Raw genomic sequence first — 56,899 nt, forward strand, 5'->3', positions numbered from 1 at the left:
CGATGGTACTGCAGGGGGGACCCTGTGGGAGAGTAGGTCGCCGCCGAACAGTTTTTGTGGGGAAGCCCCGCACCCTTGTGGTGCGGGGCTTTCTCTTTTTGCGGGGCCTGCTCTTCACGGGAGACAGCCGCGTCACCCCTGTGCACCCGCACGAGATGGCTGCGGGTAAGGTCGGGGTGCATCATTCGTACGTTCTTCCCAGGAGGCCCCCGGGTGGAGGTCCAGGAGACTCGGGTTCAGACGGACCGGGTACTCACCATCCCCAACATCCTCAGCATGGCACGCCTTGTCGGCGTCCCGCTCTTCCTGTGGCTGATTCTCCGCCCCGTGTTCGGCGGCCCGCAGAGCGATGGCTGGGCCCTCCTCGTCCTGATGCTGAGCGGCATCAGCGACTACCTCGACGGCAAACTGGCCCGGCGCTGGAACCAGATCAGCAGCCTCGGCCGGCTCCTGGATCCCGCCGCGGATCGTCTGTACATCCTCTCGACCCTCGTCGGCCTGACCTGGCGGGAGATCCTGCCGCTCTGGCTCACCGCGGTACTGCTGGCGCGTGAGCTGATGCTCCTCGTAATGGTGGGGATCCTCCGCCGCCACGGCTACCCGCCGCCCCAGGTGAACTTCCTCGGCAAGGCCGCCACGTTCAACCTGATGTACGCGTTCCCCTTGTTGCTGCTCAGCGACGGAAGTGGTTGGCTGGCTTCGCTGGCCGCGATTTTCGGATGGGCGTTCGCAGGTTGGGGTACAACGCTCTACTGGTGGGCAGGCATCCTCTACGTCGTTCAGGTCCGCCGACTCGTCAAGGCGGACGCAACAGCCGATTGAGCTCGTTGAAGCGGCGCCGCGCAGTGTGGCCGGCCCCCCGCTGATGCCCCGAACAGTGCCCCTGACGGGCGAAGTCGGCCAGACCGTCGTCTCTTCAAGGAGGACGATTCCGACATGAAGGCCGTCGTGATGGCTGGTGGCGAAGGCACGCGCCTTCGCCCCATGACCTCAAGCATGCCCAAGCCGCTCCTCCCGGTCGCCAATCGGCCGATCATGGAGCACGTGCTGCGGCTGCTGAAGCGGCACGGGCTCAACGAAACCGTCGTCACCGTCCAATTCCTCGCCTCACTGGTCAAGAACTACTTCGGAGACGGCGAAGAGCTCGGGATGGAGCTCAGTTACGCCAACGAGGAAAAACCGCTCGGCACCGCCGGAAGCGTGAAGAACGCCGAGGAGGCGCTGAAGGACGACACCTTCCTCGTCATTTCCGGTGACGCGCTCACCGACTTCGACCTCACCGATCTCATCGCCTTCCACAAGGAAAAGGGCGGGCTGGTGACGGTGTGCCTGACGAGGGTCCCGGACCCTCTGGAATTCGGGATCACGATCGTGGACGAGGCGGGTCAGGTCGAGCGCTTCCTGGAGAAGCCCACCTGGGGGCAGGTCTTCTCGGACACCGTCAACACGGGCATTTACGTCATGGAGCCCGAGGTGTTCGACTACGTCGAGGCCGATGTCTCCGTGGACTGGTCCGGGGACGTCTTCCCGCAGCTCATGAAGGAAGGCAAGCCCATCTACGGCTACGTCGCCGAGGGCTACTGGGAAGACGTCGGCACCCATGAGAGCTACGTCAAGGCCCAGGCCGACGTTCTCGAACGCAAGGTCGACGTCGAGATCGACGGCTTCGAGATCTCACCGGGCGTCTGGGTGGCCGAGGGCGCCGAGGTGCACCCCGACGCGGTACTCCGCGGCCCCCTCTACATCGGGGACTACGCGAAGATCGAAGCCGGGGCGGAAATTCGCGAGCACACGGTCATCGGGTCCAACGTCGTCGTCAAGAGCGGCGCCTTCCTGCACAAGGCCGTCGTCCACGACAACGTCTACATCGGCCAGCACAGCAATTTGCGCGGATGCGTGATCGGCAAGAACACCGACGTCATGCGGGCCGCCCGGATCGAGGACGGGGCCGTCATCGGGGACGAGTGCCTGATCGGCGAGGAATCGATCATTCAGGGCAATGTCCGTGTCTACCCCTTCAAGACCATCGAGGCCGGGGCGTTCGTCAACACCTCGGTGATCTGGGAATCGCGCGGTCAGGCCCATCTCTTCGGAGCCCGGGGCGTTTCAGGGATTCTGAACGTCGAGATCACCCCGGAGCTGGCGGTCCGGCTCGCCGGTGCCTATGCCACCACCCTCAAGAAGGGTTCGACGGTCACCACGGCACGCGATCACTCCCGCGGAGCCCGGGCACTGAAGCGTGCGGTGATCTCGGCGCTCCAGGCCAGCGCCATCGACGTACGGGACCTGGAGAACGTACCGATGCCCGTCGCCCGCCAGCAGACCGCGCGGGGCAGCGCCGGCGGGATCATGATCCGTACGTCCCCCGGCGTGCCCGACTCGGTCGACATCATGTTCTTCGACGAGCGGGGCGCGGACCTGTCCCAGGCCCGGCAACGGAAACTGGACCGGGTCTACGCCCGTCAGGAATACCGTCGCGCCTTCCCCGGCGAGATCGGGGACCTGCACTTCCCGTCGAGTGTCTTCGACTCGTACACCGGATCCCTGCTGCGCAACGTGGACACCACGGGGATCGCGGACGCCGGGCTGAAGGTCGTCGTCGACGCTTCCAACGGCAGCGCCGGGCTCGTCCTGCCCAGCCTGCTGGGGCGGCTCGGCGTGGACGCGCTGACCATCAACCCGGGCCTCGACGAATCGCGGCCCACCGAGTCCGCCGACACCCGGCGCGCAGGCCTGGTGCGACTGGGCGAGATCGTGTCCTCGGCCGGGGCCGCGTTCGGTGTGCGGTTCGACCCCGTCGGCGAACGGCTCTCCCTCGTCGACGAGAAGGGCAGGATCGTCGAGGACGACCGGGCGCTCCTGGTGATGCTCGACCTCGTCGCGGCCGAGAGGCGCAGCGGGCGTGTGGCGCTGCCGGTGACCACCACGCGGGTCGCCGAACAAGTCGCGGCGTACCACGGGACACAGGTCGAATGGACGACGACGTCGCCCGACGATCTGACCCGTGTGGGACGCGAGGAGGGCACCATCTTCGGGGGAGACGGCTGCGGCGGCTTCATCGTTCCCGAGTTCAGCAGTGTCTTCGACGGTTCCGCGGCCTTCGTGAGGCTGCTCGGGCTCGTCGCCAGGACCCAGCTCACCCTCAGCCAGATCGACGCCCGGATCCCGCGTGCGCACGTCCTGCGCCGCGATCTGGCCACGCCCTGGGCGGTCAAGGGCATGGTCATGCGGCGGGTCGTCGAGGCCGCCGGGGAGCGCAGTGTCGACACGACGGACGGCGTGCGGGTCGTCGAGGCCGACGGGCGATGGGTGATGGTGCTGCCCGACCCGGCCGAGGCCGTCACCCATCTGTGGGCCGAGGGACCCGATGACGCGTCCGCGCAGGCCCTGCTGGACGAGTGGGCGGGCGTCGTGGAGAGCGCAGGTCACTGAGAGGGCACCCACCGGTGTGCCCGGGGCGCTCCCGGGCGCCGCAGGGCACTCCGGTGGCCCCATTCGGCGGTAGCGGCGGAGCCGTGCGACGATGTGCGGCATGTCGCAGCAGACCCCCGATCGGAGTACCCCCGCGCGTCCGGACGCATCCATGTCGCTGCTGACCAACGTGATGGACCACAGCCTGGACGACGGATACGCCGAGGCCTCGGCGCGTCGCAGGGCCGACGGGGCCGCGGGCATGCCCCGCAGGCTCAGATCGAAGCTCGGCCTCGCCGCCTGCCTGGTGCTCGCCGCTCTCGTCGTCACGCTCGGCGCCGCGCAGGCGCGCGTCTCGGCCCCGGTCCTCGCCAAGGAACGCGAGGAACTCATCGATCGCATCGACGGCGAGACGAAGGCGGCCGACACTCTCGAGTCCCAGGTCGACGGACTCCGGGAAGACGTGGGCAGGCGCCAGCGCAAGGCGCTGGAGAAGCACGGCGGGGACCAGGGAGAGCTGGTGGCACTGCTCGCCGGGGCGACACCCGCGCGGGGGCCCGGCGTGAAGCTCGTGGTCGACGATGCGAGGGAAGCCGACGCGGGAGGCGGCGGCCCCCGGGGGAACAGCAGCTTCTCCGACACCGGGCGCGTCCGCGACCGGGACCTCCAGCGGGTCGTCAACGGCCTGTGGCAGTCCGGCGCCGAGGCGATCGCGATCAACGGACAGCGCCTGACGGCCCTGTCGGCGATCCGCGCCGCCGGTGACGCCATACTGGTCGACAACAGACCGCTCGTGCCGCCGTACACGGTGCTGGCGGTGGGGGACGGGAAGCCGCTCGGTGCCGCGTTCAGGGACAGCGACGACGGCCAGTACCTGCAGGCGCTCAAGGACACCTTCGACATCCGGACCAGCATGTCCGTCCAGGAGAAGGTGAGCCTCCCGGTCGCCCCCAGCCTGATCGTAAGAACAGCACAGCCTTACCGGGCCGCAGACACCGGCAGTGGCGCGGCAGACGCAGAGAAGGGCACATCGTGATCGCCGTACTGGGCCTCGTCTTGGGAGTCGTGGTCGGACTGTTGGTCCGGCCCGAGGTGCCGGCGGTGGTCGAGCCCTACCTTCCGATCGCCGTCGTCGCCGCGCTCGACGCCGTCTTCGGCGGGCTGCGGGCCATGCTGGACGGCATCTTCGTCGACAAGGTCTTCGTCGTCTCGTTCCTGTCGAACGTCGTGGTGGCCGCGCTGATCGTGTTCCTGGGCGACAAGCTGGGCGTCGGGGCCCAGCTCTCCACCGGCGTGGTGGTCGTGCTCGGGATCCGGATCTTCTCCAACGCCGCAGCCATCCGCCGGCACGTCTTCCGGGCCTGACGCCGATGAGCGACGCAGAGATCCCCGAGAACAGCGAACCGGCCACCGAGCGGCCCGGCACCACCACCCCGGAGCTCACGGGGCGTCAGCGCCTCGTCGCCGGACTGTGGCCCCCGCGGGTGACGCGCGCCCAACTCGTCGTCGCGCTCCTGCTGTTCGTCCTCGGCCTGGGCCTGGCCATCCAGGTGCGTTCCACCAGCGACAACAGCGCGCTGCGCGGGGCCCGCCAGGAGGACCTCGTGCGCATCCTCGACGAGCTGGACGACCGCACGCAGCGGCTGGAGGACGAGAAGCAGGGTCTCGAGGCCCAGCGCACGGAGCTGGAGAACAGCTCCGACCAGGCCGAGGAGGCCCGCAGACAGACCATCGAGAAGGAACGGCAACTCGGTGTCCTCGCGGGTACCGTGGCCGCCCACGGGCCGGGGATCACCCTCACCGTCGACGACCCCGTCAACGGGGTGAAGGCGGACATGCTGCTCGACGCGCTCCAGGAGCTGCGCGCGGCGGGCGCCGAGGCGATCGAGGTGAACGGGGTCAGAGTGGTGGCCAACACGTACTTCTCCGGTGATGGCGGCAATGTCAAGGTCGACGGCCGTAAGATCACCGCACCGTATGTGTTCAAGGTGATCGGGAAGCCCCAGGACCTGGAACCCGCGCTCAACATCCCCGGCGGTGTGGTGCAGACACTGGAGAAGGAGCAGGCCACGGTGCATGTGGAACGGGTCGACGACATCGTCGTGGACGTCTTGCGACCGGCGCAGCGGCCTGACTACGCTCGGTCGTCATCCCCGTGAGGCCGCGGTACGGAAGGGTTGAGCAACACGGGCGGGAGGTTGCGGGGGGTCGCCGCACCGACATGGTGGTGCGTGGTGGAAACTGTCGAGTGGATACGGACGTTGTGAAGTTGTCCGGGTCGGCAGGTGTGTTCGTTCAGGGTTCGTCCTGCCCCACGGGCGGGTCTATTTCGGTCAAGGGGAATCGCCCGTGAAGTTGTTTGGGAAGTTGTTCGGCAAGAGCGCTCGCGACGAGGCTGCCCGTCATCGCGCACCGCGCCACGGCCAGGCGGACGAGGAGGGCTCGCAGCGCCCGCTCTTCCGCGATGAGACGTCCGGTCCGGGCAGCGGCGCCGCGGGCGCCTCCGGCGCGTCGTCCGTTGACCCCGCCGGTGCCGGCCGCATAGGTTTCGGGGCACCGTCGAACTCGGGTACGGGTGGAGGGCTCGGCCCGGGGCAGGAGGGTTCGTCCATGCCGGTCTGTACGAGGTGCGGTCACCGCAACACCGAGGACAGTCGCTTCTGCTCCCACTGCGGCGCGCCGCTGAGGGGCGGAATTCCCGAGCGTGCCTCGGAGACGACATCGACCATCTCCATCTCCGGCCTGGAGGCGTACGACGCGGAGACCACCGGGCAGACGGCCCTGCCGTCCCTCTCGCCCGAGGCGCAGGCCGCCGTCGAGGCCCTTCCGGTCGGATCGGCGCTCCTCGTGGTGCGACGCGGTCCGAACTCCGGGAGCCGCTTCCTGCTGGACGGTGAGCTGACCACGGCCGGCCGCCACCCGCAGAGCGACATCTTCCTCGACGACGTGACCGTGTCGCGTCGGCACGTGGAATTCCGCCGGAACCCCGACGGCAGCTTCACGGTCAGTGACGTGGGCAGCCTCAACGGCACCTACGTCAACCGTGAGCCCATCGACTCCGTCGCTCTGTCGAACGGTGACGAAGTGCAGATCGGCAAGTACCGGCTGGTCTTCTACGCGAGCCAGCGGGGCATCTGACCCGTCAGGGAAGGTCCATGCTGAGAACACCGACGGGCGGTGCCGGTCACGGCACCGCCCCGGCCGAAGACCGTCCGATGAGCATCGGCACGGTGCTCCTGCGGCTGCGGGACGAGTTTCCCGAGGTCACCATCTCCAAGATCCGTTTCCTGGAGGCCGAGGGACTCGTCGAACCGCAGCGGACCCCCTCCGGTTACCGCAAGTTCCGCGCGGCCGATGTGGAGCGACTGGCACAGGTGCTCCGCATGCAGCGGGACCACTATCTCCCGCTGAAGGTCATCCGCGAGCATCTGGATGCGCTCGCCCGCGGCGAACAGCCTGCGCTGCCCACCGGCAGCCTGAAGGATCCGGTCGACGCCGGCGCGGACGCGCAGCCCTTCCGGGCGACGGCGCCCCGGATCGGCCGTGCGGAGCTGCTCGCGGCCGCCGAGGTCACCGAGAGCGACCTGGCCGAGTGGGAGTCGTACGGACTGGTCACCCCCACCGCCGAGGGCGGCTACGACGCCGAGATGGTGACCGTGGCCAAGCTTGTGGCGGATCTGGGCCGATTCGGTCTGGAACCGCGTCACCTGCGTGCCATGCGGGCGGCGGCGGACCGCGAGGCCGGGCTCATCGAGCAGGTCGTCGCCCCCCTGCGCCGTCACCGTAATCCGCAGACCAGAGCCCACGCGGAGGCCACCGCGCGAGAACTCGCGGAGCTGTCCGTACGGCTCCATTCCGCCCTGGTGCAGACCGCTCTGCGGGTGCGCCTCCACTGATCGCGTCGCCGCCCCGACTACCCAAACCTGCCGAGCACGTCCTAGGGTTGCTGTGTGAACGAGCTCGACGTTGTGGGTGTCCGGGTGGAGATGCCCTCCAATCAACCGATCGTGCTCCTGCGTGAAGTGGGAGGCGACCGGTTCCTCCCCATCTGGATCGGTCCTGGTGAGGCGACCGCGATCGCGTTCGCCCAGCAAGGCATGGCTCCGGCCAGGCCCCTGACACACGACCTCTTCAAGGATGTGCTCCAGGCCGTCGGGCAGGAGCTGACCGAGGTCCGCATCACGGATCTGAGGGAGGGGGTCTTTTACGCGGAGCTGGTCTTCGCCAGCGGGGTCGAGGTGAGCGCACGCCCCTCCGACGCCATAGCCCTCGCCCTGCGGACGGGAACGCCGATCTACGGCAGCGACGGCGTGCTCGACGACGCGGGCATCGCCATCCCGGACGAGCAGGAGGACGAGGTGGAGAAGTTCCGCGAGTTCCTCGACCAGATCTCACCGGAGGATTTCGGTAGCAGCAGCCAGTAGCCGTCGGCCAGGAACCCGACCGCCCGTCCGAGGGGACGCCGACAGCGCATCCGACAAGCCTTTCCCGCTCGCACGGCAGGAGAAACCACCCTCAGGGTGATTATCACTCGGCGTGCCGAGTGTGGCGATCGTTGACGCACCCCGAGTGACTGCCTACCTTCGAGGTGGCAGGTCAAGGACGGAGGTCGGCGTGAGAAGCAGCGGCGACGGTACGGCAGTCGGTGGGCCGTATCCGCAGCAGGGGAGTACGGCCGGCCGCACCATCGGGCAATCGGTGAAACCGACTGTGGTGGCGGGGGGCGGAGTGACATCGGCCGACGACATCGGCTACAGGGGGCCGACGGCCTGCGCGGCCGCGGGGATCACCTACCGGCAGCTCGACTACTGGGCGCGCACGGGCCTGGTCGAGCCGAGCGTGCGCCCCGCGTACGGATCGGGCACGCAGCGGCTCTACAGCTTCCGGGACGTCGTCCTGCTGAAGATCGTCAAGCGCTTCCTGGACACGGGCGTCGCCCTCCAGAACATCCGCACCACGGTGCAGCACCTGCGGGCCCGGGGATTCCAGGACCTGGAGCGGATGACGCTGATGAGCGACGGCGCGACGGTCTACGAGTGCTCCTCGCCCGACCAGGTCGTCGACCTGCTCCAGGGGGGCCAGGGGGTCTTCGGGATCGCCGTGGGCGTGGTGTGGCACGACGTCGACGCCGCCCTGTCGCAGCTGCACGGCGAGCGGGTGGACACCGGCGAGACGCTGATCGGGAACAACCCCACGGACGAACTGGCACGGCGGCGCAACCGCGCCGGATGACCGCGCCGGGAAGCGGGGCACGGCGATTGTCAGTGCCATGGGGCAGCATCGGAAGATGTGAGAGCCGCGCCCACCATCCTGCATCTCGACATGGATGCCTTCTACGCCTCCGCGGAGCAGGCGGCGAAGCCCAGCCTGCGCGGCAAACCGGTCGTGGTGGGTGGTCTGGGACCGCGCGGAGTCGTCGCCACCGCGTCGTACGAGGCCCGGCGCTTCGGGGTGCACTCGGCGATGCCCATGGCGCAGGCGCGGCGCCTGGCGCCCAACGCGGCCTATCTGGTGCCGCGCTTCCATCTGTACCGGGCGGTCAGCGACCAGGTGATGGAGTTGCTGGGGCGGCTCTCCCCGCTGGTGGAGCCGCTCAGCCTGGACGAGGCGTTCGTCGACCTGGAGGCCGGCGGGGTGGCCGACGACACGGCCTCCGCGCTGGCGGTCGGCAAGGAACTGCGCGCGGTCATCGAGGCCGTCACCGGGCTCACCGGCTCGGTCGGGCTCGCGGGTTCCAAGATGCTGGCCAAGATCGCGTCGGAGGAGGCGAAACCGAACGGTCTGCGGCTCATCGAGCCGGGGACGGAACGGGCGCTGCTCGCCCCCAAGTCCGTGCGGATCCTGCCCGGCGTCGGGCCCGCGACGGCCGATCACCTGCGTCGGGCCGGGATGACGACGGTCGACGACCTGGCCGAGGCGGGGGAGGCGGAGCTCGTACGGCTGCTCGGCAAGGCGCACGGCGGCTCCTTGTACCGCATGGCCCTCGGGCACGACGACCGGCCCGTCGTCGCCGAACGCGACGCGAAGTCGGTGTCGGTCGAGGACACCTTCGACACGGACCTGCACGACCGGGTGCGGGTCAGGACGGAGGTGGAGCGGCTGGCCGACCGGTGCGTCCGGCGGCTGCGCGGGGCGGGGCGGTCCGGGCGCACGGTGGTGCTGAAGGTGCGGCGCTACGACTTCTCCACGCTCACGAGGTCCGAGACGCTGCGGGGGCCCACGGACGATCCCGCGGTGGTCCGGGAGGCCGCCGCGCGGCTCCTGGAGGCCGTCGACACCACCGGGGGCGTACGGCTCCTGGGGGTGGGGGTCACGGGCCTCGCGGACTACACCCAGGAGGACCTGTTCGCCCAGGCCGCCGGCGAGCGGGCCGCCGCCGGGGACACGGCCGAGACGGACGCCGACGAGGGGCGGGAGCCGGACCGCCTGGCGGTCGACGCGTCCGAGGAGGCGCCGGTGACCGCCGAACGGCTCGCGGCCAGGGGCTGGCCCGCGGGCCACGACGTCCACCACGACACATACGGTCACGGCTGGGTGCAGGGCAGCGGTCTCGGCCGGGTGACGGTCCGGTTCGAGGAACCCTGGTCGGCGCCCGGCCGGGTGCGCACGTTCCGGACCGACGACCCGGAGCTGCGGCCGGCCGAGCCGATGCCACTGGTGCGTGATCCGGTGGACTACTCCTCCTGGCCGGCCAGCCTGCCGAAGTCCCTGTCCGGGGCGGTCCCCCCGGGCGAGGAGTCGAGGCCGTAGTGCCGGTACAGCTGGAGCTCCTGTTCCGGTGAGAGGTGGCGGCCGACACCGAAGTCGGGCGCTTCCCTGATCAGGGCGCGGTCGAAGGGGACGCGGAGGGTGTCCTCCACGAATTCGCTGGGTTCCAGCGGGACGAACGCGTCCCGGCTGAAGAGTCCGGTGCGCACGGCCGCCCACTCGGGTACGCCGGTCGCGTCGTCGAGGTACACCTCGTCCACGGTTCCGATCTTGGTGCCCTTGCGGTCGAACGCCTTGCGGCCGATCAGGCTGCGCGGATCGATGTCGGTCTGCACGATCCCTCCCACTGGTCGCGGCTACTCCACAAGCACTACAGAAGGGCACAATCGGGGGGTTGGCCACTCGAGGGATCCGTCACGAACCCCGCTGGTAGGCTGGTGGCGGCCGCTGACCCCGTGCGGGAGAGCCTCCGGAGCCGATCCGAAGGCGCCGAAGGAGCAAATCCTCCCCGGAATCTCTCAGGCCCCCGTACCGCACGGACGAGGTCACTCTGGAAAGCAGGGCGGGTCCCGTGCGGCCGAGTGCCGGTTCGGTTCCCTTCCTCACCGACGGTGAAAGCCGGTGTGCCGCAGGTGTGCCGGTGAAGCTCTCAGGTCGAGATGACAGAGGGGGAGGCCGTTCGGGCACCCGCGCCGCGGTGCCCCTTCGCAGGTCGTGACAGACCAGGAGGCCTCCACCATGACCCCCCGTCGCACTCCGCTCTCCCAGCTGGAGCAGGGCATTCCGTTCGAACAGCGCCACATCGGTCCCGATGCCGAGGCGCAGTCGAAGATGCTCGCCCAGGTCGGTTACGGATCGCTGGACGAGCTGACCGCGGCCGCGGTGCCCGATGTCATCAAGAGCGCCGAGGCGCTCGCCCTGCCGGGCGCCCGCACCGAGGCCGAGGTCCTGGCCGAGCTGCGCGCGCTGGCCGACCGCAACCAGGTGCTGGCCCCGATGATCGGGCTCGGTTACCACGGCACCTTCACCCCGCCGGTGATCCTCCGCAACGTCATGGAGAACCCCGCCTGGTACACGGCCTACACGCCGTACCAGCCGGAGATCTCGCAGGGCCGGCTGGAGGCGTTGCTCAACTTCCAGACCATGGTCGCCGACCTCACCGGGCTGCCCACCTCCGGCGCCTCCCTGCTCGACGAGGGCACCGCGGCCGCCGAGGCGATGGCGCTCTCGCGACGGGTCGGCAAGGTCAAGGACGGCGTCTTCCTGGTCGACGCCGACGCCCTGCCGCAGACGATCGCGGTCGTCGAGACCCGCGCCGAACCGACCGGTGTGGAGGTCGTCGTCGCCGATCTCACCGACGGCATCCCCGCCGAGCTCGCCGAGCGGGGCGTCTTCGGCGTCCTGGTGCAGTACCCGGGCGCCTCCGGCGCGGTGCGCGACCCCCGGCGCGTCATCGAGCAGGCCCGTGAACTCGGTGCGATCGTCACCGTCGCAGCCGACCTGCTGGCCCTCACGCTGCTCACCTCGCCGGGTGAGCTGGGCGCCGACATCGCCGTCGGCACCACGCAGCGCTTCGGCGTTCCGATGGGCTTCGGCGGACCGCACGCCGGCTACATGGCTGTGCGCGAGAAGTTCGCCCGCAGCCTGCCCGGGCGCCTCGTCGGCGTCTCCGTCGACGCGGACGGCAACAAGGCGTACCGGCTGGCCCTGCAGACCCGCGAGCAGCACATCCGCCGCGAGAAGGCCACCAGCAACATCTGCACCGCCCAGGTGCTGCTCGCCGTGATGGCCGGGATGTACGCCGTCTACCACGGCCCCGACGGGCTGCGGCTGATCGCCCGGCGCACCCACCGCTACGCGACGGTCCTCGCCGCAGGCCTGCGCGCCGCCGGTGCCGAGATCGTGACCGGGAGCTACTTCGACACTCTCACCGTGCGCGTCCCGGGCAGGGCCGCCGACATCGTGGCCGCCGCCCGCGAGCGCGGGGTGAACCTGCGGCTCGTCGACGCGGACCTGGTCTCCGTGGCCTGCGACGAGACCACCACGCGTACGCAGATCGCCGCCGTCTGGGCCGCCTTCGGCGCCGGGGGCGACATCGACGCGCTGGACGCCGACGCCGCCGACGCGCTGCCCGAGAACCTGCTGCGCGCCGACGAGTTCCTCACCCACCCGGTCTTCCACCAGCACCGTTCCGAGACGGCCATGCTGCGCTACCTGCGCGGGCTCGCCGACCGGGACTACGCCCTGGACCGCGGCATGATCCCGCTCGGCTCCTGCACCATGAAGCTGAACGCGACCACCGAGATGGAGCCGATCACCTGGCCCGAGTTCGGTGCGCTGCACCCCTTCGCCCCGGCCGAGCAGGCGCAGGGCTTCCTCACCCTCATCCGTGAGCTGGAGGAGCGCCTCGCCGAGGTCACCGGGTACGACAAGGTGTCCATCCAGCCGAACGCCGGGTCGCAGGGCGAGTTCGCGGGCCTGCTGGCCGTGCGCGCCTACCACCGGGCCAACGGCGACGAACAGCGGACCGTCTGTCTCATCCCGTCCTCCGCGCACGGCACCAACGCCGCCAGCGCGGTGATGGCCGGCATGAAGGTCGTCGTGGTGAAGACCGCCGACGACGGCGAGGTCGATGTCGAGGACCTGCGCGCCAAGATCGAGAAGCACCGCGACGAGCTCGCGGTGCTCATGATCACCTACCCGTCGACGCACGGCGTGTTCGAGGAGCACGTCGCGGACATCTGCGCCGAGGTGCACGACGCCGGTGGCCAGGTGTACGTGGACGGCGCCAACCTCAACGCCCTGGTCGGCCTCGCGAAGCCGGGCCGGTTCGGCGGTGACGTCTCGCACCTGAACCTGCACAAGACCTTCTGCATCCCGCACGGCGGCGGCGGCCCCGGCGTCGGCCCGGTCGGCGTGCGCGCGCACCTCGCGCCGTTCCTGCCCAACCACCCGCTGCAGCCCGCCGCGGGCCCCGCGAGCGGGGTCGGACCGGTCTCGGCCGCGCCGTGGGGTTCGGCCGGCATCCTGCCCATCTCCTGGGCGTACGTCCGCCTGATGGGTGGGGAGGGGCTGAAGCACGCGACGCAGGTCGCCGTGCTCGCCGCCAACTACATCGCCAAGCGGCTCGAACCGCACTTCCCGATCCTCTACAGCGGCCCGGCGGGCCTGGTCGCCCACGAGTGCATCGTGGACCTCCGGCCGCTCTCCAAGGCCACCGGCGTCAGCGTCGACGATGTCGCCAAGCGGTTGATCGACTACGGCTTCCACGCGCCGACCATGTCGTTCCCGGTCGCCGGAACGCTGATGATCGAGCCGACCGAGAGCGAGAACCTCGCGGAACTCGACCGCTTCTGCGACACGATGATCGCCATTCGCGGCGAGATCGAGAAGGTGGCCTCGGGGGAGTGGAGCGCGGACGACAACCCGCTGCGCAACGCACCGCACACCGCCGCGGCGCTGGGCGGCGAGTGGAAGCACGGCTACAGCCGTGAGGAGGCCGTCTTCCCGGCCGGTGTCATGGCCGCCGAAAAGTACTGGCCGCCGGTGCGCAGGATCGACGGTGCCTTCGGCGACCGCAACCTCGTCTGCTCCTGCCCGCCGCTGGACGCGTACGACAACTGACGCACCCGCGTCCGGGCACGTCACGGACACGCGTCGGGGCCGGTGCGGAGATCTCTCCGGGCCGGCCCCCGTTCGTACCTGCCGCTCTCAGGCGGCCCGCATCACCCGGTCGGCCGCCAGCGGCCGATGAGGAGCGATGATCTGCCCGTCCGGGAGCAGCTCACCGGTGTCCTCGAAGAGCAGGACACCGTTGCACAGCAGGCTCCAGCCCTGCTCCGGGTGATGCGCCACGAGGCGGGCTGCTTCCCGGTCGGGTGAGTCGGCGGTGGGACAGGGCGGCTGGTGCTGGCACATGGATGGGTTCTTTCGCTGCGTCGTGGTGAATGTCCTGCGGCTTGACGAAGTGTTCATGGCCGCTCCCCCGTGTCGATAGGTCCGGTCCCAGTGTTGCTCCACGGGCGCCATTCCGCAGGGATTTCGCGGCAGCACTTCCGTCTACTCCGATGACGCGTCACCCGGCCGGACGGTTCACCGCAATTGCACTGTCCTTTCGGGTGGTTCGGGGTGGTCGGACCGGGCTAGTCCGGACGGGCGGAACGTGCGTCCCCGCTCGGAGTCTCGCGTATGTGGGGAGTCCATGGGTCCCGTGTGCCCCGGGCCGCGCGCCCGCGACGTGCTGTCCGAGCGAGCCTTGGGGCGTACGAAGCCCTGGGCCGGAGAAGCACCGTGCCCCGTCGCCGGGGGACACGGCGACGGGGCACAGGAGTGTGGCGGCGGAGCGTTCGTCGTCAGGCGGGCGATCCGAGCAGCGGGCCCGGGCCCGGGGTGATCCGGCGGGTCATCAGGCTGAGCAGGTCGGTGACCCGGTGGGCACGGTGCGCCGCGATGCCCGGTGGTGCGGGTGCCAGCGGGACCAGGAGGTCGGCGGGGGCGAGCGAGCCGCCGGAGGCATCGGCCTCGGGGTCGGCGTGCAGCCACAGCGCCAGCATGTAGAGCGCCGGGACGGACAGCAACCGCGGCTGGTAGTGCGGTGTCACCGTCTCGGCCTGGCGCAGGGCGAGTTCGGTCGCCGGGACGTACGGGCCCTCGAAGAAGTGCGAGAAGGCCCAGCCGTCCGGCGTGAGCATGGTGTCCGCCGCGGCGACGGCCCGTCCCGAGTCGCGGATCAGGAACCGCCACCCGGCGAGCCGGGTGGCGGGGGCGACCCCGCCGGGCCCGATCCGGTCCAGCACATGGACGGGGAGCGGGAGTTCGGGGCTCAGCGGTCCCTGGGCGGACCGGAGCGCGGGCGTGCGGGCCTCACGGACTGCGGTGGGTGAACCGAGTGCCGCGAGAACGCTGCGCAGAGCGGGCGCGGGGGCCGGGGGTACATGCAGCGGCATAGTGGGTCGCCTCTCACTTCGGAGACACGTTGATGCGTGGGTGGGTGCAGACGTCGCTGTCGGCGTACGGGGCCGGAGGGGCCGGTGACGGGACCGGTGCGTCAACTCTCCGCCTCGTCAGCAAAGTTTATACGACAGGTGTTCACGCAGTGTTTTCCCTAGCCGCCGATGGTATTGCCGGCAAGGCGGCATCGAGACTTTATTATGCGGTATTTTCTGTTGATTTGCCGTCAACGGCTCAGTCGCTGCCAGGAGTTTTTCTCCGGGTGGGGACGGCTGAAACGAACTGTTCTGTCAACGTGTCTCGAGAACGCAAACCGCACGCTCCGTCATGCCGAGGGAATGTGCCTCCGGCCGTAGCTCTCAGGTTACTGGGTGCACGGCCTCCGGGAGGGCGTTGTGGATCACCGGCCTGGGCATTATCGACCGTGACGTGAGTGGCCTGGGCCGCGGGCTGCCCAATTGAGGGAGGGACACTTCGATGGGGGAGAAGGTCGTGGCGGGCACCTTTGACCTGTCCGATCGGCAGACGTACCGGAGGAAGCTCCACCAGTGTCTGGAGGGTTTGGAGAGGCTGCTGGCGGAGCAAAGGTTCGACCGCCCCCGCAATCTCATGGGCATGGAGATCGAGCTGAACCTGACTGGCGCCGACGGCATGCCGAGGATGATGAATGGAGAGGTGCTCCAGCGCATAGCCAGCCAGGATTTCCAGACGGAACTGGGGCTGTTCAATCTGGAAGTGAACATAGTCCCGCATCCCCTGCAGGGGCGAGTTTTCGATCAGCTCGCCGAAGAGCTCAGGACCGGACTCGGATATGCTCACCGGAAGGCGGGCGAGGTCGATGCCGGGATCACGATGATCGGAATTCTGCCCACGCTCGGGCATGCGGATCTCGTGGCGTCCAACCTCTCGGAGGCGGACCGCTACACACTGCTGAACGACCAAATCGTGGCCGCGCGGGGCGAGGATTTCTCGCTCGATATCCAGGGCGTGGAGCATCTGCTCTCCACGGCGTCCTCGATCACCCCGGAGGCGGCCTGCACCTCGGTCCAGTTGCATCTGCAGGTGACCCCGGCCCGCTTCGCCGCCGTGTGGAACGCGGCCCAGGCCGTCGCCGGAGTGCAGATCGCCATCGGCGCCAACTCCCCCTTCCTGTTCGGCAGGGAGCTGTGGCGCGAGTCGCGGCCGCCGCTCTTCCAGCAGGCCACGGACACCAGACCGCCCGAACTCCGCAACCAGGGGGTGCGGCCCCGGACCTGGTTCGGCGAACGGTGGGTGGCGTCTGCGTACGAACTCTTCCGGGAGAACCTGCGTTACTACCCCCCGCTGCTGCCGATCTGCGACGAGGAAGACCCGCTGGCGGTGCTGGACACGGGCGGGGTGCCGGCGCTTCAGGAACTCGTGCTGCACAACGGGACGGTCTACCGGTGGAACCGGCCCGTGTACGGGGTGGCCGACGGCGTGCCCCATCTGCGGGTGGAGAACCGGGTCCTGCCCGCCGGCCCCACCGTCACCGATGTGATCGCCAACGCCGCGCTGTACTACGGGCTCGTGCGGGCCCTGGCCGAGGAGTCCCGTCCGGTGTGGACCCGGCTGCCGTTCGCGGCGGCGGAGGAGAACTTCGACACCGCCTGCCGCCACGGCATCGACGCGGAGCTGATCTGGCCCCGTACCGGCCGGTCGGGCGGGCTGACCCGGATCCCGGCCGTCGAACTCGTCCAGGACGAACTGCTGCCGCTGGCCGCCGAGGGACTCGACGCCTGGAACATCGCGCCCGCCGACCGCGACCACTATCTCGGAGTCATCGAGGCGCGCTGCAGACGGCGGATCAACGGGGCGTCCTGGCAGACGGACACGTACCACCGGGCACGGGAGGCGGGACTGGGACGGCATGCGGCACTGGCCGCCACCACCCGCAGATATGCGGAACTGATGCGCGGCGGCGAGCCCGTGCACAGCTGGCCCACGGGCGTTCCCGCCGCGTGACCCCGCCCGTCGGCACCGACCCGCGTCCGTGCGGGTACGGCCGACCTCGGCGACGCGGCCCGGCTCTGGGCGGCGTGGTCGCTCTGCCCGGCCGTCGTGATCACCTGGACGATCACGGTCTCGATGCCGCCCGGGTCGGTGACCCGGTAGCCACCGCCGCCGGTCACCTCCGCCATCCGTACGAGTTCCTCGCGGTCGACGTCGGGGTCGACCGCGATGGCCAGGAGCGGCACCAGGTGCTCGGGGTTCGCGAGCCGCTTCCGTTCGGCGATCAGGCCGCCGCGGGAGAGGGAACGGTCGTCCTGGTACGAATCGTCGGTGAGGATCACCATCGCGCTGAACCTGCCCTCGGCGTACGCCGCCCGGGCGTCCCGGCACGTGGCGAGCACGGTGTCGTACAGGCCGGTCGCGCCGGTCAGGGACCGGTCGCAGGGAGGCGAAGGCCGAGGCCGGCCGCTCGCGACGGGTACCCCCTCCCACGACCGGATCGCCGAGGCGGGCGGTCGGCACCGGCCTGCGGTGGTCCTTGTCACCGTCGAGGGTGGTGGCGAACTCCCACAGCCCGATCTCGTCGTTCGGGGTGAACCGGGCGAGGGCCCGGATCAGTGACGCCTTGGTGACCTCCATCCGCGACCGGCCTCCACCCGGCACGATGGCAGCCGTCGAAACGGCACGCACGGCGGGGGCGGTGTCCGGTGGGGCCATCAGGGAAAGGCGTACGGCGGGGTCCCCGCAGGAGTCCGACGACAACAAGCCCGCCACGACCGCCGTTCCCGCGGGCCACGGCGAGGACGAGCGCCGTCGCGATCGCGACACCGCGCCGTCGGCGGCGCGGCGGGACCTCCCCGCGTCCGTCGGCCGCGGTGTCGTCGGGCAAGCTGTGACGTCCCATGTCGGTGGTGCCCCTCCTTGAGGACGAAGAGGGAGGAGGGGCACCACGCCATCACCGATGATGGCCGTCCCCCGACCCGTCGCGCATGATCTTCGTACTCGCATTCGAGACCTTGGCGCGAAGGGCAGGGGTACGGGGCGTGAATGCACAACTCGAGGCAGGTGTACAGGTGGAGACGGGGTACATGGCCAGTTCTTTTCCCCGGGAGGAGCTTTCACGGCGGACCGCGCGGGCCGAGACGGTGCTGGTACTGGCTCTCTCGCTGGGCGCCAGCGGGGTGTCTGCCCTGATCAGTTTTGTCGGCTCCCTGACGAAACCAGGGGGCTTGAAGGAGCAGGCCGCGACACTCAACGGCTCGTACGCCCCGGGGCGCCCCTGGCTGGATCTGGCCTGGCAGCTCTTCGGTATCGCCACGGCCCTGGTGCCCGTCGCACTCGTTGCCCATCTGCTGGTCAGGGAGGGTGCCGGGCTGCGTGCCGTCGGCTTCGACCGTACGCGGCCCTGGCAGGACCTGGGTCGCGGCACGGTGGTGGCGGCGGGCATCGGAAGCGCCGGGCTCTCCTTCTATCTGGTGGCGCGTGCCACCGGATTCAACCTCACCGTCGTTCCGGAGTCGTTGCCCGACGTGTGGTGGAAGTTCCCGGTCCTCATTCTGTCGGCACTCCAGAACTCCGTGCTGGAGGAAGTGATCGTGGTCGGCTATCTGCTGCGCAGACTCGGTCAGTTGGGATGGTCGCCGACGGCGGCCCTGACGGCGAGTTCGGTGCTGCGCGGTTCGTACCACCTCTATCAGGGGATCGGCGGGTTCATCGGCAATGTGGTGATGGGCGTGGTCTTCGTGCTGCTGTACCGGCGCTGGGGGAGGGTCGGTCCGTTGGTGGCCGCGCACGCGCTGCTCGACATCGGGGCCTTCGTCGGGTACGCGCTGCTGGCGGGCAAGGTGGGGTGGTTGCCTACGGCGTGAGCAGTTCGCCGTCGACGACGGTCACGGCCTTGCCGGTCAGCAGGGTGCGGTCGCCGCGCAACGAGGTGCGGACCAGGCCGGTGCGGGCGGAGGCTTGCAGTCCGGTCAGCTCGTCGCGGCCGAACCGGGCCGACCAGAAGGGGGCCAGTGCGGTGTGGGCGCTGCCGGTGACCGGGTCCTCGTCGATTCCGACGTTGGGGAAGAAGCCGCGGGAGACGAAGTCGTAGCCGCGCGAGGGGTCCTCGGCGGCGGCCGTGGCGATGACACCCCGCCGGGAGAGTCCGGCCAGCGTCATGAGGTCCGGGGCCAGTGCCCGTACCGACGCCTCGTCGGCGAGCTCGACGAGCAGGTCGCCGACGTGCGCTCCGGTGTCGTGGACGCAGACCGGCTCCGCGCCGAGCGCGGCGGCCAGCCCGGCGGGGGCGGCCGTGGGGGTGAGCGGGGCGGTGGGGAAGTCGAGCGTGATCGCGCCGTCCGGGTGGGTGGTCGTGGTGAGGATGCCGCACCGGGCGGTGAAGCGCACGGTTCCGCTCGCGGTTTTGGTGGTGTGCAGGACGTGGGCGGTGGCGAGGGTGGCGTGCCCGCACATGTCGACCTCGGTGGTCGGGGTGAACCAGCGCAGCTCCCAGCCGGCCGGGCCGCCCGGTGCCGCCGGGCGGGCGAACGCGGTCTCGGAGAGGTTCATCTCCATGGCAATGCGCTGGAACCACGAGGTGTCGGGCGCGGCATCCGCGTCCAGCAGCACGACTGCGGCCGGGTTTCCGGTGAAGGGGCGGTCGGTGAACGCGTCGACGATTCGGATCCTCATGGTGTGAACGTACGCGAGGCGGGCGGCCGTCGGCCAAGGCCAATCCGCGCCTGACGGCCCGACAGGCCCGGCCGCGGGCGGGGCCGGGCCGTACGTCGGACGCCTTGGCGGGCGGAGCCGTGTCGTCGGTCGGGGGAGTCCGGACGTCCGGCGATCGGCCCCTGCCGGGGCGGGACCTGTGCGCGAAGGGCCGCGCGGGATGTCGCGGGCCCATCCGAACGGCGCTCCCGTGCGGGGCGCCACCGTCAGGCGGTGACCAGCCCGTCCAGTTTGCGCAGCGACTCGACGAGCGCCGCGGTCGCCGAATCCTTGAGCTTGCCCGCCATCAGGGAGACCGCGGCCCCGGTGAACTCCCCGTCGATACGGACGGTGGTCGCCTCTCCTTCGGGCGCCAGGGAGTAGCGCATGGCCAGGTTGACCCCCATCGGTCCCTTGCCCCGGGTGGCGAGCAGACGCGCGGACTCCAGCTCCGTCACGGTCCACGTCACCTCGGCCGGGAAGCCCATGAGCTTCATGTTCTCCTCGTACGTGGCCGCGAGTTCGAGCGTGGCCGGGCCGCCCTTCGGGAAGCTCGTGTGGGTGGCGTTCCACTCGCCGTACGCGGTGAAGTCCGTCAGCCGGGCCCAGACCTTCTCGGCCGGTGCCTCGATGCGTGCCTCTGCGCTGACCTCGGCCATGCGACCACCCCTTCTCGACGGGTTACGGTGTCGCGGAACGTAGCCGCAGCGGCGTGAACATTCAATACTGATGAACCGTCAGTTCCGGGTGCCGCCGGCTTCCGCCCCCACGCGCCAGATCGACGCGGCGTCGAAACGGTCGGAGGCGCGTGGGTGCGGGCCGTCGTCGTGGCAGTGGAACGCGGCCCAGAACAGGTCGGCGTGCAGGGCGTCCGCCGGTGCGTGGATCCGGTACACGTACTCCCGTCCGTCGAGTGCCGGCAGGGCTACCAGCCAGGACACGTCAGCAGACCCCTTCCGGCCGCCGTGGGTGTTGTTGCCTGTGGGACGTGCCCCGAGCCGGTTCGCGGTTGCTCCGGGGCGGTGAAGCAAGGCGGCGCACGCCGTTTCTCCGGTTCGGGTTCCCGAGTGGCGAGATCTCATCCGCAAGGAGGAGGGATCGCTCTGGCGTGCCCACCTTGCGTGGGATGCCCAAATGGGTCGCTCCGCCGATGAATTCCCGCCAACGGACTGATGGGGTAAGAGGTGTGCAAAACCGGACGCCGCAGATCCCTCACCAGCCCGCATCGAATCATGCCGATCTCGACGCCGGACTCACCGTGGAGCTGGCCACCGTGGTGACGGGTGCCCGCAGACGCGCACTGCGCGACGGTGACCGGCACATCGACACGGCGCATCTGCTGCATTCCCTCATTGAATCGGACCCCGAGGTGCGAACGGCCCTCGACGAGGGGCCGCAACTGGCCAAGGTGCTCGGCTATCTCGTCCAGCGCAGCATCGGGTACGGGCTGCGCTGGCAGGGCTCGGTGGAGGACTCCGGCGCCGTTCCCGTGGTCACCGTACCCGGGCCGGGCCGGCGCGACCCGGGAGTGGCGGGCTGGTCGCCCTCGGCCGCCTCGGCCATGGCCGAGGCCGCCGAGCGTGCGCGGCGGCGCGGGGACGTGCGGGCCGGGGGTCTCGACCTGCTGGCGGCCCTGGCCATGGACCACGAATGCCGGGCCGTCGAGGTGCTGGAACGGGCGGGTGTGGACGCCGATCGGCTGGCGGCCCGCATCGTCCGGGCGCCGGGCCAGGAGTGACCGCTGCCGGTGTCCGCGCGACGCGTGCCGACACCCGTGTCCGGCGCGCGGTCGATGACAGCCGGTGCCCGACGGCCAGCAGGTGACAGGAAGATCGGGGACGGCGTGCCGGCTGGGCACGGCGACGCGGTCGGTTCGCATGATTCCCCACGGCTCGCTCGGGGTGCCCGGTCCGGGCCCCGGCCGCGGGCGAACGGAGGTACCGCCGGTCAGGGGTCACCGGGGTGACGCTCCTGACAGGCGCCTGTCATGATGTGCCGATGTACGCGTCACGAGCAAGAAGCGGCCTGGGACTCGCCCTGGTCTCGGCGTTCGCCTTCGGTGGTTCAGGGGTCGCGGCCAAGCCGCTCATCGAGGCGGGCGTCGATCCGCTCCACGTGGTCTGGCTGCGGGTGGCGGGCGCCGCTCTCGTCATGCTGCCCGTCGCCTGGCGCCACCGTGCTCTGCTGCGCAACCGTCCGGTCCTCCTCCTCGGGTTCGGGCTGCTGGCCGTCGCGGGTGTGCAGGCGTGCTATTTCGCCGCCATCTCCCGCATCCCCGTCGGAGTGGCGCTGCTGGTGGAGTACCTGGCGCCCGCGCTCGTCCTCGGATGGGTCCGGTTCGTCCAGCGCCGCCCGGTCACCCGGCGCGCCGCGCTCGGTGTGGTGCTCGCCGTCGGCGGGCTCGCCTGCGTCGTCGAGGTCTGGTCGGGGCTGAGCTTCGACGCGATCGGCCTGCTGCTCGCACTCGGCGCGGCGTGCTGCCAGGTCGGCTACTTCGTCCTGTCGGACCAGGGGAGCGCGGACAGGGGGCAGGGCGTCGAGCCGCCGAACCCGGTCGGCGTCATCGCGTACGGACTCCTGATAGGCGCGCTCGTCCTCACCGCCGTCGCACGCCCCTGGAACATGGACTGGGCGACCCTCGGCGGGAGCGCGGGCATGGACGGCACGGATGTCCCCGCCTGGCTGCTGCTCACCTGGATCGTGCTCGTCGCGACCGTGCTCGCCTACGTCACCGGGGTGGTCTCGGTACGGCTGCTCTCCCCGGCGGTCGCGGGCGTCGTCGCCTGCCTGGAGGCGGTCATCGCCACCGTGCTGGCCTGGGTGATGCTCGGCGAGCACCTGTCGGCCCCGCAGCTCCTCGGCGGCGCCGTGGTGCTGGCCGGGTCCCTGATCGCCCAGTCCGCCACACCCAAGACGCCCTCCGGGCCGGTCGCCTCCGGTCCGGGCGAAGGGCACGCCGTGACCGGCCGGGGTGACGGGCGGGCCGCAGGCACGGTCACCGGCTTCGCGACCGCCGAGACGCCGTTGTCCACCGGCCGCACCACGTCGTAGGGTGACGGCCATGCATACGACCGTGCTTTCGCCGCCCGCCGCCTGACGGCGCGGGCGGACGCTCCTGACGAAGACCGGGCTCGGGCAGTCCCCGAGCGGTTCGTCGCTGCCCGCGCGTGGAGCCGACGACCACCGTCCCGATTCTTCATGCGGAGAAAACACGTGTCGAACACCGCTTCCGGCCTGCCCGTCGGGCGGAGCCTCATCTGTCTGATCGTCGCCGGTGTCGCCTGGGGCACCGCGGGCGCCGCCGCCTCGCTGGTCTTCGGGATCAGCGACATGGGGCCGCTCGCCCTGTCGTTCTGGCGTTGCGCGGGCGGCCTCGTACTGCTGCTGGCCGTGCTGGCGGTGCGGCCCCGGCGCCCGGCAGCTCCCGCCGAACCGCGTGCCCGCCGACTGCTGCGCGTCCTGGGGAACGGCCTCGGCCTCATCGTCTTCCAGAGCGCCTACTTCGCGGCCGTCGGGGCGACGGGCCTCGCGGTGGGAACCGTCGTGACGCTCGGGGCGGGCCCCGTGCTCATCGCGGTCGGCGCGCGGCTGACCATGGGGGAGCGGCTGGGGCGCGGGGGACTCGCCGCGGTGGCGGGCGGCCTGGCCGGGCTCGCCGTCCTGGTGCTCGGCGGCGACGACGCGACCGTGCGGCCCGCCGGTGTCGCGCTGGCCCTGCTCTCCGCGGCCGGCTACGCCACGATGACCCTGCTGACCCGGTGGCTCGGCCGTGACGGCGCCGCCGCCGACCCGCTCACCACCAGTGCCTGGGCCTTCGCCATCGGCACCCTCGGACTGCTTCCGATGGCCGCGGCCGAGGGTCTCGTACCGCACACCGAGCAGGCGGCACAGGTGGTGACGCTGCTGGTGTACGTGGCGGCGGTGCCGACCGCGCTCGCCTACGCGCTCTACTTCGCGGGTGCCGCGGCGGTGCGCGCCGCGACCGTGTCCGTGATCATGCTGCTCGAACCGGTTGCCGCGGCGGTCATCGCCGTCGTCCTGTTCCATGAGCGGCTCACCGTGTCCACGGTCGTCGGGACGCTGCTCCTCCTCGCGGCCGTGGCTGGTCCGGCTCTCGGCGAGGTGCGCGGGGCCGCCCACGCCCGCCGTGCTTCCGTTCCGGTCTGACCGCGCGTTCGTCCGCCACGGTCCGGGGGCGTCCCTGCTAGTGCCGCGACCGGAAAGGTTCACCGGCTTGCGACGTCCGGCACGGCGCCTCGCCGCGTTGTCGCCTCACCCGAGTGCGTCCCGTACGAGGGCGATCCTCCGCCTCGCGACGCACCGTACCGGACGCCGCGAGCTTCCCGGCAAACCTTTCCGGCCACAGCACTGGTCCGTTCCGGTCCGAACGCCGGACGGCCGGCTCCGCCGCCATTCTCCCGGTGGCGGGCCCGGCCGCCTGGGGGCCGGTTCAGAGCGCGGTGAGGTAGTCCGGCACCCCGATGGCGGGATCGAGGTCGTCGGAGGGGACCGGCGTGCTGTATCCGCGGGCCAGCGGCAGGACGCCCGCCCAGTGGGGGAGCGCGAGATCCTCCGGTTCGTCGTTGGGGCCGCCGGTGCGGATCTTGGCGGACACCTCCCGGAGATCGAGCCGGATCACCGCCGTCGCGGCCAGTTCCTTCGCGTCGGCCGGCCGCGCGTCGGCGGACCGGCCCGGCACCACATGGTCGACGATGGCGTCCAGGGCGATACGCCGCTCCTCCGGATCGGTCACCGTGCGGGCGATGCCATGGACCACGACGGAGCGGTAGTTGATCGAGTGGTGGAAGGCCGAGCGGGCCAGCACCAGACCGTCGACGTGCGTCACCGTCAGGCACACGGGAAGGCCCGGATCGGCCCCGCCCGCCTCCCGCAGCGGCCGGGAACCGGTCGAGCCGTGTACGTAGAGCCGTTCACCCAGTCGGCCGAAGAGCGTCGGCAGGACGACCGGGGCGCCGTCGCGGACGAAACCGAGATGGCAGAGGTACGCCTCGTCGAGTATCGAGTGGACCGTGTCCCGGTCGTACGCCGCGCGTTCACGGGCCCGGGTCGGCACGGTGCGCCCGGTCGGCCGGTATTCGTCCCCGGCCGAGGAGGCCGGTTCCGGGGACTGTGGCGCTGCGGTGTCCGGCATTGCGGTCTCCATTGCACTAGTGCATAGTATTGTTTGTGCTAGGAGAGTATCGGATCGACGGGCGGCGCGCATCGGAAATCGCCGCGAGCGTGGAGCGGGGGGTCGGCTCGGGCGACCTCGCGCCCGGTCAGTCGCTCCCGCCCATGCGGGAGTTGGCGGAAGTGCTGGGGGTGAACCCCAACACGGTGGCGGCGGCCTACCGCATCTTGCGCGAGCGCGGGGTGATCGAGACGGCGGGACGCCGGGGCAGCAGGGTGCGGCCGCGCCCCGCGAGCACGGCGCGGGGGTCGCTCCGGGTGGAGGTGCCGCCCGGGGCGCGGGATCTCGGGTCGGGCAATCCCGATCCGGCGCTGCTCCCCGCGCTGGACGAGGCGTTCGCGGCGGCGACCCGCGCATACGCGCGGGAGCCCGGGATGTACGGGCAGCCGCCGCTGGTGCCGGAGTTCGCGGACCTCGCCCGCGCCGCGCTGGACGCCGACGGCGTGCCGGCCGGGCCCGTGCTCGCGACCTCGGGATCGCTGGACGCGATCGAGCGCGTCCTGACGGCGCATCTCAGGCCGGGGGACGCGGTGGCCGTGGAGGACCCGGGGTGGGGCAGCATGCTGGATCTCGTACCGGCGCTGGGACTCCGCCCGGTGCCCGTGGCGCTCGACGACGACGGACCGCTGCCGAGCGCCGTCGAGCGCGCGCTGGGCGCCGGCGCACGGGCGCTCGTGGTCACCGACCGCGCGCAGAACCCGACCGGTGCCGCCGTCGGCGCGCGACGCGCGGCCGAACTGCGGGACGTCCTCGCGCGCCACCGCGATGTGCTGCTCGTCGAGGACGACCACGGTCACGGCATCGTCGACCTGCCGCTGCATCCGCTCGCGGGCGCCACGGACCGGTGGGCGTTCGTCCGGTCCGTCGCCAAGGCGTACGGGCCGGACCTGCGGGTCGCGCTGCTCGCCGGGGACCCGGTCACCACCGACCGGGTGTCGGGTCGACAGGGGCTCGGGCCCGGCTGGGTCAGTGGGCTCCTGCAACGGGCCGTGGCACACCTGTGGCGCACGGGTGCCGTCGACCCCGGAGGCGTCGCGCGTTCGTACGGGAAGCGGCGGGACGCACTGCTGCGGGCGCTGGCCGAGCGGGGAGTTGGGGCGCACGGGCGCAGCGGCATGAACGTGTGGGTGCCGGTGGAGGACGAGACCGGGGCCGTGGCGCGGCTGCTGCACGCGGGCTGGGTGGTGGCGCCCGGCGCGCGGTTCCGGATGGCCGCGCCGCAGGGGATCCGCCTGACCGTCTCACCGCTCACCGACGCCGACGTGGCTCCCCTGGCCGACGCGGTGGCGGCCGCGACGGGGCCGGTGGCTCCCCTGAACTACGGCTGACGACCCGGCGGTCGGTGGTCGGTGGCCGGTCACGGGCGGCCGGCCGCCGCGGTGGGGCCACGGCGACGGACCACGGGCGTGGGCTACGGCCGGCGGCGTGTGGCGGACCGGGGTCCGGCGCCGCGTGGCCCGCTCTGGGTGAGGACGGCACCCGCGAGGACCACCAGGGCGCCCACCAGCGTGTTCCAGCTCAGCCGTTCGCCGAGTACGACGACTCCGGCCGCGGTGGCGACGACCGGGATGAAGTAGGTCACCATCTGCGCGGTCGTCGGTCCGACCTCCTCCACCAGGCCGAACTGCACCAGCATCGCGAAGCCCGTGCCCAGCGCTCCCAGGGCGGCCACCGCGAGGGTCGGAAGCAGCGGAAAGCCCTCGGGGGCGGACGTGAACAGCGGGGTCACCAGCGCGAGTTGCGCCGTCCCGAGGAGAAGCTGGCCGCCGGTCAGGGCGAGCGCGGAGGCACCGGTTCCCGACAGCGTCCTGCGGACGTATATCCAGCCGATCGGATAGCAGAGGGAGGCGAGCAGAGCCATGGCCGTACCGCCGAAGTCCAGCCCGGAGAAGCCCTGCCAGCCGCCCAGCACGGTCAGGACACCGAGGAAGCCGAGGCCGAGCCCGGCCACCCGGCGGCGGGTCGGCCGGTCCTCCGAGAGCGCCACCAGCGACAGCGCCATGCCCCACAGGGGGGATGTCGCGTTGCAGATGCCGGCCAGGGTCGACGGAATGCTCAACTCGGCATACGCGAAGAGCGAGAACGGCAGCGCGTTCAGGAAGAACGCGGCGACGGCCAGATGGCACCAGGTGCGGGCTCCGCTCGGCAGCCGCACCCGCCGTACCGCCATCGCCGCGGCCAGCACGGCCGTCCCGGCGAGGAGGCGGCCGAGCGTGACCTGGAACGGGGCGTATCCGTGCGTTCCCACCTTGATGAGGAGGAAGCTGAAGCCCCAGATGAGCGCGAGCGCCCCGAAGCGTATGCGCCAGTCCAGCCTCCGCCGTGACGGGGAGGTGTCCGGGCTCCGCGCGGCAGCCCCCGCAGCCGCGTCCGGGCGCGGATCCGGAGCCGCGGTGCGGCTCCCGGGGCTATGGGCGGTTCCGGTGGCCGGGATCGGTCGGGGGGTGGTGGGGGACACGGGGGCCGGAGAGGTCTCCGGCGTGACGGCGGCGCTCATGCGTCAACGATGACGAGCTCGACCACGTAGAACAAGTGAGACTTCCTGCGCGGATTCTCGTAGTGTTCCTTATATGTTGAACCTGGAGCGCCTACGCACCCTGGACGCCCTCGCCCGACACGGTTCGGTGAGCGGTGCCGCCGCGGGCCTGCACGTGACCACGTCGGCCGTCTCCCAGCAGATGGCGAAGCTGGAACGGGAGGTGGGACAGCGGCTCCTCGCCAGGAACGGCCGCGGGATCCGCCTCACGGACGCGGGCCGACTGCTCGCCGACCACGCGGCGCGGATCCTTTCCCAGGTCGAACTGGCGCAGGCCGACATCGAGGCGCAGCGCGGAGAGGTGGTGGGCGAGATCCTGCTCTCCGCCTTTCCCACGGCGGCGCGCGGACTGTTCCCCGCCGTGCTGGGGGCGTTGTGCGCCGACCATCCCGAACTGCGGGTGAGGACACGGGAGCTGGAACCCGAGGACGGCATCCGGGGCGTCCTGAGGGGCGACATCGACCTGGCGGTCGCGCTGGACTGGAGCAACAAGCGGCTGCCGGTCCCCGGCGGTCTGACCAGGATGGAACTCCTGGACGACACACCGGACATCGCGATGCCGGCCGGTCACCCCCTCGCGGACCGGCCCGAGGTGGACCTGGAGGAGTTCGCCGACGACGAGTGGGTGTCCTGGCCCGAGGGTGAGTTCTGCCACGAGTGGCTGGTGTTCACGCTGCGTTCGAAGGGCTTCGAGCCGCGCATCGCGCATCTGGTGGGCGAGCACCACACCCAGCTCGCCCTGATCGCCGCGGGAGTGGGGGTCTGCGTGGCCCCCCGCCTGGGACGCGGGCCGGTGCCCGACGGGGTGCGGCTCGTGCCCGTACGGCAGCGGATGCGGCGGCACGTCCACGCCGTGTGGCGCACCGGCGCGGAACGGCGTCCGTCGGTCCGGGCGACGGTGGACGCGCTGCGCACGGCCGCCCGGGAACTGGGCGAGGCGTCGGCGTAGGGCGTGTTTCCCGCACACCGGGCGCGGCCGAGCCGGAGCGTTCCGGGTAACCGGTCACGGCCCCGCCGGTCGTTCCGGACATCGGGCCGGGCCTCTCGGGGCACCAGGTCGCGGCCGGGTCGGGGGCTCCGGGAATCCGGCCGGAGCCCCTGCGCATCGGGCCGGGCCTTCCGGTGCGGGAGCGCTCAGGCCGTGCGCGGTCCCGCGAGCTTCCGGAAGTCCCAGGAGGTGACGGCCTGAGGGGTGAGCCGCAGCCAGGCGTGCCGGCCGTCGTGCGGCATCGTGTCCGTCCCGAAGTACTTCCGGGCGAACAGGCGCTCGGGTCCGTCGAGTTCGGGGCAGGGGGCACCGGTGCGGGGTGCCTCGCCGACGGGAACGGCCCTGCCGGAGAGCTCGACGCCGCGCAGCTCCCCGTACTCCACCCCGTCGTCCACGACCACCGCGATCCTCGGGTCGGTGCTCAACTGCGACCAGCGCAGGCTGCGGGTGATCGAGTACAGCCAGAGCGACGTACCGTCCCAGGCGAACCACAGGGCTCCGACGTGCGGGCGTCCGTCCGACGACACCGTGGCGACCCGGCAGGTGCGCTGCTCGGCGAGGTAGGTGTCGCGTTCCGTCCCGGTCATCATGATCCGGCGGCCCCGTCGCTGTGTGACGGTCATGGAGCGCCTCCCGTTCTCCGACTACCTGACTAGGTGTCAGAAATCATGGGGTCTCTTCCTTCGGCGCGCAATGGCGGCTAGCCTCCGCGCCCGGACCGTCGGCGAAGGGGCCGGTTCGCACGCCGACGGCACCCGGTCCGTACCGATGTCCCGTCACCGACAGAGCCGATCCTTCACCGAAAGACATCTCACGTGCCTAACAAGTCAAGCCGCGACGGCCAGATCCGCTGAGGAGGAGGTGAAGGCGTGATCCTCGTCGAAGAGCTGCCTGGTCTGCAGGCAGTGGTAGAGCTGGCCGATCATGCGGTTGAGCAGATGCCGCTGGGCCTGGGCGTGCCAGTCGCCGCGCTCGCGCCTTCGCCGGTAGTGGGCATCGGCGCCGGGCGAGGCTCTGAGGGCGGAGAACGCCCAGAGGAAGCCCGTCGTGATGAGCCGGTTGTTCTTGATGAACCGGCGTCCGACGTGGCGTTTCTTGCCGGAGGCGCGGGTGATCGGCGCGGAGCCGGCGTAGGACTTGAGCGCGCGGGCGTCGGCGAATCGGGTGCGGTCGTCTCCGATCTCGGCGAGTATCCGGGCGCCGAGCTGGACCCCGAGTCCGGGGAAGCTCAGGATGATCTCAGCGTCCGGGTGCTTGCGGAAGTGGGTCTCCACCGCCTCGGCGAGCTCATCGGCCGCGACGCAGGCCGCATCCAACTGGCGTATAAGCGCTCCGAGTTGGTATCCCATCGCGTCCTCGACGGCGGCGGGCTGGCGGGCGTGGTCGCCGCGCAGGACCTCACGCAGGCGCTCGGCCTCGGCATCGACACCTCGCTGTCGGCCGGCCCGCTTGAGTGCGGCCCGCAGCTGGGGCAGGGACAGCCGGGCAGCCTTGGACGGGGTCGGGGCGGCTGCCAGGACGGCGCGGGCCTCCGCGCGGGCCAGGCCGTGGTGCTTGCCGAGGAAGGCGTCCAGGGCGGCCGGGTAGTACTCGCGCAGCAACGAGCGGACCTGGTTCACCAACTGCTGACGGTTCCAGACCGCGTCCTGCTGGGCCCGGGCGAGGACCGCGATCGCGCGGGCCTGGTTCGTGTCGGCGGGCAGCGGCCGGTGGGCGTGCATGTCGGTACGCAGGATGTTCGCCAGCACCAGGGCGTCGCCCGGGTCGGATTTCTTGCGCGAGACGCCGTGCCGGTCGCGGTAGCGGGCGGCGGCCAGCGGGTTGATCGCGTAGAGGGGCCGTTCGCCGGTGCGCAGGGCTGCCACGAGCAGGCCCCGGCCGGTCTCGATGGCCACGGGTGTCGGGGTTTCGGGCGTGTCGCCGTACTCGGCGAGCAGGTCCAGCAGGATCCGGTAGCCGGGCACGTCGTCGCTGATGCGACGTTTGGCCAGCAGAGCGCCTGTCTCGTCGACCAGGGCCACGTCGTGGTGGCTCTCGGCCCAGCCGATCCCGCAGAACACGGTCACGCTGTTCTCCGTTCTGTTGCTGTTTGCGCAGGTGGTGAGCCTGTGCGGGCCACGCGGCGACCTAATTCCAGGACTCGATCGGTCCGCCGTCTCACAAGCCGTTCGCGGCACCAGCGGACCGCGGGGGTCTCCCTCTCGCTCAGAGCTCGAAGGCTCGGGACTGAAGCAGAGATCGCCCCGCGGCGGGCTCGCACCACGACGATCAACGTCCGGCCGGCTGGTCAGGGTTTCGCGGTGGCCCGAGAACGCCGGGCGCCACCGGTCTTTCGTGAGGCCTCACCGGGCCGGGACCACAGAGGAGTCAGCCCGGCGCCCACGCGACCACCGCGAAACCCACCCCGGATGGACCAGCCGCCCTCGCCCCAGGCCTGGAAACCCTGACGAGAACCGGCCCCACCCGGCAGCAAGTCCACCGGCCCACCCGGGCCCAGTGGAATCACTACTCACGAATTAGGACCTGCCGTGCCGTCGAGGGAACAACCCGTAGCACAGCCCCCCGGGCAGCTCGCCGGACTGCTCGATCCGGTCACCTGCGCGCTCATGACGGTCGAATGCCAGCAGGGCGTCGTGGGCCCCGGGAGCGCACTGCCCGAACTGGCCGAGGAGGCCAGATCGTCCGGAATGCTCGACCGCGTCGCCCGGCTGGTCGAGGCCGCTCACGAGGCCGGGGTCCAGGTGATGCACGCGGTGGCCGAGCGCCGCCCCGACGGGCGGGGCGCCAATACCAACGCCCGTCTGTTCCGGGCCGCCCGCCGCTTGCCCGTGCAGCAGTACCCGGGCACCGCGGCGGTCCGGATCGCCGGGCCCGTCGAGGTCAGGGACGAGGACCTCGTCGTGCGGCGTCTGCACGGTCTCTCGCCGATCGCCGGAACGGACGCGGACGCCCTGCTCCGCAACCTCGGCTGCCGGACACTCGTCGTCACCGGTGTCTCGGCCAATGTGGCCGTCCCCAACGCCGTGTTCGACGCGGTGAACCTCGGATACACGGTGGTGGTGCCCTCCGACGCCATCGCGGGGGTGCCGGCCGACTACACCCCCGCGATGATCCGTCACACGCTCGCCCTCGTCGCCACCGTCACGACCACCGACGCCGTGCTCGACTCCTGGCGGAGCCGTGGGCGCGCCGGTGCCGGCAAGGGGGCCGGTGCCGGCGTTCCTCCCGGTGTCAGGAAGCGAGCGTGATCGCGCCGTTCTCGACCTTGATCGGTCGGGCGGGCAGCGCCTGCGAGGCCGGACCCGACATCACGTCACCCGTCGCGACATCGAACGTGCTGCCGTGGCAGGGGCAGTTGATGGCGCCGTCCGACACGCTCGACACGGTGCATCCCTGGTGGGTGCACTTCGAGGAGAACGCCTTGAATTCACCGGCCTTGGGCTGTGTCACCACCACGTCCCGGTCGGCGAAGATCTTGCCGCCGCCCTGTGGGATGTCGGCCGTCTTCGCCAGGACGTCCTTGCCGCCGTCCTTCGCGGCGGTGCTCCCCGCGGCCGAGGTCGGACCGGACGCCGGTTCCACCTCCGCCCGTGCCTCCTCCTTGCTGCCGCACGCGGCGAGTACGGCGGCCACCGAAGCGGCTCCGACCGCTGTGACGACGGTCCTACGGCCGGGGCCGACCTCGTGTTCCTGCGACGTGCTCACGCCGGTTCTCCTTCCGCGACAGTCGCGGCCGCCGGTGCTCGCGACTTCTTCCTGATGACTGGTGTGGGATGCCCGGGCGTGCGGCGGGAGGGCCGCTTCTTCCAGGGCCCGGGACCTCGTCGTCATCGGCACATACGGGCGCCGGCATGAGCGGGCGTCACCGGTCGGCGGCGCGGAAGGGCGGTGAATCGGCGTGCTGCCCAACGGAATTACTCCGGATGGCCGAGGGGCCGTTGGGCCCGATGGGTGTTGCGCAGCGGCCGGTCGGCCGGTGGCCGGGCGGGCGGCTCGACGCCGGGGCGGCCGGTGGCGTGTGCGAGGCTGGGGAGCATGACACTGAGCGGCTTCACCGCCATCGAGCGGGCCATTCGTGACGGCTGGGGCGCGGACACGTCGACGCCCGATCACCGCCCGCACTGGACCCCCGACAACCCCGCCCGTGACCAGTGCGGGGTCACCGCCCTGGTCGTGCACGACCTGCTGGGCGGTGACCTGATACGCGGAGAGGTCCACGTCGACGGCGAGCGGGTGGACTACCACTGGTGGAACCGGCTCGGCATGGGGATCGAAGTCGACCTCACGCGCGAGCAGTTCGGCCCCGAGGAACAGGTCGTCGGCGGAGAGGTGATCGAACGACCCGCGGAGATCGTGCGACTCCGCGAGGAGTACGAACTCCTCCGCGGCCGGGTCCTGGCCGCGCTGCGACCGTAGGCGCCCTGCCGTACACCGTCCCTCCAAGGCGTCCCGTGCGCGGTGCGGGATCAGTCGGATCCCGCACCGGCCGTACGGAAGACGTTCTCCCCCTCGCGCAGGCGGGCGAAGAGGAGCGTCTGGTCCAGCTGTTCCTCGTCCTCGTCCTCCTCGTTGCTGAACACCTCGTCCACCAGCAGTTCGCGCAGCCGCTCCTGGACTCCGTCGCCGAGCCCCTGCTGGAAGTCGTCCAGGTCGAAGTGGGTCTCCGCCTCCACATCGGCGATCGTGGCGTGCTCGTCCTCGATGACCAGACGGGCGCGGATGGTCCCGGCCTGGAGCGTGTTGTCGTTGTAGTAGCCGTAGACGATCTCGGCCTCGATGTCGCCGCCGACGTACATCTCGCCGTCGGTGTGCACCGCGCGGGTCGTCATGTCCCCGCCCACGGCCACCACGGAGTCCGGGCCGCAGTCCTGCATACAGCCCTCGACGGTCAGCGAGCCCGTGACCACGAAGGGGGCCGCCACGTCCAGATGCCCCTTCACGATCAGATCGCCGTGGTGGAAGAACGGCTCGTCCAGCTGCTGGTCCCCGACCAGGGCGCGGTTCGTCCGGGCGTCGTCCCCCAGGGCCTCGGCGCACAGCTTCGGTATGAACGGGACGTGATCGGGATCGCAGTCGTGGCGCAGCTCGGCGACGAACGCCTGGTAGCTCTCGTACTCCGGCCGGACCCGCTCCGCCAGCCAGTCGCTGTCGTCCGGAATCCCGGCGGCCCGGCAGGCCTCGGACAACGCGGCCCGCGTCTCCTCCGCGATCCGTCGGACGGCGGCCATGTCGATGGGCAGCGGCCCGCCCTCCGTCACGGGGTGGTCGATACGGGCGGGCGCGCCCGCGTTCTCCAGCATGATCATGATCTCCTCTCGTGCGTTCCGCCGCGCCGTGCCGGCCTCCAGCAGCGCTCGGCGACCTGCGGAGACGGCAACGGGCGTCGCCGTTCCGGGGAAGTGCGACCGCCGGGTGCACAGGGGTGGCCCTCCGCGTCACAGGCCGAGGGATCGGCGCCGTCGGCGATCAACGCATGGACCTCGGCGGCCCGTTGGGCTTCGTCCCCGTCGGTTGTGAGGGCGACGGGAACGAAGAGGGAACTGCTCTTCACGTCGCTCATGGGCCGGACTCTACGAGCCCCCACTGACAGCGGGTCCCGGGAGCGGACCCCGGAAGGGGCGGAATCAGGACATCCGCTTCCCGTGGGGCGGGGCACCTGCCGCGCACACCGCGCACGGGTCGGCCGGATCCCCGAACGGCCGCCGCGTGAAGTGGCCGAAGAGCATGCATCGTGGGCCGATATATGATGACTGGTGTGACGACAAGACAATCGACTCTGACCGAGCCGCAGTACTTCATCCTCGTCGCGCTCATGGACGGGCCGCTGCACGGATACGGCATCATCAAGGCCGCCGAGCGGGCCACCGGCGGACGGCTCAGGATCGCCGTCGGAACTCTCTACGGCGCGCTGGAGCGGATGGAGCGGTCCGAGCTGATCGCGACCGACCGGGAGGAGGTCGTGGACGGCCGGGCGCGGCGCTACTACCGGCTCACCCACGACGGCGCCGAGGCGCTGGGCCGGGAGGCGCAGCGGATGCAGCAGGCGGCCGCCGCCGTCATCGGACGTTCGGCGAGGCTCGGGACGGCCGGGGCGTGAACCGCCTGCTGCTCGCCGCCCACCCCCGGGCCGTGCGTGCCCGGCAGGGGCAGGAGGTGCCGGCCTGCCTGGCCGAGGCGTAGCCGGCCGTTCGTGGCCCCCGCCGCGGCAGGCCGTCGCGCTGGTGCGCGCGGGTGCCCAGGCCCGGGTGCGCGCCGTCGCCGACGACACGGCGCGGCCCTGGTGGCTGGACGGGGTCCACCTCGCCATCCTCGTCCTCGTCGCCCTCCGACTGGTCCCGTACCTCTAGGACGTGTGCGACTGGGCGCTGCGCATCGACACCGGCGAACACGCGCTGGGCTTCGGCTCCACCGGCTGGTACCCGTGATCGCGGGGCCCCGGCGCACAGCCGCGGACCCTGCCCTACGGGCCGCTCCCGCTGGTGTGTCCGATCTCCCTGCTGCGCGGCGGTGCGAACAGCCGGGTCACCGGAGGGGCGGGCGCTCCTTCGCAGGGCAGGAGCGGGGGACCGGAGCCGCTCGCGGAGCCCGGCAAGGGGGTGACCGCCCGGGCGGCCGTCCGTCCGTCGGTGTGATCCGGGCCCGGTGCCGCACGGCCGGCAGCGCTCCCGCGTAAGACCCGGGGAGGTCGTCCGCGCGTCCCGTTGACCTGGTTGCCGGAAACATCGGCCGGGCCACCCGGCCGACCGAAGCCCGATCTGCATCATGAGAACCATGGACGAGACACGCACACTCACCGAGGACGAGATGAACGATCTCCTCAGCGACGACGACCGGGACACCGGCGAGGAGGACGACGCGTACGAATGGGTCCGGTGAACACGCCGGACGTCCGGGCAGGGCCGGAACGGGCCGTGGGACCGGGACCCGCACGGGCGGTGCGACGGGTTCCGTTCATGGACACGCCTCCTCGTCAGGTGCCGGGCCTGAGACCCCAGACGTACACCTGATCACCGATCCCCAGCCGGTCCCACAGCGTCTTCGCGTGCTCCAGCCGCAGATTGACGCATCCGGCCGAACCACTCCCGTCGAACAGGTCTCGTACCGGCCGCGGATCGCCTGGCCGCCGTCGAAGTACTGGGCGTACGGCATGGGCGCGCTGTCGTGCAGCTCCGAATGGTCGTCGCGGACGCGGCGGAAGATCTTGTGCGGTCCGGGATGCCCGGGACTCACGTATCGCGTACGTAGTCGCAGCCTCGAACCGTCGGCCACGTGCCGCCACCGCTCACCGACCGAGCGGGCGAAGACGGGCCCGGACCGAAGACGCTGCCCGGGAGAGGACGCGAAGGGTGCTGCGCCGGGCCGCTCCACCCCATCAATTCGACTTAGTATTCCTATACTTCCGGATGCGGTTTCTTTTCAGACCATTCATAATCCGCGTGCGTACGCCGGACGCAGGGGATCAAAAGCTACAGGGCGTGTTGTTCCCGCAGGCCGGAACGGCCCACCTACGTTTCGCCGCATGATTCTGAGACACATCCCAGTCCCGACCGGAGGACAGGGGCGGAACAGACTGGGGCGGTGGGCCGCGAGTGGCATCGGCGTACTCGGCCTGCTGGCCGCCGGGTTGGGGTTGCCGGCCCAGATGGCCGCCGCGCAGCCCGTGGGCGTACCGCTGGTGGACGAGACGTTCACCGGCGCCACGGCGGACCCCGAGTTCGAGGCGTTCGGGTCGGCCTGCCTGACCGGTGCGCCCCAGGCGCCCGCGCCCGGCCCCGGTACCCACCCGCTCACCGGCTGCCCGGCGGCCGGCAACAGCGGCCCCGTACCGCCCGACAACGCCGCGCCGCACGGGTATCTCCGGCTGACGGACGCGTCCAACGACCAGTCCGCCGCAGTGCTCTACAACCACGCACTCCCGGCGAACCAGGGTCTGGTCACCACCTTCGACCAGTGGCAGTACGGCGGCACGACCAACCCTCCGGCCGACGGCATCTCGTTCTTCCTGATCGACGGTGCCGCGTCGCTCACCGCGCCCGGCGCCTTCGGCGGCAGCCTCGGCTATGCGCAGAAGCTGCCCGACGACGACCCGAACGAGACGTTCCTGCCGGGCGTCAACCACGGCTACCTCGGCGTCGGTCTGGACGTGCTCGGCAACTACTTCGGTGACTGGGAGCACCGCGGCAACGGCTGTGCCACGCGCTCGCCCGCCGGTACGTCGTTCCGGGTCCCGGCGCCCGGCGCGAACATGGTGACCCTGCGCGGTCCGGGCAACGGCACCGAGGGCTACTGCTTCCTCACCGCGACGACCAGCAACTTCTCGACGACCGGCCCCTGGCCCTCCACGCTGCCCGGGCAGCTGCAGGGGCCGACCACCTCGATCCCGGCGGGCTCCACGCCGGAGGAGGCCGAGGCGCTCCTGGAGCCGTCGCGCCGCACGGTGACCGTCGAGATTTCCCCGTCGCCCAACCCGGTGATCACGGTCTCGATCGACTTCCACGACGGCAACGGCACCCAGCAGGTGCTGCAGACCCCCGCGCCCCAACCGGTGCCCTCGACCTACAAGTTCGGGTTCGGCGCGTCGACGGGGCTGTTCACGGACGTCCACCTCATCAGGAACGTCACCGTCCACCCCGCGGCCCCGCTGCCCCAGCTCAACCTGGTCAAGCAGATCCGGCAGAACCCGCCGCTGCCCACCCCGGTGACGCCGGGCACCGAGGTGCCCTACGAGTACGTGGTGACCAACAGCGGCAACGTCCCGCTGACGGGCGTGAACGTGACGGACGACCGGGTCACCGGCATCACCTGTCCGCAGATCACCCTCGCCGTGGGCGAGACGATGACCTGTACCGGCAGATACACGGTCACCGAGGCGGACGCGGCGGCCGGTTCGGTCACCAACACCGCGAGGGCGCACGGGCAGGCCGACGGCACGCAGATCACGTCACCGCCCGACGACGTCACCGTCCCGGTGCAGTCCGGGCCCGGTGTCCGGCTGGAGAAGTCGGCCGACGACACCAGGGTGTACGAGGTCGGCGACGAGGTGACCTACACCTACACGGTCACCAACACCGGCCCCCAGGAGCTGACGGGACTCGCGATCACGGACGACCGGGTGACCGGTGTGACCTGCGCCACGATGACGCTCGCCCCGGCCGGACAGCCCGGTGACAGCACCACCTGCACCGGCAGATACACCATCACCGACGCGGACGCGGCGGCCGGTTCGGTCACCAACACCGCGAGGGCGCGAGGACAGTCCGGCGGCACCACGGTCACGTCGCCGCCCGACGACATGTCGCTGGTCGTCGCCTCCGAGCTGGGGCTGCGCCTGGAGAAGACGGCCGATGTCACGACCGCTCGCGTCGGCGACACGGTGACGTACACCTACACCGTCACCAACACCGGCAACGCGCGCCTGACGAACATCGCGATCAGCGACGACCTCGTGCCGAACGTGACCTGCCGGGCCACGGAACTGGTCCCCGGGGCCACCACCACCTGCACCGGAAGGTACACCGTGACCGAGGCCGACGCCGCGCGGGGACAGGTGGTCAACGTGGCCGCCGCGCAAGGGCGGTCAGGCAACACCGAGGTCGTGTCGGAGCCCGGGGACGCCACCGTGACCGTCGTGGGCGAGCCGGGGCTGAGGCTGGACAAGACAGTGGACACGTCGCGCACCTACCGGGTGGGCGACACGGTGACGTACACCTACACGGTCACCAACACCGGACCGCAGGAGCTGACGGGCGTCGCGATCACGGACGACCGGGTGACCGGTGTGACCTGTGCCGCGACGACGCTCGCCCCGGCCGGACAGCCCGGTGACAGCACCACCTGCACCGGCGCCTACCAGGTGACCGAGGCCGATGCCAGGAACGGCCAGGTCACCAACGTGGCGTTCGCGACGGCGGAGAACGGCACCGTCAGGTCGAACCAGGACATGGCCCGCATCGTCGTCAAGAAGAAGCCGTGTCACGACGACATGCACTGCCCGAAGCCGCCGAAGCCGTGTCACGACAAGCACTGCCCGAAGCCCAAGCCCTGCCACGACAGGGGCGGCTGCAAGGTGAAGTGACGCGCATTCACTCCCCTTGACCGCAGGGGGCCCGGGGGCACCCGCCACCAGCCGGTGGCGGGTGCCCCTTCGCGTCCGTCCCGCCGGTGTCGGTGGTGGCCGCTACGGTCGTCGGCATGGAACAAGAACGTGCCGAACGCTTCTCCCCGCTGCCCGGACGGGACGGCCATGTCGGCGGCATCGAGTCGCTCACGCTCGACGGCCGGCGCCACTACTTCGGGTTCGACCACAGCGGCGACATCGTCCTCTCGCCGCTGATCGACGACCCGGACGCGATGGCGGCCTTCGCGAGCGCGCACATGCGACAGACCACCGGTACGCACGACGCGGCGTACTGGGCCGATCTGGTCGCCCACGCCGCCGAGTACTCGGCCCTGGCGGAGGACAGCGACCGCGAGTTCACCACCGAGGGGCTGCGCGGTGGGCTGCCGGCCGCCAGAAGCCATCTGCTCTACCTCCTGGGCGCGGCCACCGAATGGGACGACTGGTTCGACGAGTCACCGCAGGCGGAACGCGCCTGTGAGCGGCTCGGGTTGGACGAGGAGGATCCGGAGTTCATCGACCGGTGCCTGGACGCGGTCCGGGAACACGGCACCCGGGCCCGGCCCGACGAGTGGACGGTGGCCCGCTTCCACCTCGGCGCGGCGATACGGCATCTGCCGGGCAACTGGGAGACGTTGTTCGCTCCGCTCGCGGAGTGCCTCGCGCACCACGAGTGAGCCGTCCTCACGGAATGGGCCGCTCCGCGCCCCGGATCACGCGGCGGCGTGGGCCTCGGGCGCACGGGCTCCCCGGCCGAGTGCCGCGGCCCATGGGCACGGTTCCGGCGCCCGAGACGGGCCCGCGCCGAAGCGCGGGCCAGCCTCTTGCTGGGGGATGAAGTCGGGGGCCGTCAGTAGCGTCCGCCGCGTCCGCGGCCGCGTCCGCGACCCCGTCCGTAGCCGCGTCCGCGCCCGTATCCGCGTCCGCGCCCGTATCCGCGTCCGCGTCCGAAGTCCCGGTCGCCTCCGCCGTAGTCGTTGTCCCCGTCTCCGTGGCCGAAGATGCTCTGAATCTTCATCTTCGTCTCCTTCGCAGGATTCTGAGGGTGCCGCTCCTTGCTCCTGCAGCGGCACTACCGACACTACGACGACCCTCTACGGCCAACAACTCGTGGGAGCCGCAATCCGGGACGGGATTCTTCGCGGCCGTGATTTCTCGGAGCTGCTTCCCGACTTCTTTCGCCGGAGAAGGTTGTTTCCTCTTGGAATCCAGGCGAATCGGCATTTCTGACGATCGAGCCGAAGGAAGCCGCGTCGCCGCCTGTTCGGTGTTCCGGTGAACAGGCGGCGACGGTGCCGATACGATCACGTTTCTCTGACCGGTTCGGGCGAGAGGACACGATCCGTATACCCCCTCAGGGGCATATGACCACGCGGCCCCGTGTTCCGTTCGCGAGGGCGACATAGGCGCCCTTGCCGTTCTCCAGGCCGTACCGGCCGGTGACGGGAAGCGGCCGGAAACTCCCTCGGTCGAAGAACGGCCTGAGCAGGTCGAGGCGTGCGCCGCTCTGCGCGGCGTCGAGCCGGCGGCTGTCGCACCCCAGGATCCGCGTCTCGTTGTGGTACAGGTCGACGAGGTCGATCTCCGCGGTCCGCGTGCCGACCGAGGAGATCACCACCAGTCGGCCGCGGTGTGCCAACGAGGCCAGCGCCGCCGGTGTGGTGACGCCTCCGACGGCGTCGTACACCACATCCGCGCCCTTGCCCGCCGTGAGGCGTTCGACCTGCGCTCCGACGTCCTGCGGGTCGCCGTCGAGCGCGACGAAGGCGTCGATGGACGACGCGGCGGGTGTGTCGTCGGCAGGCTGGACCCGGTCGATGCCGATGACACGGGCGCCGAGAGCACGGCCGATCTGGGCCACGGCGCCGCCGACCCCACCCGAGACGCCGAACACCGCGAGGGACTCCCACGCGGCCAGCCGTGCCGCCTCGACGGCACCGAGCCAGCCGACGACGAAGTTGACCCCCACGACCGACGCCTCCTCGAAACTCAGCCGTTCGGGTTTACGGGCCAGGGCCGTTGTGGGGATCGTGAGATACTCCGCGTGCGAGCCGTCGCGCGAGAAGCCGATGTCCCCTCCCGTCCCCCAGACCTCGACGCCGGCCCATTCGGGTGGTCCGTCGACCACGACCCCGGAGAAGTCGCGTCCGGGCGTGCGGGGAAGGGTCGTTCCCTCCATCCGGCCGGCCACGTTCTTCAGGTCCGAGGGATTCACCGAAGCGGATCTGACGGCGACGACCGCTTCGCAGTGGTGCCGTGCCACGGGGTCGGGGACGTCGGTGACATGCAGGACATCGGGATCTCCGAAACGACTGAAACGCAGAGCACGCATCACAAGCCTTTCCAGGAATTCGCTCAACTGGCCAACGGGGTGCGGGATGTCGTACAAGCGGGGACGGAGGCCCCGCCCAATTCCGGAAGGAATCCGGTGCGATGGCGGTGGGATGTACTCGTTTCAGGCCATTGATTTCGTGTGAAACTCTTTTTTTCGAACATCAGGGACTCCTTTGCCTGGGTGTCAAGTCCGAACGGCCGGTTATGCGGGGCCGTTCATCTTTTTCTCCATTATTTTCGGTCCGCGCCGACGGGTGGGGCGCCGTTGCGTCTTCGGTGACCATGGAATACGGGAGAATTTCCGGCCGTGGAGAATTCGTGTCATGGGCGATCGGTGACGGTGCTTCGACGGCGAGTGAGGGGCGGAAGGGGCGTGCCGTCGGCCTGGGTGCCGCACAGCCGATGGGTGAGTACGGTACGGCGGGCGCGCAGCCGGTCCAGGGCGAACGCCGCGATCACCGCGCCCACCATGGGCGCCACCAGATACACCCACAGGAAGGCGAGCTCGCCGGACGCCACCGCCGGACCGAACTGGCGGGCGGGGTTGACGCTGCCTCCCGAGCTGGTGCCGAGCAGGGCGATGGCCGCACCGATCAGGAATCCGACGAGCCAGGGAACGGCGGGGGCCAGCCGGGGGGTCTGCAGGAAGTACCCGACGAGATACACGATGACGCCCATGCCGGCGGCCTCGGCCGCGAACAGCCAGCCGTCCGTCCAGCCGGAAGCGGGCCGCAGCACGGCGTAGAGGACCGGGGGCCGCCCGACCACCGGTCCCCACACGGCCCGGGCCGCGAGCACCCCTAGGAACGAGCCGACGAGCTGTGCCAGGACGTAGGGGGCCACGGACACGCCGGGGAAGACGCCGAAGCGCCACATGGCGAGGGAGATCGCGGGATTGATGTGCCCGCCGGAGAGCCGTCCGGGCCGGCTGAGGATCAGTCCGGCGAGGAGCAGACCGACCGCCGCCCCGACGATCAGCAGCTTGAGGTGGATCCCGGGAACCGCGTCGGAGAGCGCGGAGGGACCCATGACCCAGCGCACGATCGTGGTGACACCGAAGAGCAGCACGAAGGTCAGGAGACATTCGAGAGCGCTGCGCCCCGCGACGGCCGACGGCGTCGGGGGGCCCTTTCCCGGTGGGGCGGGCGGGGCCGATGCGCTGGACGAGGCGGGGTCGGTGGTCATGGCCGCGATCACCTCCGGACGGTGTGGGGGACGAGGCGTCTTTTTTTGGGGGGTCAGGCCGGAGGGCTCTTGCGGGCGGGCAGGTAGTGGGTGACCTTGAAGGGGTGGTCGGGGTCCACCAGGGACCGCGCGCGCTCCTCGGTCTCCCGGTCGAAGCCGGTGAGACGGCCGCTGTGCTGCCGAAGGTGCTCCTTCCAGGAGGCCACCAGGAAGACCTCCAGGTACGTGTCGGGATCGGTGCCGTCCCGGTAGAGGTCCCAGCTCACCGCGCCGGTGCGCAGCCGTGAGCGGCCCATGGCCCGCATGGACTCGATGAAGAGATCGGCGTTGTGGGGCGGTACGACGTACTCGATGGTGACGAGCACCTGTTCGTCGTCCTCCGCGGGCTCCAGCACCATGGTCGGAGCCGCCCAGTGCATCGAGACCGAACGGTCCAGCGGCGAGTCGGGTACGGCGAGCATCAGCCCCGCCAGCGACGCGGCCGCGAGCGCGACGGCGGCGATCAGCAGGGTCGGCACCAGGCCGACCCCGTCGGCGGCCTTGCCCCAGACGGCGGCACCGATCGCCATTCCGCCCTGGAAGATGGTCAGGTAGAAGGCCAGGGCCCGCGCCCGCACCCAGCCGGGCGTCGTCACCTGCATCTGGGCGTTGAGCATGGACAGCACGCCCACCCAGGCGACCCCGGAGAACACCAGGACCAGACCGACGACCCAGGGAACGCGTACCACCGCCAGCAGCGCCAGCGTCACCGCGAACAGGAGCCCTCCGGTGGCCAGCGCGGCATTGCTCGACCAGCGTCTGCGTACCTGGGGCAGGAGGGCGGCCCCGAGGACCGCGCCCACGCCGACCGCTCCGAGGAGCAGACCGTAGCCCCCGGCCCCCATGCCCAGCCGCTGCCGCGCGACCACCGGCAACAGGGCCCACAGGGCGGCGGCACAAGGGACGAACAGCAGCGACCGGCCGAGCACCCGGCGCACCCTGGGCGCGTTCCGCACGTAGCGGTTCCCTGCCCTCAGGGCGGGGAGGATCCGTTCGGCCCCCATCGGGTCGGGCTCGGCCCGGCGGTGCCAGGTCGCGAGCGCGCCCAGGGTGACGAGGAACGACGCCGCGTTGACGGCGAACACGGTGGCGGTGCCGGCCAGCGTCACCACCAGGCCGCCGAGGGCCGGACCGATGGCCCGGGCGAGGTTCATGTTCACGCCGCCGAGGGCCGCGGCGGAGGGGATCTGCTCCCTCGGCACGAGCTCCGGCTGGATGGCCTGCCACGCCGGGTTCATCAGGGCGGTGCCGCATCCGAGTACGAAGGTCAGGGCCAGGACGCCGTAGGAGTCCATCCGCCCCAGCGCGGTCAGCGCGGCGAGCAGCCCGGCGGCCGTGAACATCAGGACCTGGGCGGCCAGCAGCAGTTTTCGGCGGTCGACGATGTCCGCCAGGGCGCCGGCGGGGATGCCGAGCAGGAGGACGGGGAGGCTGGCCGCTGTCTGGACGAGGGCGATCAGCCCGGCCGACCCCGATTCCTGGGTGATCAGCCACTGCGCGCCGACCGTCTGCATCCAGCCGCCGACGTTGGAGACGAACTGCGCGATCCACAGGGTCCGGAACACACGCAGTCGCAGCGGCTGCCAGGTCGATACGGCGGCGGAGTCCGGAGCGGGCGGTTTCGCGCCGGTCGTCGTGCCACCGTCCCTAGGAGGTGTCATCCGTTGTCGCTCCCTGCGTGGGTATGGGGTGAGGCCGGACGGCGAGCCCGGTGCTCGTTCCCCGAGCACCGGGCCCGCGTTCCGCCTCAGTGCCCGGACAGCATGGCGCGGGCGTAGACGACTCCGAGCCCGTATGCCCCGGCGTGCTGCGTGACCACGTCCATGACCGGGTCGTAGGTCTCGGTGCGGCCCCAGTCGCGCTGCCATTCGAGCAGGGTGGTCAGCCAGGTCGTGGGCACGACGCCGTTCTGCATCATGCGCTTCACGGCGTTGTCGTGCGCGGCCACGGACACACCGCCGCACGCGTCGGTGGGCACATGCACCTCGTACCCCTGGTCCACGGCGGACAGGGCGGCGAGCGAGATGCACACCTCGGTCCAGAGTCCCGCCATCACGATCTTGGGGCGGCCGGTCGACCTGACGGCGTCGACCACCCGCTGGTCCTCCCAGCAGTTCATGGTGGTGCGGTCGATGGGCTCGGTGTCCGGGTACACCTCGGCCAGCTGCGGAAGCAGCGGCCCGGAGAAGCTCTTGGACGCGACCGTGGTCAGGACGACCGGCACGCCGAACACCTTGGCGGACTTGGCGAGCCCCACGGTGGCGTTGATGATCTCGCCCCGGTCGGCGTTGGTCGTGCCGAAGAACATCTGCGGTTGATGGTCCACCATCACCAACACGCTGTTCTCCGGGCTGAGGAGCGACTCCGCGGGGTCGGCCTTCACGTTCTGGGTATTCACCACGATGCTGAACCCTTCGTCTGAAACCGTGTCTGCGCGGCGGACTGCCGCGGCCCGGTGGCGCGTCGGCGGCCGGGAGTGACGGTTCGTCGGCCCGCTACAGGACGAAACAGGCGTCGAAGATCTCGGAGGGGCGGGTGCCGTCCCGGGCGAAGCCCTGGGCGATCCTCCACTGCCGGTGCTCCTCGGACTCGGCCACGGCCTCGACCAGCGCCTGCGCCTGCCGCACACCGGAGGGCGGGGTGGGGGCCACCGTCCGGTGGTAGCCGCCGAAGCAGGCGACCGGGCTCCAGGACGGCTCCACTCCGGGCAGCGGAGCGGCGAGACCCTCGAACTCCCCGGCCGCGTAGACGATGCGGCCGCCGACGACGGTCAGCAGGGACTCGATGTGGGAGATGTCCTCCTCCGGCACCGAGAAGAAGTCCTCGGAGAGCACCGCCAGATCGGCGTAGTAGCCCTCCTTGAGGATCCCCTTGACGTCGCTCTCACCGCTGAGTTCGGCTCCGGCCGCGGTGTACATGCGGAGCGCGGTGGCGCGGTCGATCCGGTTCTCCGGGGACGCCAGCTGCTGCCCGCCGATACTGCGTCCGCGCACCAGCCACTCCAGGGAGAGCCAGGGGTTGTAGCTGGAGACGCGGGTGGCGTCGGTGCCGGCGGCGACCGTCAGGCCGGAGTCGAGCATCTGGCGGATCGGGGGAGTGTTGGCGGTGCGCGCGGCGCCGTAGCGTTCGCTGAACGCGGTTCCCTGGAACATCATGCGGTTCTGGATGGACAACGCGCCGCCCATCCGCGCGATGCGCTCGAGGCCGGCCTCGGACACGGTCTCGGCATGGTCGAAGAACCACGGCACACCACGGGGGAATCCGCCGTCCGCCGCGACCTTGTCGAAGACGTCGAGGTTGGCGCGGATCGTCTCGTCGTAGGTGGCGTGCAGCCGGAAGCCCCAGCCGTTGTCGAGCAACAGGCGTACGGCCGACTCGAGTTCGCCGTCCGCCTGATCGGGGCGGGTCGGCCGGGGCTCGGTGAAGTTCTCGTAGTCCGCCGGCGACCAGGCGAGGTTCTCCCCCGCGCCGTTCAGCCGCAGCCACTCGTCGCCGTCCCCGGGGCGCACCATGCCGATCCACCGCCGCAGGTCGTCCAGTTCCTGCCCCGGGGTCTGCGGGAAGAGGTGGTAGGCGATACGCATGGTCAGCAGGCCCTGTTCGGCGAGCTTCGTCACGGCCCCGTAGTTCTCGGGGAAGTTCTGGAAGCCGCCGCCCGCGTCGATGGCGCTCGTCAGTCCGAGCCGGTTCAGCTCGTGCAGGAAGTGCCGGGTGGAGCCGATCTGTTCGTCGTCCGACAGTTTCGGTCCCTTGCCGAGCGTGGCATACAGGAGTCCGGCGGCCGGGGCGGCCAGCAGCATTCCCGTGGGCTCGCCCGAGTGGTCGCGGACGATCTGGCCCCCGGGAGGTGCCACGGAGTCCTTGGTGAAGCCGACCGCCTTCACCGCGGCATGGTTGAGGATGGCCGACTGGTACAGGTGCAGCACGAACACCGGGGTGTCGGGGGCGGCGGCGTTCAGCTCCGACACGGTGGGCAGCCGCCGCTCGGCGAACTGCTCGCCGGTCCAGCCGCCCACCACCCGCACCCACTGACCCTTGGGCGTGCGCGCGGCCTGCTCGCGCAGCATCCACAGACCGGTGCGCAGCGAGGGGACGCCGTCCCAGCGCAGCTCCAGCAGATAGTTCAAACCGCCGCGGATCACGTGCAGATGGGAGTCGTTGAGCCCTGGAACGATCCGGCGGTTGAGGGCGTCGACCACCCTGGTCCGCTGTCCCACGAAGGGAGCGACGTCCGAGTCGTCGCCCATCGCGGTGATACGCCCGTCGTGTACGGCGAGGGCCGAGACGGCGGGGCGTGCGCGGTCCCCGGTGAACACACGGCCGTTACGGATGATCAGGTCGGCCGGCTCCCGTGCCTCGGGGGCGGGGGAAACGCCGTCCACTGGCATGACGTTGATCATGAGAACGCTCCATGGCCCCGGGGCCGGGAGGCTTGCTCCCACCCGTCGGCCGGTCGGTACTCGGCTGGATCAGGTACGGCACGGGCCGGCCCGCGGACCGGTCCTGCCGCAGGGCTGGTCGCCGCGGCTGTCGACTCCGGCGGTGGCCGCCCTCACGGCGGGGACGGCGTCCGTTCCCGGGCGGGCCGTGTCGTGGCCGGTCGGCCGGTACCGGGCCCGTCCGGGGATTCGGCCGCGGAGGACGGGCGCCCTGCGGTGACGACGGTTGGGCTGGCGGCGATGCGCACCGCGTGGCACGGTCCGAGCGGGTAGTCCATGGGATCTCCGAACTGTGTCCGGGAGAGGCCGAAGCCGTGAGGAGGGACCCGATGCGTCCCGGTTCGGAGGCTAGTTACGTCGCCCTGGGGCGGCATCTCGATCTCGCGCACCGGTGGTCGTACGGTTCCGCGGCCGGCCGTACGGTCAGCCGCCCGGAAGGCCCTGGGACGGAGGAGGTGCGGCGGCCGTGTGCCGAACGGCCTCGCGGGCGGGGGCGGTCGGGTGAAACCCGCGGGCTCCGGTGTGCGGGCTCTTCGATCGGGGGCCGCGGGAGAGGAGCGTGGACCGGTCGGGTGACCGGGTGCCCGGCCCGGCTCGTCAGCCCGCTCCGTGCAGCAGGCGGCAGAGTTCGGCCTCCACGTCGAGGTCGTCCGCCTCCCGGCCGGCCGGAACCAGGTGATACGTATGGGCCAGCCAGTCGGTCACCACGCGGAGCGGGGCGGCGAGCCGGGCCCGGCCCGCCGGGGAGGAAAGGGCGAGGTTGAGCACCATCCGGTGCCCGGCGCCGCTCGGCCAGAGGCGTATGTCCCCGTCACCGGTCGGCCGGAGGACACCGTCGGCCAGGAGGTCGCGGGCGAAGGTCCACGTCACCGGTTCTTCGGTACCGGTGTGGAAGGCGAAGGTCACGGCGTACGGATCGTCCGATCCGTAGCGCAGGGAAGCGGGCACCGTGACGTGCTCGCCCGGGGCGAGCACGAGTTCCATGTCGAGCGACTTGTCCAAGTGGTGGGCCATGGCCTGATCAACTCCTGGGCACCGGGGGCGGCTGCACCGCCGCGCAGGGGCGGCGGCGCAGCTCATCCCGGGATCAGCGGAAGATGTGGTGGCCGAAGCCGTGCGGAAGGCTGGTCACCACGGTCCACGTGCCGTGGACCGAGTGGTAGAGACGGTGGCCGTCGTAGCGGTAGTGGCGGCCGTGGTCGTCGCTGTACCAGCTGCTGCCGGTGCGGTACCAGGTGCGGTAGCCGTCCCAGCGGTGGTCACGGTCCGAGCGGCTGTCGCGGTCCGAGCGGTGGTCACGGTCCGAGCGGTGGCCGTTGTGGCCGCGATCGCTGCGGTCGTCGTCCCATCCTCCGTGCCCGCTGGTGCTCACGGGGTGAGAGACGGACGCCGCTCGCTCGGCCGCGGGGCGGGGTGCCGCAGAGGCGGCGCCGGTGCCGGCCAGGAGCGCGCCACCGGCGATTGCGGTGGCGACGGCCGTGGCGGCGATCCGCCGTCCGATCATGCGGTTCAGCATTGTTGTTCTCCTTGCTCCTTCCGCGACCGCAGGGTCGGCGGCCGCGGAACTCATACCGGGTTGTCCGGGTATATCCGAACCCTACGCGAGATCTAGTTGAATGTTGAACGGATGCCTCATGAGGTATTTCACCTGATCGATAAGGGGAGGAAGGGAGTAAATAGGGCGGCCAGGGTGTCTTGCGGGAGCGGGCCGATGACGTGTCGACGGGTGTGCTGTCGTCGGGCGTGGCCGACGGCCGCACGTCGGCACGCGTGGTGTCGGCCGGTCCGGCGGGCTCTGCGCGAGGGTGTTCCCGGATGCCCGCGTCGTGGTCGCGCAGGCGGTGAACTCGCCTGTCTGACAGGCGAGCTGGGACATCCGGGTGGCTTACGACCTCGTTCACGATTGGCAGCGGCGTCGCGGTGTCTGGGACCTCCGCCTCCGGCGTTGTCGTCAGTCACCGACGCTCCGCGTCGACTCCCACCTCCGCCTTGGATTCGAAGGCCCCAGACGCCGCTCCTTCCCCCACTGCCAATCGTGGACGAGGTCGTTACCGGTCCGCCTGGGTGCGAAGACGTGGCGGGTGAGCGGCCGGTTGCCCGGGGGAGTGGAGGCTCGGCGGGGCACCCCTGGGAGGTGCGTGGAGCGGTTGTGCGCCGTATGTCGTCCGCCCTGCGAACGGGCGCGGGGCGCCTGTGGTTGTCGCGCGGTGAAGCGGGCGAAGGGTGCCGGTTGTTGTCGCGCGGTGAAGCGGGCGAAGGGTGCTGTGTGCGGCCCGAGCGGTGGTGCGGGGGAGGAGCGTGCCCGTAGGGGCGTTCGGTGTGTCCGGCGATGTGCGCGCCGGACACACCGCCGCGGGGATGGATGTGGGGGTATCGCGTCAGGGCGTGGCGTCGAACGCGGACTTGCCCTGCTCGGTCAGGAGGCCGGAGCGCCGCGAGGATCGGGCTCGCCCCACGACGGCACGTCGAACGCGCCCACGCCTGGCAACACGCCCCCGTGGCCGCCGAGTTCGAGCTCGACGGCAGCCCGAGCGGCACTAGTGCTGCGACCGGAAGGGTTCACCGGCTCGCGGCGTCCGGCACGGCACGTCGCCGCGTTGTCGCATTACCCGGCTACGTTCCGTACGAGGGCGATCCTCCGCCCTGCGACGCACCGCACCGGACGCCGCGAGCTTCCCGGCAAACCTTTCCGGCCACAGCACCAGCTCCTGCCCCGCGCCGTAGCAGCACCGGCACCGTGCCGCTGCCGGGGGCCCAGGGTGGTCAGGCGCGTACTCGGGGCACCGGTGCGTGAGGGCGCCTCCGGCCACGCACCGGCCCCTGGACGCACAGCGAGCAGGTTCGGGGACCACCCGGCTCAGAAGCCGCCGACCTCGTGGGCGAGGATCTCGCCGTCGCCCATCTCGACCGCAGCACCCCCTCCGACGCACAGATCACTGCCCTCGCCCCCGACGGCACCACCCTGATGGACACGCGGCCACGCATGGTGCCGCCGCGCTCCAAGGGCGTCCCCGACGACGTCGTCGACCCGGCCGAGGCCGCCGGCGAGATCCGGGCGGCGCTGGGCGGGAAGACGCTCGTCGTCCGGTCGAACGCCGACTTCGCGGGTGATGGGCCGCCCCCCGAAGAGGAATGCGGCCCATCAGTCCTGCGGCCTGCGGTGATCGCGCCGGAGACCGCGAAGACCACCGCGCAGACCAGTCGTCCGCGATTCGCAACGACGATCGAGGATTCCTGCCCTGCGGCCTGAGCGGGTAGATCCGCCCGCCCCTCGGGGTGCTGTGAACAGCCCGGGAACTCCACCGGTCCACCGGCCGGGCTGATCCCGCTGCCCCGGCGTCGACAGTGTCGTGCCGGGGCAGCCGCAGCCGTCAGGTTCCGTCTTCCGCCGCCACCGGCTTGGGGATCAGGAAGGACGCCACGGTGGCCAGGCCCAGCAGGACCACGCCCGCGATCATGCCGGCGACATAGCCGTCGGTCGATGCCGGGTCGGCGGGCTGGAAGGCCGTCTGCACCGCGTAGAGCGCCGCGAAACTGAGCCCGGCCCCGAGGTTGAACGCACCGGCGTTCAGCCCGGGCAGGAATCCGGGGTTCTCGCGCGGTGACAGCACGATGCCGAGGCCGTTGAGCACGATGTTGCCCACGCCCGCGTAGGTGATGCCGACCAGGAGCGAGGCCACGAGCAGCAGGGCACGCGACTGGCCGCCCAGGGTGACGATCATCAGGACGACGGAGGCGGCCGCGCCGACCAGGCCCAGACGCAGGATACGGCGGTAGCCGAAGCCGGCGGCGAGCCGGCCGGCGATGGGACCCATGGCAAGCCCGGCCAGCGCGTACGGCGTGAGCGTCCACCACGCGGACTGTTCGGCGGACATGCCGAGCCCGGCGTGTGCGTCCTGGGCGAACGCCGGGATCAGCCCGTTCATGACGGCGAACACGCCGGTCATGGTGAGCACGGTGGTCAGCAGCGTCGCCCAGGTAGCGCGCTGTCGCAGGTGCCGGGTGGCGACCAGCGGGTGCCCGCTCCTGTCCTCGGTCCGCCAGAACAGGGCGAAGGCGATCGCGGCCACGACGACAAGGACGGCGACGAGCGGCCAGTTAGCGGCGCCGAGCTTGCCGGCCTCGTTCAGCGCGATCAGCAGTGCTCCGACGGAGACGACCAGCAGTGCGACGCCGGGCCAGTCCATCCGGGATGCGGCGGCCGCCTTGGTCTCCGGTGTCATGGTGGCGACCAGGACCGCGGCGATCGCGGCCACCACGGCCATCACCCAGAACACCGAGGCGAAGCCGTGCTTGTCGGCGAGGAACCCGCCGACGAGGGAGTCGACACCGGCGATGCCACCGTTGACGGCGGTGATCACGCCCAGCAGGGTGCCGTACTTCTTCGGCTCGGTGACCTCGACCCGCAGCATGATCAGGCACAGCGGCACCGTCGGCCCGGACACGCCCTGGATGATGCGGCCGACGAACAGCATCGGCACGTTCTGTGCCAGCGCGGAGACCACGCAGCCGACCGCCATGAGCACCATCATCGCGACCAGCACCCGGCGGCGGCCGATGATGTCGCCCAGCCTCGGCAGGAACAGCGAGAACAGGGCCGCGGAGGTGAAGAACGCGGTCTGGGTGAGCCCGATCTCGGCCGAAGTAGCGCCCAGGCTGTCCTCGATGCTCTTCAGGGCCGGGCTGAGCATGCTGGCGTTCAGCTGGAAGGCGAAGCACGCCATGAGGAGCGCAGCGAGCAGCACGCCCACCCGGACCGGACGCCGGTCGGTGACCGGCGTCGGCCCGTCCGGGACGGCTTTGGTACTGGTGGAGACGTTCATTCGGCGCCGTCACCGATCCGCGTCAGGGCGTCCACGACGAGGTCCCAGAAGCGCTCGTGGTCGAGCTTGACGGCGACCTGGGTGTGGCAATCGGGCGGGGCGGGCGCCCGGAAGTCGGTCACGGTCATGCCGAGGGTCAGCCCGCCGGTGAGCTCGATGTCCACCGGGGCCTTGCGCACCGTCATGACGGTCGGGTCGATGACGTAGGCGACGGCGCACGGGTCATGCACCGGAGGGTGCTCGAAGCCCTGCGCCTCGAGGTAGGTGGCGCCGAAGAAGTCGAGCAGCTCGCCCACGAACGCGGCCGGCTTGGTGCCGACCGCGGCGATCTTCTCCCGCACCTCCGGGGTCGCGAGCGCCTGGTGGGTCAGGTCGAGACCCACCATGGTGACCGGCCAGCTCTCGTTGAAGACGATGTGCGCGGCCTCCGGGTCGATGATGATGTTGAACTCGGCGACCGCGCTCCAGTTGCCCTCGTGGTATCCGCCACCCATCAGCACGACCTCGCGGACGCGGGAGGCTATGCGCGGCTCCTTGCGTACGGCGAGCGCGATGTTGGTCAGGCCGGCCGTGGGGACGAGGGTGATCTCGCCCGGCTCATGGGACATCACCGTGTCGATGATGAGGTCCACGGCGTGGCGCCGGTCCAGCTCCAGGGTCGGTTCGGGGAGCACCGGGCCGTCGAGTCCCGACTCGCCGTGGATGTCCGGCGCCGTCTCGATGGTCCGCACCAGCGGCCGCGGACTTCCCGCGGCGAAGGGAATCCCGGTGATGCCGGCGATACGCGCCACGGACAACGCGTTGCGCGTCACCTTCTCCAGAGTCTGGTTGCCGACCACGGTGGTCACGGCGACCAGATCCACGTCCGGGTTCCCGTACGCGAGGAGCATGGCAATCGCGTCGTCGTGCCCGGGATCGCAGTCCAGGATGATCTTTCTGGCCATCAAATGAGCCCCTTCGCTCAGTTGAACAGTTTGCGATGGATCTCGGCCAGCGCCGCAACAGGGCTGCTGCACAGAGTGCGCCGGTACGGTCCCCCGGCTGCCGTCGCGGTCCACGCCGGCATGCGGCGCCGACCCACGGGCGGGCAGCGGAACAGACGGGTACCGCGCACTCTTCCTTGATCACGCGGTGGGAAAACGTTGAGAAAACGATCTGGGAAATCGTTCTCCCGAGAACTTTGCGCACCGACGCCCACGATGTCAATGGGTGAAGTCTTATCTCACGTTGTGACCCGTTTGGGACAGCGGATCGCAGCCTGGGCGCGGGGAGCGACCGGTGATAACGTTTGCCAACTCCCCGCAGGCATCCGCCCGCTTCACGCGGCCGGACCAGAAGAACAGGGCAGGCGATCCGAAGTGGCGGAAGTAACACTGCGAGACGTGGCTCGACTTTCGGGCTGTTCCGTCGCCACGGTGTCCCGGGTGCTCGCCGGCAGCCGGCCGGTCGGCGCGGAAACGGCCCGGCGGGTACGTGCGGCCGTCGACAGTCTCGGCTACCGGCCCAACCACGTGGCCCGCGCGTTGCGCAGCCGCTCGACAGGCACCATCGGCCTCGTCCTGCCGCAGATCACCAACCCGTTCTACCCCACTCTGGTACGGGAGCTGACGCGCGCGCTGCACACCCACGACCGTGCCGTGATCCTCGCCGACTGCGACGACGACCCGACGACCGAAGCGGCACGGATCGACGCCCTGCTGGCCCGGCAGGTCGACGCCCTGCTTGTCGTCCCGGTCGACGAGAAACGCAGCGTGGCCGCGGTGACCGCCGCAGCGGCCCGGGTACCGCTGGTACTGCTGGACCGAGGTTGCGGCCCCGGCGTCGCCGACTCCGTGGTCGTCGACAACGCCGCCGGCATACAGCTCGTGCTGGACCACCTCGCGGCCGCGGGGCGTCGCCGTCCGTGCTTCGTCGGCGCTGCGGGCACCGCCTCGGCGGCGGTCGAACGTCTCGCCGCGTACGAGTCCGGCGTCGGCGCACTGGACCCGCGGGCGCCCGGACGTGTCGAACTCGGTGAATTCTCCGTCGAGTGGGGGCGGGCCGCGGTGGACCGGGTGCGCGCACACCGCCCGGACGCCATCGTCTGCGCCAACGACCTCATCGCCATCGGTGCACTGCAACGACTGCGGCAGCTGGGAGTGGACGTCCCGGGCGAGATTGCCGTCACCGGCTTCGACGACATCCCCATGGCGAGCCTCACCGACCCCGGCGTGACCACCGTCCGCCAGCCCGTTGCCGAACTGGCCGCGGAGGCCGCCCGGTTGCTGGACCGGCGGCTGGCCGGCGAGAAGACAGGACCGAGCCGCACCGTACGCCTCGGGCCGGAACTCATCGTCCGCGGCTCCAGCACGACGGACTGCAGCGGTCCGGCCGACGCCGCGCCCGGCGCCGATGCGGCATGGGCCCGGGAGCCTGCCGGAAACCCGGCGTCATGACCGTGGTCGGCGTCCGGGGCTGACCGGTCGTCGGCCAGGCGCCCCGATCCGCGCCTCCACGCACCCGGCACGCCGCACCGTGTGTCGTCCCGTCGGTGCCCCGGCGGGACGACGGTCGGGCATTCCCGGTTTCGTCACAGGACGGAGATTTCCTCCGCGCTCGGGTAGGACTCCTGCGCGCCCTGCCGGGTGACGGCCACCGCACCGACCCTGACGGCGAACGCGGCGGCCTCGGCCAGTTGCTCTCCCAGGCCGAGCCGCCAGGCCAGGGCGGCGGTGAACGCATCGCCCGCCCCCGTCGTGTCCACAGCCTCGACCTTGGGGCTCGGCACGAGTACGACGTCACCCGTACGGCCATCGGCGACGAGCGCGCCCGCCGCACCCAGCGTGACCACGACCGACCGCGGGCCGAGCTTCAGCAGTGCCCGCGCCCACTCCTGAGGCGTGGCGCCGGCGGCTTCCCCCAGCATGTAGCGCGCCTCGTGCTCGTTGACGACCAAGGGGTCGCAGACGGCCAGCACGTGATCGGGAAGAGGTGCGGGCGGGGACGGGTTCAGAACCAGCCGGGTATCGGGGGAGATGGCCCCGGCCACCTCGGCAACCGTCTCCAGCGGAATCTCCAGCTGAACGGACACGACCCGCGCCGCCTCGAAGAGGGGGCCGGCCGCCCGGACGTCCTCCGGGGTCAGCCGGGCATTGGCGCCCGGCGACACCACGATGCTGTTGTCGCCGGAGGGGTCCACGGTGATCAGCGCGACTCCGGTCGGCGCCCCGCCCACGAGGACGCCTTCGGTGTCCACTCCGGCGGCCCGCTGCGATTCGAGCAGCAGGCGGCCGTGGGCGTCGTCGCCGACCCGTGCCAGCAGCGCAGTGACGGCCCCGAGGCGCGCGGCGGCCACCGCCTGGTTCCCTCCCTTGCCGCCCGGGTGGACGGCAAGATCGGAACCGAGCACGGTCTCACCGGGTGCTGGCCGGCGTTCGACACCGATGACCAGGTCGGCGTTGGCCGAGCCCACAACCAGCAGGTCGTACTGGTGGTGGTCGTTGACGTGCATTGTTCCTGCTTTCCGGGGTCGGACGCCGCTCAGGCGCTGTTCTGGAGAAGTCCGCAACATTCTTCTCGGTGACTACCTTGAACTGGCACCTCGGCCATGCTATCGACCTGCTTTCCCTCTGCGGCTCGCACCGCGTTCCGCACAGCGTCGGCCCAGTTCCTCCGGCCGCGACTCCGGCCGCCTGCGCCTCCGCCCGGGCACACGTCTCCGTCTGCGTGAAGAAGGCGTCGTCGATCGGAGAACTCCACCATCTCCCGCCGGGCGACGCCCGGTTCGCGCGCCTTGGTCTTGCCCACGTCTTCGACGCGCAGCAACTCGTCCTGAGTGCTCACGGGCTGCTCCTCCGGTTCGCCGCGGGTTCGCCGCACGAGCTGCGTACGACAAGGCGGGCAGGAAGGGTGACGGACTGCGGGGAGCGTCCCTCGACGATGTCGACCAGGGTGTGCACGGCGGCGCGGCCGAGTTCGCCGGTCAGCTGGGCGATCGCCGTGATCGGCGGATCGGTGTGCAGGAACCACGGGATGTCGTCGAAGGCCGCCAGCCCGATGTCCTGCGGGACGCGCAGCCCGCGCGCCCGGATCGCGTCCAGCGCGCCGAGTGCCATCAGGTTGTCGGCGGCGAACACGACCTCGGGCGGTTCGGGAAGCGCCAGAAAGCGCTCGGTGACACGGCGTCCGCTGGCGACCTGGAAGTCGCCCTGGCCGATGTAGCTGCCGGGCAGCGCGAGTCCGTGCTCTCGCATCGCCTCGCGGAAGGCTTCGACTCGTTCGTCGCTCGTGGTGGTGGCGGCCGGGCCTGCGATGATGGCCAGCCTGCGGTGGCCGAGGCGGTGCAGGTGGGCGACGAGGTCCCGGATGGCGGCGCGGCCGTCGGTACGCACCACGGGCACGTCCACGCCCCGGATCCAGCGGTCGACGAACACCATCGGTGTGCCGCTCGCCGCCGCGCCGGGCACGAACGGCGAACTGCCGTCGGCCGGGGAGACGAGGAGCCCGTCTATCCGACGGTCGAGGAGCGTACGGATGTGATGTTCCTGCAGGTCGGGGCGTTCGTCGGCGTTTCCGATGATGACGCTGTAGCCGAACGAGCGGGCCTCCTCCTCGACGAAGCGCGTCAGTTCGGTGAAGTACGGGTTGAGCACGTCACTGATGACCAGGCCGAGAGTGTGTGTCTGATCGGTGCGCAGCGAACGGGCGACGGCATTGGGCCGGTAGCCGAGCGTCTCGACGGCGGCGAGGACGCGTGTGCGCGCGTCGGGGCTGACGGAGGGATGGCTGTTGAGAACGCGGGAGACCGTGGCGACGGACACACCCGCCTCGGCCGCCACATCCTTGATGCTCGCCATCTTCCTGACCACCTTCTTGCGGTTCCCGTGGCCTCGGAACCAGCGACTCACCGTCATGAAAACGATTACACGGACGATTGGAATCGATTACGTGACTGAAAACAAGACCTCGCCCGGCAGTCGAGATCAGATCGTGACAAGCGCCCGCCGCATGTGCGGCATCGCAGCCCAGTCCATTCCTCTTCGCCTTCCGGATCGCCCACGCCAACCACCCCAAACCACGCCGACGTTCAGATCAGGCCCGGGAGCGTTCGTAGACGGTGGCCCAGGGCCTGAACCCACTCGGCATCTCACGCCACTGGGCACCGGACCGGAATCGCCCCGGCATCATCCCGCCGTCCGCCGAGGGAGCGAAACCCTGGCAGTGGGCGGCGGCCCCGAAGTGAAGGGCTGCTTCCGTGTGCCGCGGCACACCTGCGCCCCGATCATGCTGGAGGTGGCAGAGTCTGTCGTGACCTCGGCACGGCGGCTCGGGCACTCCTCGCCGACGATCACCCTCGGTTTATGCTCACTTCATGCCGGAGGTCGGAAGCGAGAGGCGAACGGTCATGGGTGGACTGCCGGGGAGGCAGCGGAATCCGCATGTCGTTCGAAACTCCCCAGATTCTCCCCAGAGCCGTCGACGGGCGATTCCTGCTGCTGCGTCTCTCCGAGTCGGTCGTGGATTGCAAGGCTGAA

The 56,899-nt window shown here is 70.9% G+C and carries 51 protein-coding genes, 1 pseudogene and 1 riboswitch; of the genes and pseudogenes, 27 read left to right on the plus strand and 25 right to left on the minus strand.

Features of this window, described 5'->3' with window-relative positions:
- The first annotated feature begins 213 nt into the window (after positions 1-213).
- From ACFYY6_RS22525 to ACFYY6_RS22570, 10 genes are all read left to right on the plus strand, one after another.
- Positions 214-822, plus strand: a complete 609-nt coding sequence (locus ACFYY6_RS22525; protein WP_073782737.1) for a CDP-alcohol phosphatidyltransferase family protein — start codon at positions 214-216, stop codon at positions 820-822.
- 114 nt (positions 823-936) lie between these two features.
- Positions 937-3,432, plus strand: a complete 2,496-nt coding sequence (locus ACFYY6_RS22530) for a mannose-1-phosphate guanyltransferase (protein WP_351526026.1) — start codon at positions 937-939, stop codon at positions 3,430-3,432.
- Positions 3,433-3,583: 151 nt separating this feature from the next.
- Positions 3,584-4,447, plus strand: a complete 864-nt coding sequence (locus tag ACFYY6_RS22535) for a DUF881 domain-containing protein (RefSeq protein WP_386608227.1) — start codon at positions 3,584-3,586, stop codon at positions 4,445-4,447.
- Positions 4,444-4,776, plus strand: coding sequence for a small basic family protein (locus tag ACFYY6_RS22540; protein WP_073782734.1), 333 nt, complete (start codon positions 4,444-4,446; stop codon positions 4,774-4,776). The genes ACFYY6_RS22535 and ACFYY6_RS22540 overlap by 4 nt, the downstream gene beginning before the upstream one ends.
- Positions 4,777-4,781: 5 nt before the next feature.
- Positions 4,782-5,570, plus strand: coding sequence for a DUF881 domain-containing protein (locus ACFYY6_RS22545; protein ID WP_389194795.1), 789 nt, complete (start codon positions 4,782-4,784; stop codon positions 5,568-5,570).
- Between the two features lie 190 nt (positions 5,571-5,760).
- Positions 5,761-6,549, plus strand: a complete 789-nt coding sequence (locus tag ACFYY6_RS22550) for an FHA domain-containing protein (protein WP_351518805.1) — start codon at positions 5,761-5,763, stop codon at positions 6,547-6,549.
- A gap of 17 nt (positions 6,550-6,566) precedes the next feature.
- Positions 6,567-7,307, plus strand: coding sequence for a MerR family transcriptional regulator (locus tag ACFYY6_RS22555; RefSeq protein ID WP_351518804.1), 741 nt, complete (start codon positions 6,567-6,569; stop codon positions 7,305-7,307).
- 54 nt (positions 7,308-7,361) lie between these two features.
- Entirely contained in the window at positions 7,362-7,835 is a 474-nt protein-coding gene (locus tag ACFYY6_RS22560; RefSeq protein ID WP_073782726.1) for a bifunctional nuclease family protein, read from the plus strand.
- Between the two features lie 190 nt (positions 7,836-8,025).
- On the plus strand, positions 8,026-8,643 hold the full coding sequence (locus tag ACFYY6_RS22565; protein WP_351518802.1) for a MerR family transcriptional regulator: 618 nt from the start codon (positions 8,026-8,028) through the stop codon (positions 8,641-8,643).
- Positions 8,644-8,700: 57 nt separating this feature from the next.
- Entirely contained in the window at positions 8,701-10,161 is a 1,461-nt protein-coding gene (locus ACFYY6_RS22570) for a DNA polymerase IV (protein WP_389194798.1), read from the plus strand.
- Here the strand turns inward: ACFYY6_RS22570 and ACFYY6_RS22575 are convergent.
- On the minus strand, positions 10,086-10,454 hold the full coding sequence (locus ACFYY6_RS22575; protein ID WP_351518799.1) for a PRC-barrel domain-containing protein: 369 nt from the start codon (positions 10,452-10,454) through the stop codon (positions 10,086-10,088). The two genes, ACFYY6_RS22570 and ACFYY6_RS22575, sit on opposite strands and share 76 nt — an antisense overlap.
- Before the next feature lie 113 nt (positions 10,455-10,567).
- Positions 10,568-10,663: riboswitch (glycine riboswitch) on the plus strand.
- 194 nt (positions 10,664-10,857) lie between these two features.
- Between ACFYY6_RS22575 and gcvP the strand changes: the two genes are divergently transcribed.
- Entirely contained in the window at positions 10,858-13,743 is a 2,886-nt protein-coding gene (gcvP, locus tag ACFYY6_RS22580; protein WP_389194801.1) for an aminomethyl-transferring glycine dehydrogenase, read from the plus strand.
- A gap of 87 nt (positions 13,744-13,830) precedes the next feature.
- On the opposite strand, the gene ACFYY6_RS22585 is transcribed toward gcvP, so the two are convergent.
- Together ACFYY6_RS22585 and ACFYY6_RS22590 are read right to left on the minus strand one after the other, a co-directional pair.
- Positions 13,831-14,037, minus strand: coding sequence for a DUF5999 family protein (locus ACFYY6_RS22585; RefSeq protein WP_351518795.1), 207 nt, complete (start codon positions 14,035-14,037; stop codon positions 13,831-13,833).
- Between the two features lie 434 nt (positions 14,038-14,471).
- On the minus strand, positions 14,472-15,065 hold the full coding sequence (locus ACFYY6_RS22590; RefSeq protein ID WP_351625617.1) for a hypothetical protein: 594 nt from the start codon (positions 15,063-15,065) through the stop codon (positions 14,472-14,474).
- Between the two features lie 481 nt (positions 15,066-15,546).
- Between ACFYY6_RS22590 and ACFYY6_RS22595 the strand changes: the two genes are divergently transcribed.
- The 3 genes from ACFYY6_RS22595 to ACFYY6_RS22605 all read left to right on the plus strand — a co-directional run bounded on the left by ACFYY6_RS22595 (position 15,547) and on the right by ACFYY6_RS22605 (position 18,908).
- On the plus strand, positions 15,547-17,052 hold the full coding sequence (locus ACFYY6_RS22595; protein ID WP_351518792.1) for a glutamate-cysteine ligase family protein: 1,506 nt from the start codon (positions 15,547-15,549) through the stop codon (positions 17,050-17,052).
- Positions 17,053-17,370: 318 nt separating this feature from the next.
- Entirely contained in the window at positions 17,371-17,661 is a 291-nt protein-coding gene (locus tag ACFYY6_RS22600; protein WP_386608164.1) for a hypothetical protein, read from the plus strand.
- Positions 17,662-18,128: 467 nt separating this feature from the next.
- The gene (locus ACFYY6_RS22605; protein ID WP_351625623.1) at positions 18,129-18,908 is read left to right on the plus strand and encodes a CPBP family intramembrane glutamic endopeptidase; all 780 of its coding nucleotides are present in this window, start codon (positions 18,129-18,131) and stop codon (positions 18,906-18,908) included.
- Here ACFYY6_RS22605 and ACFYY6_RS22610 read toward each other — a convergent pair.
- From ACFYY6_RS22610 to ACFYY6_RS22620, 3 genes are all read right to left on the minus strand, one after another.
- On the minus strand, positions 18,898-19,716 hold the full coding sequence (locus tag ACFYY6_RS22610) for a PhzF family phenazine biosynthesis protein (protein ID WP_351518788.1): 819 nt from the start codon (positions 19,714-19,716) through the stop codon (positions 18,898-18,900). The two genes, ACFYY6_RS22605 and ACFYY6_RS22610, sit on opposite strands and share 11 nt — an antisense overlap.
- 245 nt (positions 19,717-19,961) lie before the next feature.
- Positions 19,962-20,393, minus strand: a complete 432-nt coding sequence (locus ACFYY6_RS22615) for an SRPBCC family protein (RefSeq protein ID WP_351518787.1) — start codon at positions 20,391-20,393, stop codon at positions 19,962-19,964.
- Positions 20,394-20,471: 78 nt separating this feature from the next.
- Complete coding sequence (locus ACFYY6_RS22620) at positions 20,472-20,675, minus strand: hypothetical protein (RefSeq protein ID WP_351518785.1); 204 nt, start codon at positions 20,673-20,675, stop codon at positions 20,472-20,474.
- A 245-nt stretch (positions 20,676-20,920) separates the two neighbouring features.
- Between ACFYY6_RS22620 and ACFYY6_RS22625 the strand changes: the two genes are divergently transcribed.
- The 3 genes from ACFYY6_RS22625 (at position 20,921) to ACFYY6_RS22635 (ending at position 23,901) form a co-directional block, all read left to right on the plus strand.
- Positions 20,921-21,472: a Clp protease N-terminal domain-containing protein gene (locus ACFYY6_RS22625; RefSeq protein ID WP_351518784.1), complete on the plus strand. Its 552-nt coding sequence runs from the start codon at positions 20,921-20,923 to the stop codon at positions 21,470-21,472.
- Between the two features lie 260 nt (positions 21,473-21,732).
- Positions 21,733-22,785: a DMT family transporter gene (locus tag ACFYY6_RS22630; protein WP_389194804.1), complete on the plus strand. Its 1,053-nt coding sequence runs from the start codon at positions 21,733-21,735 to the stop codon at positions 22,783-22,785.
- Between the two features lie 162 nt (positions 22,786-22,947).
- On the plus strand, positions 22,948-23,901 hold the full coding sequence (locus ACFYY6_RS22635) for a DMT family transporter (RefSeq protein ID WP_389194807.1): 954 nt from the start codon (positions 22,948-22,950) through the stop codon (positions 23,899-23,901).
- Positions 23,902-24,184: 283 nt separating this feature from the next.
- On the opposite strand, the gene ACFYY6_RS22640 is transcribed toward ACFYY6_RS22635, so the two are convergent.
- A complete protein-coding gene (locus ACFYY6_RS22640; RefSeq protein ID WP_386608168.1) occupies positions 24,185-24,886 on the minus strand; it encodes a pyridoxamine 5'-phosphate oxidase family protein in 702 nt (233 codons plus the stop codon).
- A gap of 35 nt (positions 24,887-24,921) precedes the next feature.
- Between ACFYY6_RS22640 and ACFYY6_RS22645 the strand changes: the two genes are divergently transcribed.
- On the plus strand, positions 24,922-26,253 hold the full coding sequence (locus ACFYY6_RS22645) for an aminotransferase class I/II-fold pyridoxal phosphate-dependent enzyme (RefSeq protein ID WP_389194810.1): 1,332 nt from the start codon (positions 24,922-24,924) through the stop codon (positions 26,251-26,253).
- 83 nt (positions 26,254-26,336) lie between these two features.
- Here ACFYY6_RS22645 and ACFYY6_RS22650 read toward each other — a convergent pair whose 3' ends face one another.
- Positions 26,337-27,422 (minus strand): EamA family transporter, encoded by a 1,086-nt coding sequence (locus ACFYY6_RS22650; protein WP_351518777.1) that lies wholly within the window; start codon positions 27,420-27,422, stop codon positions 26,337-26,339.
- A gap of 73 nt (positions 27,423-27,495) precedes the next feature.
- Here ACFYY6_RS22650 and ACFYY6_RS22655 point away from each other — a divergent pair, with 73 nt between their 5' ends.
- A complete protein-coding gene (locus tag ACFYY6_RS22655; protein ID WP_351625637.1) occupies positions 27,496-28,410 on the plus strand; it encodes a LysR substrate-binding domain-containing protein in 915 nt (304 codons plus the stop codon).
- A 185-nt stretch (positions 28,411-28,595) separates the two neighbouring features.
- Here the strand turns inward: ACFYY6_RS22655 and ACFYY6_RS22660 are convergent, their stop codons facing one another.
- A complete protein-coding gene (locus tag ACFYY6_RS22660) occupies positions 28,596-29,072 on the minus strand; it encodes a pyridoxamine 5'-phosphate oxidase family protein (protein ID WP_351518774.1) in 477 nt (158 codons plus the stop codon).
- 204 nt (positions 29,073-29,276) lie between these two features.
- Complete coding sequence (locus ACFYY6_RS22665) at positions 29,277-30,515, minus strand: IS110 family transposase (protein ID WP_389194813.1); 1,239 nt, start codon at positions 30,513-30,515, stop codon at positions 29,277-29,279.
- Positions 30,516-31,055: 540 nt separating this feature from the next.
- Between ACFYY6_RS22665 and ACFYY6_RS22670 the strand changes: the two genes are divergently transcribed.
- Positions 31,056-31,697 carry a cysteine hydrolase gene (locus ACFYY6_RS22670; RefSeq protein WP_351518808.1) on the plus strand — a complete coding sequence of 214 codons (642 nt, stop codon included), beginning with the start codon at positions 31,056-31,058 and terminating at the stop codon, positions 31,695-31,697.
- On the opposite strand, the gene ACFYY6_RS22675 is transcribed toward ACFYY6_RS22670, so the two are convergent.
- On the minus strand, positions 31,681-32,154 hold the full coding sequence (locus ACFYY6_RS22675) for a Rieske (2Fe-2S) protein (protein WP_351518771.1): 474 nt from the start codon (positions 32,152-32,154) through the stop codon (positions 31,681-31,683). The genes ACFYY6_RS22670 and ACFYY6_RS22675 overlap by 17 nt on opposite strands.
- A gap of 330 nt (positions 32,155-32,484) precedes the next feature.
- Between ACFYY6_RS22675 and ACFYY6_RS22680 the strand changes: the two genes are divergently transcribed.
- Positions 32,485-32,865 (plus strand): hypothetical protein, encoded by a 381-nt coding sequence (locus tag ACFYY6_RS22680; protein WP_351518769.1) that lies wholly within the window; start codon positions 32,485-32,487, stop codon positions 32,863-32,865.
- Between the two features lie 50 nt (positions 32,866-32,915).
- Here ACFYY6_RS22680 and ACFYY6_RS22685 read toward each other — a convergent pair whose 3' ends face one another.
- The gene (locus ACFYY6_RS22685; RefSeq protein WP_351625647.1) at positions 32,916-33,749 is read right to left on the minus strand and encodes a hypothetical protein; all 834 of its coding nucleotides are present in this window, start codon (positions 33,747-33,749) and stop codon (positions 32,916-32,918) included.
- A gap of 455 nt (positions 33,750-34,204) precedes the next feature.
- Here ACFYY6_RS22685 and ACFYY6_RS22690 point away from each other — a divergent pair, with 455 nt between their 5' ends.
- Both ACFYY6_RS22690 and ACFYY6_RS22695 read left to right on the plus strand, forming a co-directional pair.
- Positions 34,205-34,546 carry a PadR family transcriptional regulator gene (locus tag ACFYY6_RS22690; RefSeq protein WP_351518766.1) on the plus strand — a complete coding sequence of 114 codons (342 nt, stop codon included), beginning with the start codon at positions 34,205-34,207 and terminating at the stop codon, positions 34,544-34,546.
- A pseudogene (locus ACFYY6_RS22695) lies at positions 34,543-34,962 on the plus strand (hypothetical protein); the annotation flags it as partial. The gene ACFYY6_RS22690 and the pseudogene ACFYY6_RS22695, both read left to right, overlap by 4 nt.
- A gap of 457 nt (positions 34,963-35,419) precedes the next feature.
- Here the strand turns inward: ACFYY6_RS22695 and ACFYY6_RS22700 are convergent.
- Positions 35,420-35,728 carry a L,D-transpeptidase gene (locus tag ACFYY6_RS22700; RefSeq protein ID WP_351518764.1) on the minus strand — a complete coding sequence of 103 codons (309 nt, stop codon included), beginning with the start codon at positions 35,726-35,728 and terminating at the stop codon, positions 35,420-35,422.
- 240 nt (positions 35,729-35,968) lie between these two features.
- Here ACFYY6_RS22700 and ACFYY6_RS22705 point away from each other — a divergent pair, with 240 nt between their 5' ends.
- Positions 35,969-38,524 (plus strand): hypothetical protein, encoded by a 2,556-nt coding sequence (locus ACFYY6_RS22705; protein WP_389194816.1) that lies wholly within the window; start codon positions 35,969-35,971, stop codon positions 38,522-38,524.
- 116 nt (positions 38,525-38,640) lie between these two features.
- Positions 38,641-39,243, plus strand: a complete 603-nt coding sequence (locus ACFYY6_RS22710) for a hypothetical protein (RefSeq protein ID WP_388652795.1) — start codon at positions 38,641-38,643, stop codon at positions 39,241-39,243.
- A 173-nt stretch (positions 39,244-39,416) separates the two neighbouring features.
- Here the strand turns inward: ACFYY6_RS22710 and ACFYY6_RS22715 are convergent, their stop codons facing one another.
- The 8 genes from ACFYY6_RS22715 to ACFYY6_RS22750 all read right to left on the minus strand — a co-directional run bounded on the left by ACFYY6_RS22715 (position 39,417) and on the right by ACFYY6_RS22750 (position 48,079).
- The gene (locus tag ACFYY6_RS22715) at positions 39,417-39,584 is read right to left on the minus strand and encodes a hypothetical protein (protein ID WP_351518761.1); all 168 of its coding nucleotides are present in this window, start codon (positions 39,582-39,584) and stop codon (positions 39,417-39,419) included.
- A 336-nt stretch (positions 39,585-39,920) separates the two neighbouring features.
- Positions 39,921-40,898, minus strand: a complete 978-nt coding sequence (locus ACFYY6_RS22720) for a zinc-binding alcohol dehydrogenase family protein (protein ID WP_351518759.1) — start codon at positions 40,896-40,898, stop codon at positions 39,921-39,923.
- Positions 40,899-41,221: 323 nt separating this feature from the next.
- Positions 41,222-42,085: an aquaporin gene (locus tag ACFYY6_RS22725; RefSeq protein WP_351518758.1), complete on the minus strand. Its 864-nt coding sequence runs from the start codon at positions 42,083-42,085 to the stop codon at positions 41,222-41,224.
- Positions 42,086-42,138: 53 nt separating this feature from the next.
- Positions 42,139-43,785 carry an MFS transporter gene (locus ACFYY6_RS22730; RefSeq protein WP_351625657.1) on the minus strand — a complete coding sequence of 549 codons (1,647 nt, stop codon included), beginning with the start codon at positions 43,783-43,785 and terminating at the stop codon, positions 42,139-42,141.
- 86 nt (positions 43,786-43,871) lie between these two features.
- Positions 43,872-44,525, minus strand: coding sequence for a hydrolase (locus tag ACFYY6_RS22735; protein ID WP_389194819.1), 654 nt, complete (start codon positions 44,523-44,525; stop codon positions 43,872-43,874).
- A 94-nt stretch (positions 44,526-44,619) separates the two neighbouring features.
- Entirely contained in the window at positions 44,620-46,524 is a 1,905-nt protein-coding gene (locus ACFYY6_RS22740) for an amidohydrolase (RefSeq protein ID WP_351518754.1), read from the minus strand.
- 636 nt (positions 46,525-47,160) lie between these two features.
- Positions 47,161-47,577, minus strand: coding sequence for an SsgA family sporulation/cell division regulator (locus ACFYY6_RS22745; RefSeq protein ID WP_389194822.1), 417 nt, complete (start codon positions 47,575-47,577; stop codon positions 47,161-47,163).
- 73 nt (positions 47,578-47,650) lie between these two features.
- Positions 47,651-48,079 carry a hypothetical protein gene (locus tag ACFYY6_RS22750; protein WP_351518752.1) on the minus strand — a complete coding sequence of 143 codons (429 nt, stop codon included), beginning with the start codon at positions 48,077-48,079 and terminating at the stop codon, positions 47,651-47,653.
- Positions 48,080-49,438: 1,359 nt separating this feature from the next.
- On the opposite strand from ACFYY6_RS22750, the gene ACFYY6_RS22755 reads away from it, so the two are divergent.
- Positions 49,439-49,813, plus strand: a complete 375-nt coding sequence (locus ACFYY6_RS22755; protein ID WP_351518751.1) for a hypothetical protein — start codon at positions 49,439-49,441, stop codon at positions 49,811-49,813.
- Between the two features lie 121 nt (positions 49,814-49,934).
- Here the strand turns inward: ACFYY6_RS22755 and ACFYY6_RS22760 are convergent, their stop codons facing one another.
- Together ACFYY6_RS22760 and ACFYY6_RS22765 are read right to left on the minus strand one after the other, a co-directional pair.
- Entirely contained in the window at positions 49,935-51,386 is a 1,452-nt protein-coding gene (locus ACFYY6_RS22760) for an MFS transporter (protein ID WP_351518749.1), read from the minus strand.
- Positions 51,383-52,330 carry a nucleoside hydrolase gene (locus tag ACFYY6_RS22765; protein WP_351625672.1) on the minus strand — a complete coding sequence of 316 codons (948 nt, stop codon included), beginning with the start codon at positions 52,328-52,330 and terminating at the stop codon, positions 51,383-51,385. The genes ACFYY6_RS22760 and ACFYY6_RS22765 overlap by 4 nt, the downstream gene beginning before the upstream one ends.
- Positions 52,331-52,768: 438 nt before the next feature.
- Here ACFYY6_RS22765 and ACFYY6_RS22770 point away from each other — a divergent pair, with 438 nt between their 5' ends.
- A complete protein-coding gene (locus ACFYY6_RS22770; protein WP_351518746.1) occupies positions 52,769-53,821 on the plus strand; it encodes a LacI family DNA-binding transcriptional regulator in 1,053 nt (350 codons plus the stop codon).
- A gap of 134 nt (positions 53,822-53,955) precedes the next feature.
- Here ACFYY6_RS22770 and ACFYY6_RS22775 read toward each other — a convergent pair whose 3' ends face one another.
- Both ACFYY6_RS22775 and ACFYY6_RS22780 read right to left on the minus strand, forming a co-directional pair.
- Complete coding sequence (locus ACFYY6_RS22775; RefSeq protein ID WP_351518745.1) at positions 53,956-54,876, minus strand: ribokinase; 921 nt, start codon at positions 54,874-54,876, stop codon at positions 53,956-53,958.
- Positions 54,877-55,204: 328 nt separating this feature from the next.
- A complete protein-coding gene (locus ACFYY6_RS22780; protein ID WP_351518744.1) occupies positions 55,205-56,221 on the minus strand; it encodes a LacI family DNA-binding transcriptional regulator in 1,017 nt (338 codons plus the stop codon).
- Positions 56,222-56,899: the final 678 nt, after the last annotated feature.

Source organism: Streptomyces sp. NPDC001750 (assembly GCF_042892615.1).
Classification (GTDB): Bacteria; Actinomycetota; Actinomycetes; order Streptomycetales; family Streptomycetaceae; genus Streptomyces.

Excerpts from the sequence above, each read along its gene's own strand:
- ACFYY6_RS22530 (WP_351526026.1), top strand. The coding sequence starts at position 937 with ATGAAGGCCGTCGTGATGGCTGGTGGCGAAGGCACGCGCCTTCGCCCC.
- ACFYY6_RS22535 (WP_386608227.1), top strand. The coding sequence starts at position 3,584 with ATGTCGCTGCTGACCAACGTGATGGACCACAGCCTGGACGACGGATAC.
- ACFYY6_RS22545 (WP_389194795.1), top strand. The coding sequence starts at position 4,782 with ATGAGCGACGCAGAGATCCCCGAGAACAGCGAACCGGCCACCGAGCGG.
- ACFYY6_RS22555 (WP_351518804.1), top strand. The coding sequence starts at position 6,567 with ATGCTGAGAACACCGACGGGCGGTGCCGGTCACGGCACCGCCCCGGCC.
- gcvP (WP_389194801.1), top strand. The coding sequence starts at position 10,858 with ATGACCCCCCGTCGCACTCCGCTCTCCCAGCTGGAGCAGGGCATTCCG.
- ACFYY6_RS22585 (WP_351518795.1), bottom strand. The coding sequence starts at position 14,037 with ATGTGCCAGCACCAGCCGCCCTGTCCCACCGCCGACTCACCCGACCGG.
- ACFYY6_RS22590 (WP_351625617.1), bottom strand. The coding sequence starts at position 15,065 with ATGCCGCTGCATGTACCCCCGGCCCCCGCGCCCGCTCTGCGCAGCGTT.
- ACFYY6_RS22595 (WP_351518792.1), top strand. The coding sequence starts at position 15,547 with ATGGGGGAGAAGGTCGTGGCGGGCACCTTTGACCTGTCCGATCGGCAG.
- ACFYY6_RS22605 (WP_351625623.1), top strand. The coding sequence starts at position 18,129 with ATGGCCAGTTCTTTTCCCCGGGAGGAGCTTTCACGGCGGACCGCGCGG.
- ACFYY6_RS22610 (WP_351518788.1), bottom strand. The coding sequence starts at position 19,716 with ATGAGGATCCGAATCGTCGACGCGTTCACCGACCGCCCCTTCACCGGA.
- ACFYY6_RS22615 (WP_351518787.1), bottom strand. The coding sequence starts at position 20,393 with ATGGCCGAGGTCAGCGCAGAGGCACGCATCGAGGCACCGGCCGAGAAG.
- ACFYY6_RS22630 (WP_389194804.1), top strand. The coding sequence starts at position 21,733 with ATGTACGCGTCACGAGCAAGAAGCGGCCTGGGACTCGCCCTGGTCTCG.
- ACFYY6_RS22640 (WP_386608168.1), bottom strand. The coding sequence starts at position 24,886 with ATGCCGGACACCGCAGCGCCACAGTCCCCGGAACCGGCCTCCTCGGCC.
- ACFYY6_RS22650 (WP_351518777.1), bottom strand. The coding sequence starts at position 27,422 with ATGAGCGCCGCCGTCACGCCGGAGACCTCTCCGGCCCCCGTGTCCCCC.
- ACFYY6_RS22655 (WP_351625637.1), top strand. The coding sequence starts at position 27,496 with ATGTTGAACCTGGAGCGCCTACGCACCCTGGACGCCCTCGCCCGACAC.
- ACFYY6_RS22660 (WP_351518774.1), bottom strand. The coding sequence starts at position 29,072 with ATGACCGTCACACAGCGACGGGGCCGCCGGATCATGATGACCGGGACG.
- ACFYY6_RS22670 (WP_351518808.1), top strand. The coding sequence starts at position 31,056 with ATGACGGTCGAATGCCAGCAGGGCGTCGTGGGCCCCGGGAGCGCACTG.
- ACFYY6_RS22680 (WP_351518769.1), top strand. The coding sequence starts at position 32,485 with ATGACACTGAGCGGCTTCACCGCCATCGAGCGGGCCATTCGTGACGGC.
- ACFYY6_RS22685 (WP_351625647.1), bottom strand. The coding sequence starts at position 33,749 with ATGCTGGAGAACGCGGGCGCGCCCGCCCGTATCGACCACCCCGTGACG.
- ACFYY6_RS22705 (WP_389194816.1), top strand. The coding sequence starts at position 35,969 with ATGATTCTGAGACACATCCCAGTCCCGACCGGAGGACAGGGGCGGAAC.
- ACFYY6_RS22710 (WP_388652795.1), top strand. The coding sequence starts at position 38,641 with ATGGAACAAGAACGTGCCGAACGCTTCTCCCCGCTGCCCGGACGGGAC.
- ACFYY6_RS22715 (WP_351518761.1), bottom strand. The coding sequence starts at position 39,584 with ATGAAGATTCAGAGCATCTTCGGCCACGGAGACGGGGACAACGACTAC.
- ACFYY6_RS22720 (WP_351518759.1), bottom strand. The coding sequence starts at position 40,898 with ATGCGTGCTCTGCGTTTCAGTCGTTTCGGAGATCCCGATGTCCTGCAT.
- ACFYY6_RS22725 (WP_351518758.1), bottom strand. The coding sequence starts at position 42,085 with ATGACCACCGACCCCGCCTCGTCCAGCGCATCGGCCCCGCCCGCCCCA.
- ACFYY6_RS22730 (WP_351625657.1), bottom strand. The coding sequence starts at position 43,785 with ATGACACCTCCTAGGGACGGTGGCACGACGACCGGCGCGAAACCGCCC.
- ACFYY6_RS22740 (WP_351518754.1), bottom strand. The coding sequence starts at position 46,524 with ATGATCAACGTCATGCCAGTGGACGGCGTTTCCCCCGCCCCCGAGGCA.
- ACFYY6_RS22745 (WP_389194822.1), bottom strand. The coding sequence starts at position 47,577 with ATGGCCCACCACTTGGACAAGTCGCTCGACATGGAACTCGTGCTCGCC.
- ACFYY6_RS22750 (WP_351518752.1), bottom strand. The coding sequence starts at position 48,079 with ATGCTGAACCGCATGATCGGACGGCGGATCGCCGCCACGGCCGTCGCC.
- ACFYY6_RS22760 (WP_351518749.1), bottom strand. The coding sequence starts at position 51,386 with ATGAACGTCTCCACCAGTACCAAAGCCGTCCCGGACGGGCCGACGCCG.
- ACFYY6_RS22765 (WP_351625672.1), bottom strand. The coding sequence starts at position 52,330 with ATGGCCAGAAAGATCATCCTGGACTGCGATCCCGGGCACGACGACGCG.
- ACFYY6_RS22775 (WP_351518745.1), bottom strand. The coding sequence starts at position 54,876 with ATGCACGTCAACGACCACCACCAGTACGACCTGCTGGTTGTGGGCTCG.
- ACFYY6_RS22780 (WP_351518744.1), bottom strand. The coding sequence starts at position 56,221 with ATGGCGAGCATCAAGGATGTGGCGGCCGAGGCGGGTGTGTCCGTCGCC.